Source organism: Propionivibrio sp. (assembly GCF_049316945.1).
Classification (GTDB): Bacteria; Pseudomonadota; Gammaproteobacteria; order Burkholderiales; family Rhodocyclaceae; genus Propionivibrio.
In genome coordinates this window covers 1-56,185 of record NZ_JBMOJE010000011.1, presented here as the reverse complement: position 1 = coordinate 56,185, position 56,185 = coordinate 1, and the positions used below count along the sequence as shown (strand labels likewise).

Below are 56,185 nucleotides of genomic sequence, written 5' to 3'. Positions count from 1 at the left end.
TGACGCCGAGACTGGCCGAAACCTGGAGCACCAGGTCCCCGACATGCACTGGCTGGGCGGCGGCGGCAAGCAGGCGGCTGAGTGTCGTTACACTGGATTCGATATCCGCCAGATCGAGCAGCACGGCAACGAACTCGTCCCCACCCATGCGGGTAAGCGTGTCGCCTTCGCGCAGGCTTTCCTTCATGCGGTTAGCCACGGTGATCAGCAACTGGTCGCCGGCGTCATGCCCGTGCTGGTCATTGATGGCCTTGAAGCCATCAAGGTCGAGATAGGCCACGGCCAGCGGCTGTTTGCGTCGCAGGGACTGAGCCATGGCCTGATGCATCCGGTCGGCCAGCAGCACGCGGTTGGGCAGCATGGTCAGCGCGTCATAGTGGGCGAGATGTTCGAGCTGCCTTTCATGCGCCTTGAGCTCGGTAATGTCGGAGAACAACGCCACATATTGCTTGGTATTGCCTTGGGCGTCGTACACGGCGCTGATGGTTTTCATCTCGGGATACACTTCGCCGCTTTTGCGCCGGTTCCAGATTTCACCGTACCAGTGGCCCTTCTCGATCAGACCGCGCCACAAGGCGCCATAGAATTCCTTGTCGTGGCGGCCTGAACTGAGCAGGCGCGGGTTCTGGCCGAGAACTTCGTCACGGCTGTAGCCGGTGATGCGGCTGAAAGCGTCATTGACGTCAACGATCATGCCGTCAGCGGTGGTGATCATGATGCCCTCGCGGGCATGGGTGAAGACGCTGGCGGCCATGTGGAGTTGCTCTTCGGCTTGCTTGCGCCCGCTGATGTCGCTCAATACGATGCGTAGCACCGCTGCTCCATCTTTGTCCTGTGCGGCAATGGCTTCCAGTTGCGCCCAGAAAGGCGAGGCATACGGTTTCGCCATCCGCAATTCGCGCGACTGCGGTTCGCCGGTTGCAACGAGCTGATTGCTCAGCAGGTAGTAGATGTCCTGGTCTTCATTGAAGATGAATCCGGTGAACGGTTGATTGACCAACTCGTCCTGTGTCAAACCCAGCAGGGTGGCGGCGGTGAGGTTGGCTTGCAGAATCAGCCCGCTTTCGTTGACGGTGCAATAGCCCACCGGCGCCAGGTCATAGAGGTCGAAATAGCGAGCCTGCGAAGCTTCCAGTTCTTTCTGGACCCGGTGCAGTTCCTCGTTCTGCATCTCCAGTTCGATCTGATGCACGCGTAGTTCGTGCAGGGTCAGCCGGATGTGTTCGGGTGACAGGGATTCATTACTCTCTGACAGCGGGGTGGCTTTTTCCCGGAAGATGGCTTCTGCACGCTGGCGCAACTCATGTCCCGAGCCTGATGCTCCGTCGGCCGGGTGAATGGCGTCAATTGCTGATTCTTTCGTCCGTTCCGAGGTGGCTTTCACCGATGTCTGCCCGATCTTGTTCGGCATGGCGATGGCTTGCTGGCCGGAAGATCTAATTTTCACTGCGCAGAAATGCTTCCATTTCGGCTGCCACTTCAGCTTCGGCGACGAGCCAGTCGGACAACTCGCCTCCGGGCATGAACCCGCGCCGTTCGGCGTTGAAATACGCCGCCTCAGCGATCTTTTGTTCGTAATTCGCGTCGCCTGGCCATGAACCAAGTCGCTCTGATCTGCGCACATGCGGCGCTGCAGCGTGTTCTTCGGGCTTGTTCTCAGACAGGTTTAGGGTTGTCATTTTCATTTCCTGATTGATGTAAGACTTCGTGGTAAAGGGTTAGTGGAAACCGCTTCGAATCGTGGCTCGAGAACTGGCCTGGCTTGAACCGGCCAAGCCCCAACGACTGAGAGCCTGTGAAAATATCAAGAATCCACCGCAGAGCCGCAAAGGCGCAGAGAAAACGCAGAGTAACCCCATTGTTTTTAAAGGTTTTCTCTGCGAAACCTTTGCGACTCTGCGCCTCTGCGGTGGGTGTTCAGGTATTTTTTCACAGCCTCTGACATCGAATTACGCTATCAAGAAGAAATATATCCCGCCGCAGAGGCGTGGGTAATACCTCGGTTGCCGTATTTTCGATACCGGTAATCGGGTTTTATGGACTACGTAAAATGGGGAGTTTGTTCTCTGTTGCCGGCGTGGAGCACAGAACAGAAAAAATCGGAATGCCTCAGGAAAGGTATTCCGATTAATGTCTTGCAGTTGTTTTCAGGAGGACAACTGGCGAGCGATCACCGGCATGGAAACATCAGGGTACGACGAGGCCATTGCGAATGGCGTATTTTGCAAGATCAACCGCCTTGTGCAACTTGAGCTTTCGCATGAGGTTGCGGCGGTGAACATCGACCGTGCTTGGCGAAATGTACAATTCTGCGGCGATTTCAGGCGCGCTCATGCCTTCAGCAAGCAGGGTGGCCACCTGAAGTTCGCGCCGCGACAGAGGGTTCTCGTCGGGGTCGCCGGACTGAGACCGCCGCCCACGCAGACTGTCGGTCACCAGCGCCGTGACTTCAGGGCAGAGATAGCTGTGCCCCTCAACCACGCTGAGTATGCCCTGTTTCAACTCGGCCCCGGCCGCTGACTTGGTGATGTAGCCGTTGGCTCCAGCATCCAGCATCTGCTTGATGACGCCGCGATTAAGGTAAGTGGACAAGGCCAATACTTTGATGTCCGGGTGACTGGCGAGCAAGCACTTCGTGGTCTCGATGCCTGATAAGCCCGGCAGGCTGACATCCATGACCACTATGTCGGGCGAAAATTCATCCACCAGGCGCAAGGCCGTCTCGCCATCACCGGCTTCGGCGACAACTTGCATGGTGTTGTCCTGCTCAAGCACCACGCGCAACGCTTCGCGTACTACCGTATGGTCATCGACAAGAATAATCCGGATCAATGCGGCTCTCCTCTTCAGCTATGCGGCATGGTACGGTCAGAGTGACCGTCGTCCCGTTGCCAGGCCTGCTTTCGATATCCATTTCACCCCCGATATTGGTGATGCGCTGGTATATGGAACTCAGGCCAAAACTTTGTTGCCCAGACAAAATGCCTGGGAAATTGGCTGCATCGAAGCCGCAGCCGTTATCGCTCACAATTAGTACCAGTTTCTGATTATGGCACAGGCAGGAAAGTCCGGCATCGCTGACTTGGGCATGTTTGACAATATTGAACAGGAGTTCACGCACTGAGCGGTACAGCAATGCCCTTGTTTCATAGTTGATCGGCTTCATGCAGGATATTTTGTTGTCGAACTGCACGACCAGGCCGTACCTGCGTTCATCCTCCTCGGCCAGCCATTCCAGCGCCGGCATGAGACCGAAAGTGTGCAGGATCGGTGGGCTCAACTGCAGGGTAATCATCCGCGCCGACAGGTCGGCCTCATCCACCAGTCTCACGATCTGATTGACTGAAGGCCGGGGCGAGTCAGCGCCAAGCGAGTTCAGTTTGATCTTGATGGCGGCCAACAACTGGCAGAGGTTGTCATGCAGTTCCAGCGCCAGCAGGCGCCGCTCACGTTCTTCGAGCATCGACAGTTGGGCTGATACTGCGCGTAGCTGCTTTGTCCGATCGTTCACCTTTTCTTCGAGTAGCAAGGCCATTTCACGCAATTGTTCTTCGGCCTGCTTACGCACCGTGATGTCGTTCAGTACGATGCGCAGCACTGGCGCCCCATCATCGTCCCGCGCTGAAATGGCTTCCAGATGGGCCCAGAATGGCGTGCCGTCCTGCTTGGCCATCCGTAACTCGCACGATTGCGGTTCGCCGGTCGCAATGAGCTGTTTGTTGTGCAGGTAGTAGATATCCTGGTCTTCACTGAAGATGAACTGGAAGATCGGTCGCTTGACAAGTTGGCCACGGTTCACCCCCAGCAAGGTGGCGGCGTTGAGGTTGGCCTGGAGGATCAGCCCGTTTTCGCTGACCGTGCAATAGCCCACCGGGGCCAGGTCATAGAGGTCGACATAGCATGCTCGCGAAGCGTCCAGTTCTTCATGCGCCCGGCGCAGTTCTTCATGCGCCCGGCGCAGTTCCTCGTTCTGCATTTCCAGTTCGATCTGATGCACGCTCAGTTCGTGCAGCATTTGGCGGCTCGCTTCGGGTGACAAGGCGTCAAAACTGTCTGGAGACGGGGCGGATTTTTCCCGGAAGATCGATTCCGCCCGCTGGCGTAGCGCCAGCCCTGAAGTTGCCGAAAGTGCGGCGGCGGCGCGGTTATCCTTGCTATCCATGGTGCAACTCCATCTTGTAAGCATTCCTTTGCTCTCTCGCCAACTCATTCGGAAAGGCCCAGCAACATTGTGCCTTGAAAACCATGTTGCTTTCATCGAATCAGCTGACTGTCTCACCCGAAAGCCAGAGGCATTTTCCCTTGCTTTCCTTCTGGATCGCCGCGAGTGCCTGATCGTGTTGAGCGAGTTCTTCATCGCTGGCGCGGACGATGCACTGTGCCCTGCGCTGGCCACCGTTCAGTGCCTGTTCAGCGGTTTCGGGCTGTCCAGAATTGTTGTTGCCGAGGTCCATGATCAGGCTTTCCTGACCCCGGGTCATCGCTACATAAACCTCGGCCAGAATCTCGGCGTCGAGCAAGGCGCCGTGCAGGGTGCGGTGCGAATTATTGACGCCGTAGCGCTCGCAAAGTGCGTTGAGATTGTTTTTCTTGCCGGGATGCAGATCCTTGGCCATGCGCAAGGTGTCGTGCACGTGATGACAGACGGTGTCTATCGGTGCCATGTCGAGCAGGGCGAGTTCGGCGTTCAGAAAACCGATATCGAAAGGGGCGTTGTGGATAATCAATTCAGCGCCGCGCACAAAATCGAGAAATTCGGCGGCGATATCGGCGAAGTGAGCCTTGTCCTGCAGGAATTCGAGGCTGATGCCGTGTACCGCCAGGGCGCCGGCATCGATGTCGCGATCCGGATTGAGGTAGCGGTGAAAGTGCCGTTTGGTCAGGCGTCGGCTACGCATTTCAACACAGCCGATTTCGATGATGCGGTGCCCGAGTTTGTGCTCCAGGCCGGTGGTTTCAGTATCGAGGAATATGTGGCGCATAGTGGGGTGTCCGGGCAAGGGGGTGAAGCTGTTCCTGGTGAACTTCGTGGTTAATCCTGGAAAAAGCAGTTGACCACAGCGAACACAGCGGAAAAACAATGACTTGCAATGTTTTCATGAATTACCCTTTGGGTGAGCCATGAAATCCTGAAATGCTGAGCCCCCCAAGAGTATTTGCTTCGCAGCAGCTTTTCGCTGTGTCCGCCGTGTCGCCGTGGTTTGAACTGCGGTTTTCAGGATAATTGCGGTTTCCAGGTTTAACCGGTTTTCTTGAGCAATTCGTCGATGCCGCGATTGGCCAGCCGGTCAGCACATTCGTTGCCGGGATGCCCGGCGTGTCCCTTGACCCATTTCCACTTGATTTCATGTTGTTTGGCGAGTCCGTCGAGTATTTGCCAGAGGTCGACGTTCTTTACCGGCTTCTTGTCGGAAGTTCGCCAGCCATTGCGTTTCCAGTTGTGAATCCACTCGCTGATGCCTTTCTGGACATATTGCGAGTCGGTGTGTACGTGAGCTACGGAGGGGCGCTTGAGGGCTTCGAGTGCACGGATGACGGCGGTCAGTTCCATCCGGTTGTTGGTGGTGTCGGCTTCGCCGCCCCACAGTTCCTTCTCGATGTCGCCTGTCTGCAGCAGAACGCCCCAGCCACCGGGGCCGGGGTTGCCGCGGCAGCCACCGTCGGCATAGATATTGATGATTGCATCATTGACCACGTTGTTCCTTTTGAGTAATTGCAGTGAGTGCCTTGGCGGAAAGCTGTTTCAGTTTCCAGGGCGGCAGGATCAGGCGCATGCCACTTACCCGCTTGACTGCGCGCAGGAGATAGACGCCGCCGGCAAAACTCCACCAGCGGTCGCCCACCGCTTCAATGAAATGCCAGCGTTTGAGCCAGCGCTGCTGTTCGCAGGGTGGTGCATAGCAGCCAAAATTGCCACGCTCGACCTCGAAGCTGAGCAGTTGCAGCCAGTCCTTCAGGCGCAGAACCGAGATGTAGTCGCCATTCATCGGGAAGCCCTCGGCGCACTTGGGCAGGCGTTGGCGCAAACCCCAGAGCGAAAGCGGGTTGAAGCCGGTGATCACCAGTTGCCCTTCCGGAATCAGCACACGCTCGACCTCGCGCAGTATCTGGTGCGGATTGTCGTGGAACTCAAGGATGTGCGGCATTACGACAAGATCGATGCTGTTTGCTGCGAAGGGCAATTCGCGCAAATCGCAGAGGACATCGACCGGCCCCGACTCGCCGGCAACCTGGCGCAGCGGTATGCGGTTGTGCGCGAGCAGATTGCATTGCGGCAGGCCGAGCTGGAGCGCGTTGTAGCCGAACAGGTCGGTTACAACCGCATCGACCCTGGCCTGCTCCCATGCCATGACGTAGCGCCCTTGCGGCGTATGGAGCCAGTCATCGATTCCGGGAATTGACATTTTCTGCAGTTCTTCCACAATCAGGCCATGTTTGACGTCATCAGAATTCCAGCGTTCAAGGATAACTATATCTGGCTGTTGCACAAGGGTGCGGCAGCGGTTGTGGTCGATCCCGGCGATGCCCGCCCCGTGCTCGAGGTGCTTGAGCGGGAAGGTTTGTCCTTGGCTGCCATTCTTGTAACGCATCACCATGCCGATCATCAGGGTGGCGTGGCGAGTTTGCTGGCCCATTTCCCGGCCGAGGTTTACGGTCCGGCGACTGAGTCTATCACAGGCATTACTCAGCCTTTGCACGGCGGAGAAACGATCTGCCTGGCCGCGCTTGACGCCGAATTTCAGGTTCTGGCTGTTCCCGGGCATACGCTTGGGCACCTTGCTTACTATGGTTCCGGGTGTTTGTTCTGTGGCGACACGCTGTTTGGTGCCGGCTGTGGGCGGTTGTTTGAGGGGACGCCGGCGCAAATGCACGGTTCGTTGACACGACTGGCGGCATTGCCCGATCAAACAGCCGTTTATTGTGCCCACGAGTACACCGAGGCCAATTTGCGTTTTGCGCTGGCCGTCGAACCCGGCAACCGCCACTTGCAGCGGCGCGTGGCTGAAGTGGCGCTGGCGCGCGCCAAGGGCCGGGCGACGGTACCGTTTTCAATGGCGCTGGAGAAGGCGACGAATCCGTTTTTGCGCTGCAGCGAGCCTGAAATTGTCGCTTCAGCCCAGGGCCGAATGGCGCGGGCGCACGATGCACTTCAGGTGTTTGCCGTGCTGCGCGAATGGAAGAACGTTTTCTGAACGAAAATTCAGCCTTAAAACCTCAATCTATCCACGAAAATCACGAAAGGCACGAACAAAATCAAGAGCTTGATGTATTTTCTCCATTCACCTTTTGGGTGGCGATCTTCAGCTTATTCTCTCCTTGATTCTTTTCGTGCTTTTGGTGTTTTTCGTGGACGAACTGCTTTTTCTAGGTTCAGTCGTCGCGCTGTTCGAGTTTCGGCGCAGTCGAGTCCATAGGCGGAACCGGTATTTTTCGTGTCTGCCAGGCTCGATCAAGCGTGTCCAGCACCTTGGCGGAATTGAAGGGCTTGATGATGAAGCCGCTGGCGCCGCCATGAATTGATTCCTGAACGATATCAACGCTTGGATTGCCGGTGATCATCACGACGACGATTTCCGGATTTTTTTCCTTGATGTTCTGCAGCGCTTCCAGGCCGTCCATCTCCGGCATCATGACGTCCATGATGACGATGTCCGGCTTTGAGCGTTCGATGAACTGGAGGGCGAGGGTGCCGTTTCTGGCTTCGCCAATGATCTGATAGACCTCGTTGCGCAGGATGCCGCGCAGCAGCGTTCGCATCACTTCGTTGTCGTCGACAATAAGGACTTTTGGGTGAAGGGGCATGATTTGTCAGTTCAGATGTCTTGCGGGTCAAGGGATGTCGTTTGGCAAACACGATTTCGTCCGCCGTGCTTTGCCTTGTAGAGTGCAAGATCTGCGGCGCCAACGATGTCCTGTGGATCGGTTTCCGGCATCGCCACGGCTGAAGCGACGCCAAAACTTGCCGTGACATGCGCCAATGGCGTTCCCGGGTGGGAAATGTTCAACTGGCTAATGGCCTGGCGCATCTGTTCGGCAACGAACGTGGCGCCGTTCAGCGTGGTTCCGGGCAGAACGGCGACAAATTCCTCGCCACCGTAGCGCGCCAGCAGGTCACCGCCCCGATCCATGGTGCTGGCCAGGGTTTGCGCGACCTTCCGCAAACACTCGTCGCCGCTCTGGTGGCCGTAGGTATCGTTGTACAGTTTGAAGAAATCAATGTCGCACATGAGTATCGACAATTCGTCGCCCTGGCGCATGGCGCGTCGCCATTCACGCGACAGCACTTCGTCAAAGTGACGGCGATTGGCAATGCCGGTGAGACCATCGAGCGAGTTCACCCGCTTCAGTTCCAGATTGGCGGCGTCGAGCTTGCGCGTCAGGATGAGCAGGGACTGGCGCATCTGGATGATGCGCTGCATGGCGCGAATCTTGGCGGAGAGGACTATTTCGCTGATCGGCTTGTGCAGAAAATCGTCGCCCCCAGCGGCAATACCTGTCTCGATGTCCTCGTCCTTGTTCAATGAGCTTAGGAAGATAATCGGCGTCCAGTCACCCGGCGCTTCCAGCTGGCGAATCTGTCGGGCCACTTCGTAGCCGTCGAGGTCCGGCATGATGATGTCGAGCAGTATCAGGTCCGGGCGTTCTTTCAGAAAAAGGTCAACGCCTGCGGCGCCTGTTTCAGCCGGAATGGGCGAAATGCCTATTTTCCTGACATAGTCGCAAAGAAGCTTGAGACTGGTTTTACTGTCTTCGATGACTAGGGTCTTCATCCGGATCCCAAAACAAAAATTGGTGCGCCTGGTCATTTTAGCCTGATTGGCCTGATTGGCGTGATCGCCAGACGTTTTCACCTGTTTCGAAGGTGTATCTCGCATCCACTCAGCGCATTGCCAGGTGCTTCGATGCCGAAGAAACGCACTTCCCGCCGCATCAGTGCTTCAGCCTTGACTAGTGCGGTTGTGCCGTAGAGGCTGGCAAGCGAATTGCGGTAAGGCTCATATTCACCCGAATCACAAAGTTTGAGCAGGCTCTCGATGCAGCGGTAGATACGACGGCGGTCGCTGTCGATCTGCTCGAAATTGCGGATCCAGTCGCAGCCTTCGCGGGTTGCTTCTTCGTCATCGAGTTCCGGCAGGTAAAGGATGGCTTCACGGATCGGTGAGCGCGATCTCGAAACGCGGATGGGCGCCAAAGCTGGAGAAGCAGCCCTGATCGTCGGGGTTGAGCAAAGTGACATTCATTACCGGCTACCGTCGTTCTGGCGGATGAGGTTCTATGTTTAAATGGGTTCATTGTTCTATTGGAGTTTGTGCACCATGTTTTCAGGTTTCTTCAGGGAATTAAAAGTTCAGATCATCACACTGGGTCAGGTCATCAGAACCCGCGAGTTCTGGATTTACTTTGCTGTGATTCTGCTGCTGGTTCTGCTTGCCGTTGCCGGTATCCGCATGGCAACGGGGTTTGATCCGCTGACGCGCGGACTGCTTCAGATGGGCTTTTCATGCCGTACCGGCGAAGGTCAACTGGCCACCATTATCAGCGGTTCCTTCGTGTTTGCCATTGCTTGCGTTTTCACGCTGGGCGAAGTAACCCACTGGGTTGAAGAGACCCGCATGGCACGCGCTCCCGGGCGGCAGCACTACAAGATCGGCTATTGGCGGCCGATCCTGCACGTGCTGGGTACCGTCATTCTGGGGGTGAGCGGCTATCTGCTGATGCTGACCTGGTGCACTTGAGCGACCAGGCGGTTATGCATGGATCAATTCCTGATCGGAGTGGCTCCGTAGCGTGAGGCGATGTAGGAACCCAGCGACACAAAAAACAGGCCACTCAGTAGCCAGGCCGTCAGCGCTTCATCCAGAAGTGGAACGGCAATAATGCCGGTCACGATGGGTACCAGCGCCAGAAAGGCGGCAGCGCGCTCCGTGCCGAGGATGGAGATAGCCTTCAGGTAGGTCAGCATGGCCAGAATAGTGGCGATGACGCCCTGGAAGATGCTCTGAATGACAATCATCGACAGTGGTGCCGCCGCCAGTTCCTTGGGTAGCCAGAGCACGTAAACCGGCAGGTAAAGCACGGCCGAGCCGAGTGCTACGGCGCGTGTCAGCGTCCATGCTGCATAACCCCAGCGTGCGGCAAATACGCTGTAGAAAGCCCAGGAGATTGAAGAAAGGAGAATCAGCAGATCGCCAATAACCGAATCGGCGGACCAATGGGTGAAGTAGGGCATGGCGGCGCAGACGATTCCGGTGGCAATCAATACGAGTCCTACGCTGCGCATCGGGCCCGGACGCGTGCCGGCAATCAGCCAGACTATCGCGCTGATCAGGAAAGGCTGCAGGCCGGCGAGCAGGATGGCGCCATGCGCGGCGGGAGCGTACTTGAAACCCTGATAGACGAGCAGGCAGTAGAGCAGATTGCCAAGTATCGCCAGCAACCACAGACGGCCATCACGCCAGATTCCTGCCGGCAGGCTCCCGGCAAAAGGGAGAATAACAAGGGACGCGGTAATCAGGCGCAGGGCAAAGATGTCGTAAGGTGTAAGAATGCTCTTGCCGCCAAGCCGCGAGACAAGCGAGAACCCGGACCACATGACCAGCGTGGCCGCGGCGGCGAGATAGCCGCGAAGCAGGTGTTTGTTATCCGGCAAGGGCTTGGTTCCTGGAGTGCGCTGTGTTTTTGTTTCAGAGCATGTAATGAAGTGCCTGAAATCTCACCGCAGAGGCACAGAGGCGCAGAGGTTACACAGAGAAAACCTTTGAGAACAAGGATTCCTCCGCTTTTTCTCTGCGCCTCTGTGTCTCTGCGGGCGCGTAGCCTGGCCTCGGGCCATGGGTTTTGACTATTTTCAAAGATATCAGGGTTTTGGCAGCTTCTGGAACAGACCGCGTAGGGTGCTTTGCAGATCGGCTGGCAGCAGCACGAGCTTGGCGTTTTGCGATTCGGCCAGCTTGGTGATGCTGGTGATGTACTTCTCGCCAAGCAGATAAAGCATCGGCAATTCGTTTTCGCCAAAGGCGCCAGTTACCTTGGTAATCGCCTGCGAGGACGCATCGGCCAGCATGATCTGCGCTTCGGCGTCGCGCTTGGCCGATTCCAGGCGCGCTTCAGCGCTCAGGATCATCGACTGCTTCTCACCCTCGGCGCGCGTCACCATGGCTTTCCGTTCCCGTTCGGCGGCGGCCTGCAGTTCCATAGCGCGCTGCATGGATTGCGAGGGCTTGATGTCCTGGATTTCGACCGATTTGACGGTGAGCCCCCAATCCAGCGCCTCGTCGGCGACGCCCGCTTTCAGGCGCGCCTTGATCATGTCGCGTTGCGAAAGCGCCTGGTCAAGTTCCATCTCGCCGACAATCGAGCGCAAGGTGGTCATGATCATGTTGCGAATGGCTTCAGAGTAGTCCTGAACGCCATAGACGGCCTTTACCGGGTCGGTGACCTTGATGAAGGCAATGGCGTTGACCACGATGACCGCGTTGTCGCGGGTGATGACCTCCTGCTCCTGCACATCGAGGATGATGTCCTTGGTCGTGACTTTGTAGGCGACGGTGTCAAAATAAGGAATGATGAAGCGCAGACCAGGCATCAAGGTCACGTGGTACTTGCCCAGACGCTGCACGATCCATTCTTCTCCCTGGGGAATGATGCGCACGCCTTTGGCCGTCGTAACAATGACGAAGGCCAGGAATACGAGTGAGGTGACGATCATGCCGGTCATTTTTCTTTCTCCACTTTAACGAAATTTCCTTCGACGACGACGATGCGGACACGCTCGCCGGCCTTGATTTTTGTATCTGCGTAACATTCCCATACATCGGAACCCAGCACCGGTTTTTGAAAGCGGACCTTGCCACGTATTTCCGGGTTGATGTCGGTTGTCAGGACACCGACTTCGCCCGCCACCGAAGCGGCCGAAGTGCCCACCGTTGTTACCGTGCGCGGCCGCAGGTGGCGAAACCAGACGCCAACGAGTACGGCCGAGAGTCCTGCCCACAGCAGTATTTGCGTTGCGACAGCCAGACCCGGGGCGATCAGCAGGATGATTCCGACGCCGATGGCGCTGATTCCGAACCAGATGATGAAAAAAGCAGGAACCACCAGTTCGGCCATCGCCAGGCAGAATCCGAGTACTACCCAATGCCACCATTCGAACATTATCCCGCCCCCCGGCAAATCACTTGAGATTACATTTAACCCAAGCCGCAGTTCAAACCACGGCGACACGGCGGACACAGCGAAATTTCATGGCTCACCCAAAGGGTGATTCATGAAAACATTGCAAGTCATTGTTTTTCCGATGTGTTCGCTGTGGCCAACTGTTTTTTCTAGGTTTAAGGAAACGAAGCATAGCGCATCATCGGCGCAGGGTGCATCCGCTATCGCGCCTTGATTCGGAATAACATAGGGCGTTTGCGTTGTTATTCGCGTTTTTGTCGATGAAGGGGAAGACCTTGCTAGCCAAAGAAACCACACCCAGTTCGATCGTTGCCTATCTTGACCAGTACGTGATTGGTCAGGAGGAGGCCAAGAAGGTGCTGGCGGTTGCTGTTTATTCGCACTACAAGAAGATTTCTACCTTTCGTCCAGACAGCGGAGCCATTGCCAAGAGCAATGTTCTGCTGATCGGTTCGTCCGGAACCGGGAAAACCCTGCTTTGCGACACCCTGTCAAGAATGCTGGGGGTTCCCTTCGTGACAGCCGATGCGACTTCCCTGGCGCAGACCAAGTACGTCAATGAAGAGATCGAGGCGGTCTTGCAACGCCTCGTCGACAAAGCCGATGGGCTTGTCGAACAGGCGCAACTTGGCATCGTCTTCATCGATGAGATCGACAAGCTGAAGGCGACAAAAGCCGAAGCGCGGGTGATTTCCGGCGAGAGCGTGCAACACGCCTTGCTGAAGATCATGGAAGGCTCGCCGGTCAAGCTGAAGAGCAATCAGTACATTGATACGACCAACATCCTGTTCATCTGCGGGGGGGCGTTTGTCGGGCTGGAGAACATCATGTCCAAGACCCATGGCTTCGGGTTCATCTCGACGTCCGGTGAAGACAACAAGAACATTCTGGAGCGGCTCAACAAGCGGGTAAAACCGACCGACCTTTTCGAGTACGGGTTGATTCCCGAATTTACCGGTCGCTTGCCGATCATCGCCAACTTCCAGAATCTGAGCAAAGACATGCTGGTCAGAATCATGAGCGTGCCGAAAAACTCGATCTACAAGCAGTTCATCGAAATATTCAAGGCTGAAGGCGTCGAACTGAGTATCAGCCCGAAAGTGTTCGAGCAGATTTCCGAAATCGCCATTGAATACAAAACCGGCGCCCGCAGTCTGCGCGGAATATTCGAGGAGTTGATGACGCCTGTCCTCTATGTCGTGCCGGACAACCCGGATATTTACCGGGTCGAAATCAGCTCATTGTTCGACGATCCCCGCCTGCTAAGGCGAGCCCAGGCTCCGGCAATTGTAATGTCGGAAACTCAACGGTAGACCAGCACCGGAATTTTCGAGTGGGTGAGAACCTTGTTGGTCTCGCTGCCCAGCAACAGGCCGCTGAATCCCCGCCGACCGTGCGAAGCCATGAAAATCAGGTCACAGTCACTCTGGCTTGCGGCCTCGATGATGGCTTCGTAGGGAATGTCGCTGGTCAGTGCCAGTTTGGTGCAGTTCACACCCGCTTCCAGGCAGAGCCCTTCGACAAATCCGAGAATCTGCTGCGCCTGCTGTTCGGCAAGTTCGGCAAATTGTTCCGGTGTCGTTGAGTCAATGAGTGCACCTTCGCCGTAGTAGGTCACCGGATATTCAGGCTTGGCATAAAAAGCGGTGACGCGCGCGCCAGTTTCCTTGGCGAAGGAAGCCGCGCGACGGGACGTGTCCTGGGATAGTTGCGAACCATCAGTAGGAATGAGAATGTGCTTGAACATGAAGACTCCTTTTCATTGTTATGACCGTGTTTTCAATATAGCCGGAAAAGCGCCGGAAGAACAATGGAATCAAGAAAGGCTGTGCTGCAGAGGCGGCGATTTGCGTTTCCCGGGGCGAAAAGCCTTCTTTTTTTCCGTTTTGATCTTCATCAATACATGAGGTTCGTTGTTGCCGGAGAATTTTCCGCCATGACTTTGTGAGTGATTACATGGAAAGTATCCGGGATTTGATGACCGATGACCATCGGCAGTGCGACGACTGTTTTGTTGCCGTCGAGCAGTCGGTCGCCAGTGGAGAGTGGGGTAATGCCACAACACAATTTGACCAATTGCGGGACGCCATGCGGCGGCATTTTGCCGTCGAGGAATCGATCCTGTTTCCCGCCTTTGAAGCGCGCACCGGGATGTCCATGGGGCCAACACAGGTCATGCGTGGCGAGCATGCGCAGATGAAGGAACTGATGGCAGCGGCTGGAGACGCCATGGCGGCAAGGGATGCCGACGACTATTCGGGATATGCCGAAACGCTGCTGATCATGATGCAGCAGCACAACATGAAGGAAGAAAACATACTCTATCCGATGTGCGACCAGCATCTGGCCGCTCAGCTTGAAACACTGGTGCCGCAACTGGAGAGGGGAATTAATGCAACGGAGCCGATGCCATGACTCACGCGAAGGCTGACCGGGTGATCGATGGCCGCAGCATGGAGCCACCGGAGCCTTTCGTGCAGACCATTGAGGCGCTTGACACGATCGAGCCGGGCCAGAAGCTTCTGCTGCTGGTTGGACGCGAGCCCGTTCCGCTTTATCGGGCACTGGAACTTAACGGTTTTATATGGCAGACCGAGCGTCAGCCGGATGGGTCGGTTGAGGTCCTGATTTGGCACAAGCCGCGGTAACCGGTTTTTCACCAGTGTTTTCGTGCAACTGTTACGGCGGAGCCTGAGCGAAGGTGCAAGCGCTTCTTTCTTATGATCAGTCGCCACCGCTCGGCGCGCCGTTTCGTTTCTTCCTGACGGCGCCTGTATTCGCCATCCTCGCCGGCTTGCTGGTGCTGTGGAGTGGGCCGGATTCGTTGGCCTCGCGCTGGACCCCCGCGGTGCTGGCGATGACCCATCTGATTACCGCCGGATTCATGCTGCAGGTCATGCTCGGTGCGCTGGTGCAGATCATGCCTGTCGTCGCCGGCGCCAATATGGTCAGGCCGATGCGGGTGGTGAGTATCGTTCATGCCTCGATAAGTTTGGGCGCACTGTTCCTGGCATTCGCTTTCCTGAGTTTTTCGCCACTCCTGTTCAAGCTTGCTGCACTGTTCTTTGCCGTGGGCGTGGCATTTTTTGTCGGATCAGCAGCGCATGCACTGCAGGGTATTCCGCCTTCGAGTCCGACCATTGGCGGGCTGAAACTTGCTCTTGTGGGCTTGAGTGTCACCGCTGGTCTCGGCGTGCTGCTGGCCGTGTCGCTTGGCTGGTCGCTCAATCTGCCACTTTTGCGCTTGGTGGATATTCATTTGGGCTGGGGATTTACGGCCTGGGGGACGGTTTTGCTGGCCTCGGTCGCCTTTGTGGTGGTTCCCATGTTTCAGATAACACCCGCTTATCCTGACTGGTTATGCCGCCGGTTTTCAATGTTTGCGCTGGCCGTGGCGTTACTGTGGACCATTGCCGAATTGAGCGAGTGGGATCTCGCCTCGACCTTGCTTGGCACTGCGCTGGTGGCTGTTTCAGCCCTCTTTGCCGGCGTCACGCTGAATGTTCAGCGGCGCAGCAAACGCGCCCGTTTCGATGCTTCCCAGCATGGCTGGCGGGTCGCCATGCTGAGCGCTCTGGCCGCCTGTGCCGTGTGGCTGGCGGCAAGGGTTTTTCCGCTGCTTGGCGAGTGGCAGGGTTGGCCGTTGCTGTGCGGCGTGCTCCTGCTTTTTGGCGGTTTCATGTCGGTCATGGTGGGCATGCTCTACAAGATTGTCCCTTTTCTGGTCTGGCTTCACCTGCAGAATCAGGGGCAGTACCAAGGGAAAAGGCGGGTGATGGCGCCCAACATGAAAAAGATCATTGCCGAGCGGGAAATGGATCGCCAGATGCTGGCGCACTTTGCCGCGTACGTTCTGATGTTGCTGGCCGTGTTCTGGCCGACGTGGTTTGTCTATCCGGCCGGGCTGGCACTGGTGGTGGCCAATGGGTGGCTGCTGCGCAACCTGTTGTCGGCGATGACCGTCCAGCGTAGCCATTTGCTGAAAATCGAGTCTGTGATCAGCGGACAGGCCCTATGATGAATTTCCTTGCCCTGAGCCAGCACATCCGCCTTCGGTGTTAAATTCTCTCTTGAAAAGCTGAGCATAGCGAGTGCAGGTGCATCGCTGGAAGCCTCGCCAATAGGCGTTCTACAGTGCATCATGTCGCAGTGCCAATAGATACGCCACTCTTGGAGCTAATGGTTTGTAGATCGCCTATTCATGAGCCTTGCAGGGCATGCTCCCTCATGACCGTCGGAGGCGGTCCGACGCTTCGGATCAGTGCTCCCGGCCAGCCAAAACCGAAGAACATCTCGTGGGCGTGCCACTGATTGGGCGATAACGAGGTGGTCGGTGCCACCATGGTTCCTGAAAAGATCAGTACCCACAGAATGGGCAGGCTCAGACCGGATAAGCAGACCAGTGCAAAAAATGGGCGGAAGCCGACCAGCCAGAGTGGATGATTGGAAATTTTCATGATGATCTGAGGAGTGATGCAGGTGGTCTGATGCTTGGTCAGAAGGTGGGGGCACAGGTAAAGCTTAACTGCTCACCGCTTTCTGGATGTACAAAGGCCAGATATTCCGCATGCAGCAGGAGCCGATCTGCCTTTTCCTTGCTCACGGGATCAGCGTAGAGCGAGTCGCCGAGGATCGGGTGGCCGAGCGCCAGCATGTGAAGGCGAAGCTGGTGCGTACGACCGGTTTCGGGGGTGAGTTCCAGGCGTGAGCAGTGTTCGATGGCGTTGTAGCTCAGCACACGGTAGCGGGTGAGCGAGGGTTTGCCGGTCTGGAAGTCGACCTTGTGGCGCGGACGGTTTGGCCAATCGACGATGAGCGGCAAACACACTTCGCCCGAGGTCTGCGCGAGTTCGCCATCGACTACGGCAATGTAGCGCTTATCCACCAGCCTATCCTGAAACAGGATGCTCAGGCTGCGATGCATGGCCTTGCCGCGCGCCAGAACGAGTAGTCCCGAGGTGTCAAAATCCAGGCGATGCACGATCAGCGCATCCGGGTATTCGGCCTGAACCCGCCTGATCAGGCAATCCTGCTTGTCTTCACCGCGTCCGGGCACAGAAAGCAGTGCACTTTGCTTGTTGACGACAAGCAGCGCGTGATCAGCGTGGATCAGCTTGAATTCTTGCTCCGCTAATACGGAATGAGGCGTTGCTGACATGGCGCTGTGTCTTGGTTGTTAGTCTTGTTGAACCTAAAAACCGCAGTTCAAACCACGGCGACACGGCGGGCACAGCGAAAATCCTCAGCATTTCAGGATTTCATGGCTCACCCAAAGGGTGATTCATGAAAACATTGCAAGTCATTGTTTTTCCGCTGTGTTCGCTGTGGTCAACTGCTTTTTCCAGGTTGAAAGTTGGTTGATGGTGCGGCGCGTATTGTCGCGCGATTCCACGGTCAGCACATGCCTCATCAAATCCTTTAGACTTCCGCACCGGTTCGGCGAGGCTTGTCTCGACTGATTCATTCAGGAGCGTGCGATTTTAGTGGATACCTTTCTGCACCACGTGGCGCTTGCCGCACCGCTCTTTGTGCTGGTTTTTGTCGGTTACGCGCTGATGCGCTTTTCCGGCTGGCCGAAGTCGATGTCCGAGAACCTTACTCAATTCGTCTTCTCGGTTGCGCTACCGGCGATGTTGTTTCGTCTGATGAGCGACCTCTCCAAGTTGCCTCCCGTCGATGCGCGCCTGCTGATCGCCTTCTTTGGCGGTTGTCTGATTGTTTTTGTCATCGGTCGGCTGATCGCCTGGAAAGTATTTGCCCTCGACGGCGTCTCGCAGTCGGTATTCGCGCTCGGAGGTGTGTTCTCCAATAATGTCCTGCTCGGATTGCCGCTGGCCAAGGTGGCGCTTGGCGATGCGGCGGTTCCGTCGGTGGCGCTGGTGCTGGTGTTCAACGCGCTGATTCTGTGGACGCTGGTCACCGTTTCCGTCGAGTGGGCACGACACGGAAGTTTTTCAGCCAAGGGTTTTGCCAAGACGCTACGCGGGGTGCTGACCAACCCGATTGTCGCCGGGATTCTCTCCGGAGCGCTGTTCGGTTTGACCGGGTGGCCGTTGCCAGTGGCCATTGATGTGCCGCTCAGTATGGTCGGGCAGGCGGCGGCGCCAATGGCGTTGATCGCGCTCGGCATGGGGCTGGCTGAACACGGTGTGCTCAAGGGCTGGAAGATCAGCGTCGCCATCTGCACAGTCAAACTGCTCATACAGCCGATCGTGGTGTGGTCGCTGGCCAGGTTGCTCGGATTGCCGCTGATGGAAACACGGGTGGTGGTATTGCTCTCGTCGATTGCCGTGGGAGCCAACGTCTTCATCATGTCGCGGCAATTCAAGGTGCTTGAAGGACCGGTTGCCAGCAGCCTGGTGTTGTCAACCGGCCTGGCCGCCTTGACGACACCTTTGGCGTTGACCCTTACCGGCTTGTAAATCTCGAGCCACAGCGGATTCAGCCTAGAAAAGGCAGTTGACCACAGCGAACACGGCGAACACAACGGGAAATCAATGACTTGCAATATTTTCATAATTCACCCTTTGGGTGAGCCATGAAATCCTAAAAAACTGAGGCTTTTCGCTGTGCCCGCCGTGTTCGCCGTGGTTAAACTGAGGTTTTAAGGTTCAGTCGTTGCGGCGAACGCTGCCAATGGCGCGCAGAAATTCGTTGCGGAGCTGATCCGATGTTTCGAACTCCCCAGTGAAGGACTGGGTGATGACGCGTTCGTCACCGCGCCGGTCTTCGCCAAGCAGCAGGCACAATTGCTCGGCCTCAACCACGCAGGCGGCGCCGCGGGCCATGCCATGCTGCATCAACGCTTCGGCAACATCCCGAGTCATCCATTCCTGGTAGGTAAAGCGGTGGCCGATGGCGTCGACCAGGCGGGCGATCCGGCCAAATCCGTGCAGACGACCTCCAGGAAGATAAGCGACATGGGCGATCCCCCGAAAGGGCACCAGATGGTGCGGGCAGACACCATGCACGGCAATGCCACGGACCACTACCATGTCACGGCGATGGTCGGCAAACCCCTCGCCCAGCGCGCTGGCCGGGTCGAGGTCATAGCCGCCAAGCAGGCGTTTTTGCCACAGTTCGCGCACGCGTTGCGCGGTTCTGCCCATATGTTCGACGTCCGGCGCGATACCGCATGCCTTGAGCATGTCGCTGACCGCCTGTTCGAAAGCCGGTGCGTCAAAATTGTTCAGGCGCGGAATGCCAATGCCGGATGATGGGAGTGATGTGTTTTCGTGTTCGCTGCAGTCGGACATGGCGTACTCCTGGTTCGAATTTCTGATGCGGACGATAATACACGCCGCGAACAAAGGCGGTCGTATTCGGACAAATGAAAGACATCCGAGTAAATGAGTCAATGTTTTGAATTGTCCGACAAGCAAATTGGTGTCCGGATGAGCGATAATATTGCCTCGTGTAGTTTTTGAAGGCCTGTCGTTGCGGTGAAAACTGCCTGTTCGGGTTCTGGAAGGACATAGATGAAGTGTGTTGATGATTTCCGTTTGAAGTTCGGAAAGCAGGAGTTTGTGCCGATCATTATTGGTGGCATGGGGGTGGACATTTCAACGGCCGAATTGGCACTTGAGGCGGCTCGTTTAGGCGGGGTCGGCCACATCTCCGACGCCATGGTCAACACCGTTGCCGACCGGCGATTCAATGCCAAGTTCGTCAAGGATAAACTCAAGCAGTACAAGTTCAACGTTGCCAATTCGGACAAGTCCGTGGTTCAGTTCGATCTCGGTCAACTGGCCGAAGCGACGAGAATGCACGTCGGCAAGACGATGGAAGCCAAGCGCGGCGACGGCCTCATCTTTGTCAACTGCATGGAGAAATTGACCATGAACGCGCCCAGGGAGACCTTGCGTGTTCGCATGCGCGAAGCGCTGGATGCCGGTATCGACGGCATCACACTGGCCGCCGGACTTCATCTCGGCTCCTTTGCGCTGATCGAGGATCACCCGCGTTTTCGCGATGCCAAGCTGGGCATCATCGTTTCATCCTTGCGTGCTTTGCAACTCTTTCTGCGCAAAACGGCACGCACCAATCGCTTGCCCGATTACGTGGTGGTCGAAGGGCCATTGGCCGGCGGCCATCTGGGTTTTGGCATGGACTGGGCCGAGTATGATCTGGCGACCATCGTTGCCGAGATTCGCCAGTTTTTGCTGGCTCAAGAACTCGATATTCCGCTGATTCCGGCTGGCGGAGTGTTTACCGGCAGCGATGCGGTGGCCTTTCTCGAAAACGGCGCTGCTGCGGTACAAGTGGCAACGCGCTTTACCGTCGCCAAGGAATGCGGGTTGCCCGAAGATGTGCAACAGCTTTATTTCAAGGCCAGTGAAGATCAGATCGAGGTCAACCAGATTTCACCTACCGGTTATCCGATGCGCATGCTGACCAACAGTCCGGCGATTGGCGACGGCATCCGCCCCAACTGCGAAGCCTACGGCTATCTGCTCGACAGCACCGGCAATTGCTCCTACATCGCCGCCTATAATCGGGAAGTCGCCGCCCATCCGGGAGTGAAGCGTATTTCGGTGAAGGACAAGACTTGCCTGTGTACGCAGATGCGCAACTTCGATCTGTGGACCTGTGGCCATTACACCTATCGCCTCAAGGATACGACACGTAAACTCGATGATGGCAGCTATCAGTTGCTCAGCGCCGAGCATGTTTTCCGCGATTATCAGTTCAGTACGGACAACAGGATCGCTCTTCCGGGGTAGCGACTGCTTTTTGCGTATGCAATTTTTATTAGACTCCGGCGTCCGGCCTTGCTATTGTTGCACAGCAGTTTCCTCAACGTATTAACCTGGGAGTTCTCAATTGGGCACGAAGCTATACGTCGGCAATCTAAGCTACGACATCAACAAGAACGATCTGGAGCAGATGTTTGCCGCGCACGGTACGGTGACTTCAGTTCAGGTAATTACAGACCGTGAAACGCAACGATCAAAAGGTTTCGGCTTTGTCGAAATGGGTTCGGATCAAGAGGCTCAGGCCGCGATTGCCGCACTCAACGGCAAGAGCATCGACGGTCGTGCCTTGACGGTCAACGAAGCCCGGCCGCAGGAGCCGCGTAGCGGTGGTGGTGGTGGCGGTGGCGGTGCTCGTCGCGGCCCCGGAGGCGGCGGCGGTGGCGCGCGTGGTCCCTACGGATCCGGTCGTGGCGGTTCAGGTGGCGGTGGTGGTGGTGGAAATCGCTACTGATTGATTTTGCAAACTCAGGTTCTGGTGTCGCTGGTGCTGGTTACGGGCGACTCTGGACTTGGTCATTTTTTTCGTAGCGCTTCATTCGGCTTCTGTGCCGATCAGGGACATTGTTTTGGCAAAACCAAATTACTCGTTTGAAAAACGTCAGAGAGATCTGGAAAAGAAGAGAAAGCAGGAAGAAAAGCGCCTGCGTAAACTTGCGGAGAAAACCCCCGCTGATGGCGATATTAACGAGGCTTCCTCTGAAGCCGGGGTGCCGTCGGATGCCGATCCGGCTAGCGCTGGAAACTGATCGACAAGTACAGGAATAGTACCCGGCGCTGTTGTTAGCGTGAAAGTCGCGCTAGCGACTCTCGAACCTCCCCTCGCCCTCTGGGAGAGGGGTCGGGGGTGAGGGAAACGGGCAGGGCTTTCATAATTTGGGGCGCCTTGTATAGCCATGCCCGTTAGGCCGGTGTACCTGTTTGCCTGACGGACTTATTGCCGTCGCCCGGCATTCAATCGTTTCCCCAGTCGCCATCGCAGGCAATCTCGCCCATGCTCAGCTATCGTCATGCCTTTCATGCCGGCAACCACGCCGACGTCCTCAAGCATCTTGTCCTTGTCCAACTGACGCGATATCTCGGTCAAAAAGACAAGCCGTTCTGGTACGTCGACACGCACGCTGGGGCCGGTGCCTATGCGCTGGATTCCGGTTATGCGGTCAAGCTCGCCGAGTACAAGGAAGGGATCGGTCGCTTGTGGGGGCGCAATGACCTGCCGGCACCACTGGCCGAATATGTGGAACTGGTGCGCAAGATCAATCCTGATCGTCGCTTGCGGGCCTACCCGGGTTCGCCATATTTCGCCTTGTGGACGATGCGTGAGCAAGATCGATTGCGCCTTTTTGAATTGCACAGCAAGGACGCGCGCCTGTTGCAGGAAAACTTTCTGGACGCCGGAAAACAGGTGATTGTGGAACCGACGGACGGTTTTGCCGGACTCAAGGCGCTGTTGCCGCCACCGTCACGTCGTGCCCTGGTTCTGATCGATCCTTCCTACGAAGACAAGCAGGACTACGAGCGGGTTTTTCATGTGCTGAAAGAGTCGTTATCGCGTTTCCCCGGTGGAACCTATGCGCTGTGGTATCCGCAACTTACCCGCCTGGACGCCCATGAATTGCCGCAGCGTTTAAAGCGTCTTCCGGTCAAGAGTTGGCTTCATGTGGCCTTGCGCGTCAACGAACCGACCAAGGATGGCTTCGGGATGCATGGAAGCGGAATGTTCATCATCAATCCGCCTTGGACGCTGCACGGCACGCTTGCTGAAGTGATGCCGTACCTGGTGGACGTGCTCGGGATGGATTCAGGCGCTGGCTATAAGCTGGAGCAACTGGAGGGCTAGTACCCCGGTGGGTTTGTTGCATTTATCAAGGCGCTTCAATCCTCAAGTTGCGTATACTTCCGGCTTGAGCCATAGGCCTTCTCAACCGGATATTTTACGGCGTTTTTTTCGAGCTTGCTACGGGCCGCTTCCAGCAAATCTATTCCGGCTTTGTCGGCGATGAGCAGCAGATAGAGCAGCACATCGGCGCACTCGTCACGAAGCGCTTCCTGTGTACCTTCCTCGTTAAACAAGGCTGACATTTCCTCCTCGCTTTTCCATTGCGTCAGTTCGAGCAATTCAGCCGCTTCCAGATTGAGCGAAACGATCAGGTTGCGCAGGGTGTGAAATTGCGCCCAGTTCCGCTCGTCGCGAAACTTCAGCAAGGCTTGCGTCAATTCCTGAATGCTCATCAGATCAATCAAAAAAACGTTGCCGAGCAGCGGCTGAAAGGCTCATTCGTGCCGCGTGCTTTGGGCAGGGTGATGAAGGGCAGGCGTATCCCGGTTAGGGATACGATGATTTCGAGATACTGTTGCCAGTAATCAAGGGTGATGTCGTGGATGCGCACGGCAATGCGACCGTGGCGGTTTTCCGAATTGGATGCAATGAGCAATTCTACAGCGACGGGGTGGAAATCAAGACGAAAAAAAACCGCAGACTCGCTGCGGTTTTTTGGAGATGCAACCTTCTGCTTAGAGCATACCCTTGACTGCTTCAGCCTCGTCGGTCAGTTCCTTGAGGGTGATGTTCATCTTCGCGCGCGAGTACTCATCGATTTCAATGCCCTGAACGATCTTGTACGAGCCGCCCTTGCACTCGCAGGGGAAGCCAAACACGATGCCAGCGGGGATGCCGTAGGAACCATCACTCGGAACGCCCATGGTGACCCAGTCAGCAGCACCGAGGAACCAGTCATGAACGTGGTCGATGGCGGCGTTGGCAGCGGAAGCGGCTGATGAGAGACCGCGTGCGTCGATGATGGCCGCGCCACGCTTGCCGACGGTTGGCAGGAAAACGTCGTTGTTCCAGGCGGGGTCGTTGATCAGCGTCTTGACATTGTCGCCGTTCGATGTGCTGTTGCGATAGTCGGCATACATGGTCGGGGAATGGTTGCCCCAGACGACGAGATTCTTGAAGCTGGAGACCGGGCGCTTGCTCTTGACGGCGAGCTGCAGGACGGCGCGGTTGTAATCAAGACGCAGCATGGCGTGGTAGTTGGCCGGGTTGGTACGGCCAACTTTCTTTGCCGCAGAGCCGGCGATCAGCGCATTGGTGTTGCAGGGGTTGCCGACGACCAGAACCTTGACATCTTCCTTGGCGTTCTCGGCAATGGCCTTGCCCTGAACGGTAAAGATGGCGCCGTTGGCGGACAACAGATCAGCACGCTCCATGCCGGGGCCACGCGGACGGGCGCCGACCAGCAGGCAGACATCAGCATCCTTGAAGGCGACGCTCGGATCATCGGTGGCCATCGAGCCGGCGAGTAGCGGGAAGGCGCAGTCGTCGAGTTCCATCATGACGCCCTGGCAGGCCTTCTGGGCTTGCGGCAGGTCGAGAAGCTGGAGAATGACCGGCTGGTCTTTTCCGAGCATTTCGCCGGAGGCGATGCGGAAGAGCAGGCTATAACCGATTTGGCCGGCAGCGCCGGTAACAGCGACACGAATTGGGGCTTTAGACATGGTGCGGCTCCTGTGGAAAACGATGAACTAGAAAAAACCAGAAAACGACTGTTGCATTGTCCGAAACTGGTTTGTTTGAGGTGAGTAAAAACAGAGAAGGATCATAAGAGCGAATGTCCACTGGTGTCAATTGCTGCCTTAAGCATCCTGTGTCATATATAAGATATTAATAATAGGATGGACGAAAAGCAGAATTTGTGCTGAAATTCATGCTCCATGAACCGGCCAACGACCATCCATTCACCGACCTTCAGTCCGCTGTATCGACAGATCAGGGAACTGATTACGAGAAGCCTTGAATCTGGAGAATGGGGTCCGGGCAATGTCATTCCCAGCGAATCCGAACTTGCGGATCGCTTTGGCGTGAGTCAGGGTACAGTGCGCAAAGCGATCGACGAAATGGCGGCCGAGAATTTGCTGGTGCGCCGGCAAGGCAAGGGAACATTTGTTGCCACGCACAATGACCCGCGTTCTTTTTTCCGTTTCCTTCGCCTGGCTTCCGATGAGGCCGATCTGCACACCTTGAAGAGCATCCCCCTGGAATGCTGGCGTGCGAAGGCCGGCGCGGATGTCGCTCGCACCCTTGCTATTGAGCCGGCTGCACCGATCATCATTGTTCGCCGACTGTTGCGGTTTGGCAATGAGCCCGCCGTTTTTGATGAAATCTATCTTCCCGGCGAATTGTTTCCCGATCTGACGCTGGATGTCCTCAAATCCGACGAGTTGTCTCTATACAGTCTCTTCGAGAGTCGTTATGGTGTACGTATAATCCGTGCAGACGAGCGCTTGCGCGCCGTTTCTGCCGACAGGGTCAGTGCAGAATTGTTGCAGGTGGCCGAGGGGAGTCCGTTGCTTCTTGTCGAACGCGTCACTTTTACCTATGACAACAAACCTGTGGAATGGCGCAGAGGGTTTTATTCGACAGAGAATTTTTATTATCACAATGAACTAGGGTAGTACCCAGAAAAGTAGGGTTTTGCGGAGGAAAGGAAAGCTATATCATAGCTGGAACTTTTCGTATTAATGAAGGTATACGCGGTCGCTTTTAGGCCGCTTATTTATGGGGATGATGTCCATGGCAGAAATGACTATCAAAAAGAAACGACCGAAAAACCTTGATCTCATGACGATTCGATTACCTTTGCCGGGTATTCTGTCGATCGTTCACCGTGTCAGCGGCGCAGTGATATTCCTGCTTCTGCCGGTTCTTCTCTGGTTGTTGCAAAGCAGTCTCAGTTCTCCCGAAACTTTTTCGATGTTCAAGAGCATTGCTGCCAATCCATTGGTCAAACTCATTTTTTTGGGATTGATCTGGCTCTACTTACATCATTTCTGTGCTGGAATCCGCTATCTTCTGCTGGATCTGCACAAGGGAATTGAACTCGAATCGGCGCGCTTTTCCAGCAAGATTGTCTTTGCGGTGAGTATCGCCCTGACCCTGTTTATCGGAGTGAAGGTGCTATGGTAAATCGAATTCTTGTCGGGGCGCATTATGGTCTCAAGGACTGGGTCATCCAGCGTGCGACGGCCATCATCATGGCGCTCTATTCGGTCATATTCTTTGTTGACGTTCTCGTGGTCGGTCCGAATTCCTTTGAAGCCTGGAGTAGAATTTTTGCCACTGGCTTCATGAAATTCGCAACTTTCCTGTTTTTCTTGAGCCTCTTTTATCATGCCTGGATCGGTATTCGGGATATCTGGATGGACTACATCAAGCCGGACGGCTTGCGTCTTCTCCTGATGATTGCAACCGCTGCGGCGCTGGTCGGTTACGCCGGCTGGGCGGTGCAGATTCTGTATTCTGTGGATCTGTGGAGAGAGTTTAAGTGAGCAAGATATCTATTCCCGTTCGTAAATTCGACGCTGTTATCGTCGGAGCAGGTGGTGCTGGTCTACGCGCCGCCATTCAGCTTTCTGAAGCCGGCCTGAAAACCGCTGTTCTGTCCAAGGTTTTTCCTACGCGTTCGCACACTGTTGCGGCGCAGGGTGGTGTTTCCGCTTCGCTTGGCAACTCCGAGGAAGATCATTGGCACTGGCACATGTACGACACCGTCAAGGGGTCTGACTGGCTTGGTGACCAGGATGCCATCGAATTCATGTGCCGCAAGGCGCCAGAGGCGGTTGTCGAGCTTGAGCACTTTGGCATGCCATTTGACCGGACTGACGAGGGCAAGATTTATCAGCGTCCTTTCGGTGGGCACATGTCCAATTTTGGCGAAAAGCCGGTACGTCGCGCCTGCGCGGCAGCCGACCGGACTGGCCACGCGATGCTGCATGCGCTCTATCAGCGCAACGTGCGTGCCAAGACCCAGTTTTTCGTTGAATGGATGGCACTGGATCTGATTCGTGACGCTGAAGGCCAAGTACTCGGCGTTATCGCACTGGAAATGGAAACCGGCGAAATCGTCGCCTTTCACTCCAAGGCTACCATCTTCGCTACGGGCGGTGCTGGACGCATCTATTACTCATCAACCAACGCCTTCATCAATACCGGTGATGGTCTTGGCATGGCGGCTCGGGCAGGTATTGCACTCGAAGACATGGAGTTCTGGCAGTTCCACCCGACCGGGGTAGCCGGCGCGGGCGTTCTGATTACCGAAGGCGTACGTGGCGAAGGCGGCATCCTGCGCAATTCGGACAACGAGCGCTTTATGGAGCGTTACGCGCCGAACGCCAAGGATCTGGCTTCGCGCGACGTTGTTTCGCGTGCCATGGTGACTGAAATAAATGAAGGTCGCGGTTGTGGTCCGAACAAGGACTTCGTGCTGCTGGATATTACTCACCTTGATCCGGCGACAATCATGAAGCGCTTGCCCGGTATCCGCGAGATCTCGATCCAGTTTGCCGGTATTGACCCGATCAAGGCGCCGATTCCGGTGGTGCCGACCTGTCATTACCAGATGGGTGGTATTCCAACCAACTATCAGGGGCAAGTCGTCAACCAGGATGGCAGCACCGTCAAGGGCTTTTATGCTGCCGGCGAATGCGCCTGTGCTTCAGTGCATGGCGCCAACCGTCTGGGTACCAACTCACTGCTCGATCTGCTGGTGTTCGGGAAGTCCTCCGGGGATTCGGTCATCGAAGCTATCAAGGCTGGCCCCAATGCACTGAAGGAACTCCCTGCCAATTTTGCCGAACCCACACTGGCTCGTCTGAATCGGCTGAATACCCAGAAGGCCGGTGCCAGCGTCAACGAAACACGTCTCGAAATGCAACGCACCATGCAGAAGCATTGTGGTGTTTTCCGCTTCAAGGACATGCTGGAAGAAGGCGTACGGAAAATTTGCGAGATCGAGAAAAGTGTGCACCTGACCGAGATTGGCGACAAGTCGAACACTTGGAACACTTCACGTGTTGAAGCTCTTGAACTTGACAATCTGATCGAGGTAGCCAAGTCGACCATGGTTTCTGCGGAAGCTCGCAAGGAGTCGCGTGGTGCTCATGTGCGCGACGATGCGCCGGATACTGCAGCCAATCCCAATGGCCGGGACGACGAGTTGTGGCTCAAGCACTCCTTGTGGCATCGCGAAGGCAACAAGCTGAGCTATAAGCCGGTGATACTCAAGCCGCTTTCCGTCGAAACCATCGCGCTCAAGACGCGTGCCTACTAATCGCGGTACTTTCACGCTCAGGAGTCAATGACTATGGCCACCATGCAGTTCAAGATTTACCGCTACGATCCGGACAAGGATAATGCACCGTACATGCAGGACATTTCGGTCGAGGTTGATCCGGCTATCGACCGCAAGTTGCTCGATGTCCTGACCAAGATCAAGGCTAAAGACGATTCGCTTTCTTACCGCCGTTCGTGTCGTGAAGGAATTTGCGGTTCCGATGCGATGAACATCAACGGCAGGAATGGCTTGGCCTGTCTTACCGAGATCGGCGAACTCAAGCAGCCGGTTGTCTTGCGCCCCCTGCCGGGTCTTCCTGTTGTTCGGGATCTGATCGTCGACATGACGCAGTTCTTCAAGCAGTATCACTCGATCAAGCCCTACCTGATCAACGATACACCACCACCTGAGCGTGAGCGTTTGCAGACGCCTGATGAAAGGGAGGAACTCAATGGTCTTTACGAGTGTATTCTCTGCGCCTGCTGCTCGACTTCCTGCCCATCCTTCTGGTGGAATCCGGATAAGTTCGTCGGCCCAGCGGGGCTGCTCAACGCCTATCGCTTCATTGCCGATACGCGCGATGAGGCGACCAATGCGCGGCTTGACGACCTTGAAGATCCGTATCGGCTGTTCCGTTGTCACACCATCATGAATTGTGTCGAGGTTTGTCCCAAGGGGTTGAATCCGACCAAGGCCATCGGCAAGATCAAGGAAATGATGGTCAGGCGAGCAATTTGATGGAGGCCAGCGCAGAATTGAACCGTTTGCGCTGGCGTTGTACGCGCCGCGCCATGCTGGAGATGGATTTGCTGTTGGGAGACTTTCTCGACAAGCATTTCTCAAGTCTGACTCCGGAGCAGGCCGCGGTGTTTGTAGAACTGGCTGATATGGAAGATCTTGAGCTTTGGCCTTTGATTACCGGCAAACGCGAATGTGATAATTTGCTGCAGTCCGAAGTCGTGGCCATGCTGCGGGACGTAAGAGTAAAGTAAGATAAGTGCCTCACAATTGGCACTTCTCGTGGATCATGTGATTTCAAAAACCAGAACGGGGAATTTTTTATGACGACCGCACGCAAGGCAACATTGATTATCGATGGACAGGCACCCATCGAATTTCCGATCATGACGCCTGTTATTGGTAACGACTGTATTGACATTAGAACCCTGGGTGGCAAGACGGGTATGTTTACCTACGACTCCGGCTTTTTGTCCACCGCCGCTTGCCGGTCAAAAATCACTTTTATTGATGGTGACAAGGGAGAACTTCTTTATCGAGGTTATCCGATCGAGCAACTGGCGGAGAATTGCAACTTTCTCGATGTGGCTTACCTGCTGAAGCACAGCGAATTGCCAAATGCCAAGGAAAAAGTAGCCTTCGAAGCAACCATCAAACAGCACACCATGCTGCACGAGCAAATGGTCAAGTTCTATCAGGGCTTCCGACGCGACTCCCATCCAATGGCCGTTCTGGTCGGTATTGTTGGCGCCTTGTCGGCGTTCTATCATGAAGCTGAAGACTTCTCCGACGCCGAGCATCGCACGATCAGTTTCAACCGCATTGTCGCCAAATTGCCGACGATTGTTGCCTACGCCTATAAGTACACCACCGGCCAGCCGTTCATGTACCCGCGCAATGATCTTGGTTACACAGCCAACTTCATGCACATGATGTTTGGTACACCCTGCGAAGAATACGTTCCCAATCCGGTTCTGGTGCACGCTCTCGACACCATCTTCACCCTTCATGCCGATCACGAGCAAAACGCCTCAACCTCGACCGTCCGTCTGGCGGGTTCGTCCGGCGCCAATCCTTACGCCTGTATTTCTGCAGGTATCGGTTGTCTGTGGGGCCCGGCGCACGGTGGTGCCAACGAGGCCTGTCTCCATATGCTTGAAGAGATTGGTGATGTATCACGCGTTCCGGAGTACATCAAACGTGCCAAGGACAAGGATGACTCATTCAAGCTGATGGGCTTTGGTCACCGTGTCTACAAGAACTTCGACCCGCGCGCGACGCTGATGCGCAAGGTCTGTGCCGACGTTCTGAAGGAACTGGGTCTGGAGAACGACCGTCTGTTCAAACTGGCCATGGAACTGGAAAAGATCGCGCTGGAAGACGAGTACTTCATCGAGAAGAAGTTGTATCCGAACGTTGACTTCTACTCGGGCATTGTTCAGAAGGCCATCGGAATTCCGACCTCGATGTTCACCTGTATTTTTGCGCTGGCGCGTACTGTTGGCTGGATGGTGCAGTGGGAGGAAATGATTGCCGATCCGGAATACAAGATTGGTCGGCCCCGTCAGCTTTATATCGGAACGCCTGCACGCGACGTTCCGCCGCTCGACAAGCGTTAAGAAAAAGAAGGCGGCGGTTGCAATTCGCCGCCTTCCTCTTTTGGCCGGAAATTGCTATTCCTGGCCAATTTTTCGTTACATGCCCCAGAAACCCTGAGCACAGATAACTGCCATGATGAATCAGCTATTCGGAACATCTCTCCTCTTCGGCGGGAATGCCCCATTCGTAGAGGAACTCTACGAAAACTACCTCGATAATCCCGCCGCGGTTCCTGGCGACTGGCGCGATTATTTTGACAAGCTGGCACAACTGCCTGGCGCCGTCGCCCGCGATGTTCCGCATTTGCCGGTCGTCAACGCTTTCGCCGAACAGGCGAAGAAAGGGGGTTATCGCGTCGCTGCGTCCAGGCCCGTTGACGACAAGAAGCAGGTCAGTGTTCTGCAAATGATCAACGCTTATCGGACAGTCGGATCACGCTGGGCCAACCTTGATCCGCTGAAGCGTCTGACGCGCCCTAAACTGGAGCAACTTGAGCCGGCTTACTACGGCCTCACCGATGCCGATATAAACACGCCGTTCAACGCCGGTTCGTTCAGAGGCGTCCCTGAGCGTGCTTCCTTTGGGCAAATTCTTGATTCCATCAAGGAAACCTATTGCAGTTCGATCGGTGTTGAGTACATGTACATCAACAATATCGCCGAGCGCCGCTGGGTTCAGGCGCGCATCGAGCCGATCCATGGCAAGGGCACCTACACCGCAGCTCAGAAGCTGCGCTTGCTTGAGCGCCTGACAGCGGCTGAAACTCTCGAACGCTACTTGCATACCCGCTATGTCGGCCAGAAGCGTTTTTCGCTCGAAGGCGGCGAGTCACTGATAGTTTCTTTGGACGAATTGATTCGTGTTGCTGGTGGCGTCGGTGTCGATGACATCATGGTCGGCATGGCTCACCGTGGCCGTCTCAACGTATTGGTAAACACGTTGGGCAAGGTTCCAGCGATGCTGTTCGACGAGTTTGAAGGCAAGAAGGCTCAGGATCTGACCTCCGGAGACGTCAAATACCACTTGGGCTATTCCTCCGACGTTTCGACTCCTGGAGGCGTGTGCCATTTAACGCTGGCTTTCAATCCGTCACACCTTGAAATTGTTAATCCGGTGGTTGCCGGTTCGGTTTACGCACGCCAGTGCCGTCGTGGTGAAAACAGCCATGAAAAGGTTCTGCCGGTTCTGATTCATGGCGATGCCGCCGTGGCTGGACAAGGCGTCAACCAGGAAATGATCAACTTTGCTCAGACCCGTGGCTACGGTACTGGCGGCACGGTGCACATTGTTGTCAATAACCAGATCGGTTTCACCACTTCCGACCCGCGCGACTATCGCTCCTCGCTATATTGCACCGATATCTTCAAGATGGCTGATGCGCCGATCTTCCACGTCAATGGCGACGATCCCGAAGCCGTGGCGCTGGTTACGCGGTTGGCCATGGAGTTCCGGCAAGAGTTCAAGAAAGATGTCGTAATTGATATCGTCTGCTTCCGCAAGCTTGGGCATAACGAGCAAGACGAGCCGATGGTCACCCAGCCGCTGATGTACAAGAAGATTCAGGCGCATCCGGGAACTCGCAAGCTCTATGCCGACAAACTGGTGGCCGAAGGCGTACTTTCGGACGTTGGGCCGGATGAAATGATCCAGAGTTATCGTGACCATCTAGATCGCGGAGAGTTGTTGTACAACCCGGTAATTGCCGGCTACACCAATCCGATTCTGATCGACTGGACGCCCTTCCTGACGAAGAAGTATATCGAGAACTGCGATACCACCGTCCCGGTCAAGGAAATAAAGCGGCTGTCCGAGCGCCTGACCTCAATTCCCGAGCATTTTACCTTGCACAGCCGGGTCAAGAAAATCATTGATGACCGGCGTCTGATGGGGCAGGGCAGCGTTCCCTTCGATTGGGGTATGGCCGAGAATCTGGCCTACGCGTCGCTCCTGGTCTCCGGCTATGGCGTGCGCATTTCAGGCGAGGACGTGGGTCGCAGCACCTTCTTTCACCGCCACGCAGTATTGCACGATCAGAACCGCGAGCACTGGGACGAGGGCGACTATTATCCTTTGGCCAATCTGCAGGAGAAACAGGAAAAGCTCCAATGTTTTGACTCTGTACTGTCTGAAGAAGCCGTGTTGGCTTTTGAATATGGCTATTCCACCTCGAATCCTTATGAACTCGTGGTCTGGGAAGCCCAGTTCGGCGACTTCGTCAACGGTGCTCAGGTGGTCATCGATCAGTTTATCGCTTCTGGCGAAGCAAAATGGGGTCGTGCCTGTGGCCTTGTCATGTTGCTGCCGCATGGTTACGAGGGCCAAGGGCCGGAACACTCCTCGGCGCGGATCGAACGCTTCATGCAGTTGTGCGCCGAGATGAATATGGAAGTTTGCCAGCCATCGACGCCGGCACAGGTTTTCCACATGTTGCGCCGTCAGGCTATTCGCAAGCAGCGCAAGCCGCTGATAGTTTTTACCCCGAAGTCGCTTCTGCGTCATAAGGACGCTGTTTCGACCATGGACGAACTTTCCAAGGGCGAGTTTCAGCGCGTGATCGGCGAAGTGGACCCGATTGATGTCAAGAAAGTAAAACGCGTCATCTTCTGTTCAGGCAAAGTTTATTACGAACTCATGGCCGCTCGCCGCGAGAAAAATATTACCGATATCGCGATTGCCCGTCTTGAGCAGTTCTATCCATTTCCGCAGGAATCGTTTGCTGCCGAACTCTCGAAGTATCCGAAGGCCACAGAAATCGTCTGGTGTCAGGAAGAGCCCCGTAATCAGGGAGCCTGGTACTGGATCGCCTCACGTCAGCATCTTGACCGCTCGTTCAATAGCAAACAGCATCTGTTGCTCGTGTCACGTCCGGCGTCTCCTTCCCCAGCGGCTGGCTATTACAGCAAGCATAACGCACAACAAAAAGCGCTGATCGAGTCCGCTCTGGGCGAAATCGCACAGTATAAATTTGCTTAAATCGGAGTGAACATGATCATCGACGTCAACGTTCCACAGCTATCAGAATCCGTCGCTGAAGCTACCCTTGTGACATGGCATAAAAAGGCCGGTGAGGCCATATCGAGAGACGAAAACCTGATTGACATCGAAACTGACAAGGTCGTTCTTGAGCTACCTGCCCCAGCTAGCGGTGTATTGGTTGAAATCATCAGGCAAAATGGTGACACCGTCGTAGCGGGTGAGTTGATCGCTCGTATCGATACCGAGGCTACTGCCTCGGCAGCAGCCCCGTCTGCAACTCAGCCTGCATCCTCTCCAAGTCCGGCACCCCAGCCTGCTGTTGGTGGTGGTGCATCGGCTGCCGGGGTAGCCATGCCGGCAGCGCGCAAGATTCTTGACGAAAAAGGCATCGCTGCGGCTGATGTGGCCGGTACCGGTCGCGGTGGCCGTGTAACCAAGGAAGACGCAATTGGCGCACAGGTCAAAACCGCCGCCGTACCCGCGCCAAAATCAGCACCATCTTCAGCGCCTGTTTCTGCACTGGCTGCTGCGCCTAGTGTGTCAATTTCTCTCGGTGATCGTCCTGAACAGCGCGTGCCGATGTCCCGTTTGCGTGCACGCGTGGCAGAACGGCTGGTTCAGTCGCAATCGACCAACGCCATTCTGACCACCTTCAACGAAGTCAACATGGCGCCGATATTGGCGTTGCGCAAGCAGTATGGTGACAAGTTCGAAAAGGCTCACGGCGTCCGCCTCGGTTTCATGGGCTTTTTCGTCAAGGCGGCCGTTGCAGCCCTGCAGAAGTTCCCGATCATCAACGCCTCAGTTGACGGCACCGATATCGTCTATCACGGCTACATTGACATCGGCGTTGCCGTCGGTAGCCCGCGTGGCTTGGTGGTTCCGGTCCTGCGCGATGCTGACCAGATGAGCATTGCCGACATCGAGAAAAAGATTGGCGAATTCGGTCAGAAAGCCAAGGATGGCAAGCTGTCGATGGAAGACCTGACCGGCGGCACTTTCTCCATCTCCAACGGTGGTGTGTTCGGTTCGATGATGTCTACCCCGATCATCAACCCGCCACAGTCGGCGATCCTTGGCATTCATGCCACCAAGGACCGTGCTGTTGTCGAAAACGGACAGGTTGTCGTGCGCCCGATCAACTATCTGGCCATGTCCTACGACCATCGCATCATCGATGGTCGCGAAGCCGTACTCGGCCTGGTGATGATGAAAGAAGCCCTGGAAGATCCCACCCGCATGCTGCTCGGGGTTTGATCAACAATTAACCGCATTCAAACACAGAGACCACAGAGACCACTGAGGCACAGAGAGCACACGGAGATTATTTCTTCTCTGTGTCTTCTGTGCTTTCTTTTGCTCTGTCCCCAAGGGAATTTTCTCAGGGGCATGTATAAAGAGGCTAACAATGTCCAAGCAATTTGATTTACTCGTTATCGGTGGTGGTCCTGGCGGCTATGTTGCAGCCATTCGTGCTGCCCAACTCGGCTTCAATGTCGCCTGTTGCGAATCTAATCCCTATGCCGATCCGAAGGGCGAGCCGCGTCTGGGCGGTACCTGTCTGAACGTTGGCTGTATTCCATCCAAGGCGTTGCTGCATACCTCGCACCTGTTTGAAGAAGCGGGTCACAGCTTTGCCGCTCAGGGTATCTCGGTCGGTACGCCAAAGATCGATGTGCCGACGATGATCGGGCGCAAGAACTCCATCGTCAATCAGCTCACCGGCGGTATCAAGGGCTTGTTCAAGAAGAACAAGATCACACTGCTTAATGGTCACGGTTCCTTTGTTGCGAAGAGCGAAGGGGGCTGGCAAGTCAAAGTCGGTGAAGCCGTGGTCGAAGCCAAGCAGGTCATCGTTGCCACCGGTTCCAGCGCGCGTCACCTGCCGGGCGTTCCGGTCGATAACAAGATCATCTGTGACAACGCGGGTGCGCTTGATATTGATGCCGTTCCGAAACAGCTGGCGATCATTGGCGCGGGCGTGATCGGTCTGGAGATGGGCAGTGTCTGGCGTCGTCTTGGCTCTGAAGTCACCATTCTCGAAGCCTTGCCCGAATTCCTTTCAGTGGCTGACGTCGATGTTGCCAAGGAGGCTGCCAAAGTATTTGCCAAGCAAGGTTTGAACATTCAACTCGGCGTGATAATCGGCGAGATTAAAACATCTAAGAAGGGCGTTTCCATTGCCTATGCCGACAAGGATGGCAAGGCACAGAAGCTTGATGCCGATCGCTTGATTGTCTCGGTTGGGCGCATTCCCAATACCGACGGCCTTAATCCTGAAGCGGTCGGCCTTACCCTTGACGATCGCGGTCGTGTCGTTGTTGATGCTCACTGCCGTACCAATCTGGTAGGCGTGTGGGCGGTCGGCGATGTCGTTGCCGGACCGATGCTGGCGCACAAGGCGATGGAAGAGGGCGTCATGGTGGCCGAATTGATGGCCGGCCAGTCGGGTCATTGCAATTTCGACACCATTCCCTGGGTGCTCTACACCAGCCCGGAAATCGCCTGGGTCGGCAAGACCGAGCAACAACTCAAGGCGGATGGTGTGGCCTACAAGGTTGGCAAGATTCCCTACGCAGCCAATGGGCGTGCACTCGGCATGGGCGAAACAACCGGTTTCGTCAAGATGCTGGCTTGCGCCAAGACCGACCGCATCCTCGGCGTGCACATCATCGGCGCCAGTGCTTCCGAACTGATCTCCGAAGGTGTCGTGGCGATGGAGTTCGGTGCCGCTTCCGAAGACCTCGCCCGCATCTGTCACGCTCATCCGACGCTGTCGGAAGTGGTGCACGAAGCCGCGCTGGCCTGCGACAAACGGCCGTTGCATTTCTAAAGCAGGGAGAGTCACAGCGATCGTTGCATTGCTGCGGCGCTTGCTAACAAGAAAAAGGCGAGGTGCCAGGCACCCCGCCTTTTTTTAGATAGGGATGAGCTATGGCCTATATCGAACTCATCGGGCTATTGATCATCCTTGGACTCGTCGCCTGGCTGGCGTGGAAGTCAATGTAGCGGTTGATTCTTGTTCAGCCGTTTCAGCGTAGCAGCAGTGGCAGCAATACCGCCGTCAGCATGCCGTTGAGTCCCATGGCCAATGCCGAAAAAGCCCCCATTTCTTCGCTTGCCAAAAAGGCTCGCGCGGTGCCGATGCCGTGGGCAGCAACGCCGATGGCGAAGCCTTGCGTGGCATGGTCGCGAATGCGGAGGATGCGGAAAAGGGCTGGGAAACCCATGGCGCCTACAATCCCTGTGAGGATTACCAGCACGGCGGTGAGCGAGGGCAGGCCACCGATCTGTTCGGCGACCCCCATGGCGATCGGTGTTGTCACCGATTTTGGCGCCAGCGAATAGACCGTTGCCGGCGTTGCGCCCAACACCTTGGCGATCCAGACCGCCGACATGGCAGCGGTGACAGACCCGGCAATCAGCGCTGCAACGAGCGGGATTGCCATTCGTCGGAGACGTTTCCAGTACGCATGGAGCGGGATGGCGAGCGCAACCGTGGCCGGTCCGAGCAGAAAATGGACGAACTGTGCTCCTTCGAAGTAACGCGGGTAAGGGGTGTTAGTCACCCACAAAAAAACCGTCACAAAAAATACGGCGATCAGCACCGGATTTGCCCAGGCGCGTTGTCCGGCCCGCCGGAATATCCAGAAGGCAGACTGGTAGGCGAGCAGCGTTATTGTCAGGCCAAGCAATGGTGAGGCGGAAAGATAAACCCAGATTTCGGTCAATGGCACTGGCTTCATGCTTTATCTCCCTTGTTTTCGATCATCTCAGTTTCTTCGGATGGTTTTCCCATTAGCGTCTTGAGCACCAGCGCCGTTACAGCCATGCCGGCAAAGGTGCTGACTACCAGGGCGACCGTTATCGGTAGCCATTCGTCGCCGACGCGTTGCAGATGCAACATGACACCGGCTCCCGCCGGTACGAAGAGTAGCGAAAGATGCTGCAGCAGGTAGCCAGCGCTGGTCTTCAACTCATCGCCGACCCTGCCTCGGGCGAGCAGCGTAATGAACAAAAAAGCCATGCCAAGTACCGGTCCAGGGATCGGTAGCCCGAGCGCACGAACGAGCAGTTCCCCGACAAGTTGATAGAGAAGTAACTGGGACAAGGCATTGATCATGGGGCGCGGCAACCGGCTAAGCATGCAGGAGGGCTTATGGTAAAGCAACAAAGCCTTTTGAAGCTGGGTCAATCAACAAATGCATTTCGGAAAAATGCAAATGACTGAAAATCCATTCTGAGTATAAGTGTTTATTAACACAGGTTATACCTGATATTCGGTAATGAAAATACATATATGCAAGTATATGTTTGTCATTTCCGAGGACATATATTGTCAGGGCAAGAAAGACCTCGGCCCCAAGACATTTGGCTGGGTGTTGAAAAGGATTATGGGAAAGACGCCTTAATTTCCGTTTTCGGGAAGAAGAGAGTTCTGGAGCAATACACTTTTGCTGGGGGGCAAATCGTGGTGAAAGTATTTGGCCATTGGATTCATCGGAAGAAAATTTTCCAGATCGTTCTCGACTTTCTTTTTCCGATCGCCTGCGTTCTTACGTCGGTAATCGGGTTAGGCCATGGCGGGCAGGTAAATCTTGAAATTATCGTTACTTATGCAGTGATATTTGCCCTGGTGATGATTGTTTTCAATGCCGGGCTTGGCCTTTATCACCTGGTACATAGCCGTACCCTTGAACAAACCCGAGCGCGTGCCGTCGTGTCTCTGTATCTGTCGGTTCCTCTCGCTTACGGTGTCTTTGCCTTGCTTTCGATTGCGGATGTCAATCGCGATTTATTGTTACTTTCGGGTTTGGCTGCCTTGTTTGTGACACTTGCGCATCGCGTTTACACAATACACAGTCAAAGCGAACCGTTGATGGTGCATCGTGTGCTTATCTTTGGTGCCGGTTTTGAGGCAGAGTCGGTAGGCAAGGTGCTGAAGAAGTCCGATCCGGATATTCAGATTGTTGGTTTTTACCCGAGTCCGTCCGACACTGAAATATGCATTCCGAGTCAGCTTGCATTGACCCGCAAGCACTCTCTGTCTGATACCGCTCATGCCTTGAAGGTCGACGAGATTATTGTTTCTGTTCAAGAGCGGCGTGGTGGAATTCTGCCTTTGCGGGAACTTCTGGATTGCAAGTTGTCAGGTGTAAAGGTGCTTTGTCTAGCCAGTTATTTTGAACGGGCGCTGGGCCAGATTCGTCTGGATTCGTTGCGAGTTGGGTGGCTTATTTTTGGTGGAGGGTTTCGCCAGGGGTGGGGCCGGACACTCGTCAAGCGCCTGTTCGATATCATTGCAGCATCGATACTGCTCCTGCTCGCACTGCCAGTAATGTTCTTAACTGCACTTCTGATCATGCTGGAAGATGGGTTACCAATATTTTACCGCCAAGAACGCGTAGGCTTGAACGGTCGCCTCTTTAACGTCGTTAAATTCCGCAGCATGCGCAAGGATGCCGAAAGCGATGGCAAGCCACGCTGGGCGGCAGCTAACGATGACCGAACGACGCGTGTCGGTCGCATTATCCGCAAGTTGCGTATTGATGAGTTACCTCAACTTTACAGTGTTCTGGCCGGTAATATGAGTCTGGTGGGCCCCCGTCCCGAGCGCCCCTATTTTGTCGATCAGCTAACGCGAGAGATACCGTTTTACGCTGTTCGTCATAGCGTCAAGCCTGGGGTTACCGGTTGGGCTCAGGTCAGTTATCACTATGGAGCATCGGTCGATGATTCAATCCAGAAGCTCCAGTATGATTTGTATTATGTTAAAAACCATACCCTGTTTCTGGATATCGTGGTCTTGTTCGAGACGGTAGGTGTGGTACTTACGGGTAAGGGTGCCCAGTAACGCAACCTTCCCAGGGTGCGTCATATCACTGGGGCGCAATCTGAGGAGGTTTGTCTGTTGGATGCAAGCAGTGAAACAATGACGGCCTGGAGTTATGGGCTTGCGACTTGCATTTATTCTGCCTTTGCCATTTATTTGGCGTCTGGGTGGCGTACCGGCATGCGTAGCCGCGCCTTGTTCATTGCTGTTGTGCTGTGCGCGCTGTGGGGGATGGCTGGTCTTGCTTTCGCGCTAACCGGCGAAACGATTTTCCTGACAGGCAGTCTGTTTGCCGATCTCTTCCGGTTTGGCGGATGGTATTTCTTTCTTCTGGTGTTGCTCAAACCGGATTCTTTGGAGGGTACGCTTTTGCCAAACCGCTTGCATTGGCTGGGTGGTGTTGCACAGGCATTGCTCATCGTTGGCATTGCAGCGCAAATCATGGTTGCGCTGGACATCAGTTTCTTCTTCCCTCCCCGGCGGCTGGCTTTGTTTAACTCGCTTGCTCTTGCTGTATTTGCGCTGGTTCTCGTCGAGCAATTGTTTCGCAACGTTTCTCCTGACGGGCTTTGGAGCATCAAGCCGTTGTGCATAGGGCTTGGTGGGGCTGCCCTGTTTGATCTCTATCTGTATTCGGATGCCTTGCTATTCAATCGGATAGATGCGGATGCCTTCAGTATCCGCGGTTTCGTTCATGCCCTGGTGGTGCCGCTGGTAGCAATATCGACTGTACGCAGCCGTGAATGGAAAACCAGAATCGTTCTTTCACAGCGGGCTGCCTTGCAATCAGCATCTTTGGTTGCAGTCGGTGTGTATCTTCTGTTTATGGCTGCTGCCGGCTACTACGTTCGCTATTTTGGTGGAGATTGGGGGCGGGCTTTCCAGTTGGCTTTGTTGTTTGCTGCGCTGTTGCTGTTGGGAATATTGAGCTTGTCCGGGTCGATGCGGGCGAAGTTCCGGGTTTTGGTCGGCAAGCATTTTTTCAGTTATCGCTATGATTATCGGGAAGAATGGCTTCGCTTCACCAATACCCTGTCGTCCCAGGAAGGTTTTACCGAAATGGGGCAGCATGTGGTCAAGGGCTTGGCGGATATGGTCGAAAGTCCGGCTGGTGCCCTCTGGTTGAAAGATCCTTCGGGGCGATTCTTTGCGCAGGCGGCGTTCTGGAATATGCCTCTCTCCCCGGCTACTGAAGATGCCGACAGCAAATTGTGTCAGTTTTTGCTTGATAGTGGCTGGGTCATCAATCTCGAAGAGTATCGATCCATGCCGCTCCGTTATGACCAACTCGATCTTCCCGTGTGGCTGGTCGAAGTGCCCAATGCCTGGCTGGTCGTCCCTCTGGCAACGGGGAGCGAGATGATCGGCTTCGTCGTTCTGGCAACGGCTCGTACAAAGCTTGACGTCAATTGGGAGGTCAACGATCTGTTGAAGACTGCCGGCCAGCAGGCCGGGGCTTTCCTGGGGCAGTTGCAGGCGACCGAAGCTTTGCTGGAGGTTCAGAAATTTGACGCCTTCAACCGGATGTCGGCATTTGTCGTGCATGATCTGAAGAACATCGTTGCGCAATTGTCTCTTGTGCTCAAGAATGTTGAACGCCATCGGGATAATCCTGAATTCCAGAAGGATATGCTGATGACCGTAGAGCATTCCGTCGAGCGCATGCGGCAGTTGATGATGCAGTTGCGTGAGGGCGCAACACCCGTTGATAGCCCGCGCGGCATTGATCTTGGTGACGTCATCCGGCGTATCCAGACAGCCAAGGCGGGGCAGGGCCGCGATCTTGAAATCGACATGGCCGACAAGGTAATTGCCAAAGGGCACGAAGACAGGGTCGAGCGTGTGATCGGGCACCTTGTGCAGAATGCACTGGATGCCACTGAAAATGGTGGGCGGGTCTGGGTCAGACTGGAGCGCCAGGGAGCGCATGCCATGGTTGAGGTTGGCGATACCGGACACGGCATGACTCCCGAGTTTTTGCGAGAAAGCCTGTTCAAGCCCTTTCAAACGACCAAGCCGGCAGGAATGGGGATTGGTGCCTACGAGAGCTTCCAGTACGTGCATGAACTGGGGGGCAAGGTTTCAGTGGATAGTGCAATCAATGTCGGAACGCAAGTCAGTCTGTTGTTGCCGCTGTTTGATGCTGGCGCAGGAATGGATTCGAATTTGTTGCACGAGGAGTCGGAATGAATTCAGAGAAATTTCGTCATCTGCTGATCGTTGAAGATGATCCGGCGCTGCAAAAGCAGATGCGCTGGGCGTTCGATCAATACGAGACGCTGACGGCTGGCGATAGCGAGAGTGCGTTGGTTCATGTGCGTCGCCACATGCCACCGGTGGTGACCATGGATCTTGGCTTGCCGCCGGATGCCGATTCGGTTTCGGAAGGCTTCAAGCTGCTCGAGCAGATTCTGTCGATCGCTCCTGAAACCAAGGTCATTGTCCTGACCGGCCAGAATGATCGGTCCAACGCGCTACGGGCAGTGGGTCTGGGTGCCTACGACTTCTTTGCCAAACCGTTTGAGGTCGACATGCTGGGGCTGACGATTGAACGCGCTTATCGACTTTATGATCTTCAGCAGGAGAACAGACGCCTGCAACTCATGCAGCAGCCGGATGTCCTTTCGGGACTGATAACCCGGGATCCCGAAGTCTTGCGAGTATGCCGAACCGTTGAAAAGGTTGCGGCCAGCGATGCAACAGTTCTGGTTCTGGGTGAAAGCGGAACTGGCAAGGAATTGATTGCACGCGGAGTGCATGCCGCTTCGGCAAGGCGCACTGAGCGCTTTGTTGCCATAAACTGCGCTGCGATACCGGATAACCTTCTGGAAAGCGAGCTGTTCGGCTATGAAAAAGGCGCTTTCACTGGCGCCGTCAAAACAACGCCAGGCAAGATCGAGACAGCCAATCGCGGCACCTTGATGCTCGATGAAATCGGTGATTTGCCACACTCGCTGCAGGCAAAACTTTTACGTTTCCTGCAGGAGCGAGTCATTGAGCGTATTGGCGGGCGGCAGGAGATTCCGATTGACGTGCGTATTGTCTGTGCAACGCATCAGGATCTCAAGGTCTTGATCAAGGAAGGACGTTTCCGGGAAGACCTTTATTACCGTCTGGCGGAAATCGTCGTGACTATTCCCCCGTTGCGCGCTCGCCAAGGCGACGCCGCACTGCTGGCGCACGCTTTTGTTCGCCGCTTCGCTGCAGAGCAGAACCGCAGCGCCATGACGCTACGCGAGGATGCTTTGCGGACGATTGAAGCGTACCCCTGGCCCGGCAATGTTCGTGAACTGGAGAACTGTATCAAGCGTGCGGTAATCATGGCGGATGGCAATCAGATTACCGTTGAGGATATTGGCATCAATCAGGAGAAAAAAGAGAATGAAAAACTGCTGGATCTACGCCAGGTTCGTGAGGATGCCGAGAAGCGCGTCATCATAACCGCCCTGGGGCGCGCCGATGGAAATGTGCTCAAGGCCGCTGAAATGATCGGAGTCAGCCGGCCAACGCTTTACGATTTAATGCACCGGTTCGGATTGAAATAATTCAGAAGTTGATCAGTACCATCCACTCTTATGGGATATTTATGACTGCCCGGAAATCAATACGCAAAACCGCCGTCTCAGCCCTTCTCGCCACCCTGATTCTGGCCGGCTGCGCAGGTGAAACACCAGAGTCCATGCTGGTTTCGGCTAAGGACTATTTGGCAAAAAACGACAACAAGGCCGCGGTAATCCAATTGAAGAACACGCTGCAGAACAACCCGAATCTGGGCGAAGCGCGGTTTTTGCTGGGTAAGGCGCTGCTCGACAGTGGGGATCCGACATTGGCGCTAGTGGAGTTACGCAAGGCTGACGAACTCAAGTATTCCACCGATCAGGTGACGCCACTTCTGGCGCGAACCCAATTGATGCTGGGGCAGCCTAAAAAAATCATCGACGATCTGTCCAAAGTCCAATTAAACTCGCCGGAAAGCAAAGCCGACCTGCAGACCACTGTTGGTCAAGCCTATCTGATGACTGGCAAGCCCGAAGCCGCGCAGGCTGCATTCGATGTCGCATTGGCGGTGATGCCGGACTATGGTCCGGCGCTGATCGGGCTGGCAAGAATCAAAGCGGGTAATCGCGATCTCACTGGTGCCATGGTTTTGCTTGACTCTGCTCTGGAAAAATCACCGAAACTTTACGAGGCATGGCAACTCCAGGGCGATATTCTTTATGCCCAGGGCGACGCCAAGGGATCGTCAGAAGCATATCGCAAGGCGCTGGAAGTCAAGCCTGATTATCTGCCAGCGCATTCCTCCCTGATTTCCCGCTTCCTGGAGGAGGGGAATCTTGAGGCGGCTGGCAAGCAACTTGAGGCCATGAATAAAGTAGCTCCCAAGCATCCACAGACAAGCTATCTGCAAGCGCAGCTTTTCTATCGGCAGAAAAACTTCAAGGCGGCTCAGGAAACCATTCAGCAATATCTCAAGATACTGCCAGACAGCCCGCAAGGGCTGCAACTGGCCGGGGCGATCGAGTACGAACTGAAAGCGTATTCGATGGCCGAGACTTACCTGCTCAAAGTATTGCCGAAAACCCCGGAACTTGGGCTGGCCCGCCGCATTCTGATTGCCAGCTATTTGCGTAGCGGCCAGCCGGCCAAAGCACTCAGCACCCTGCAACCCGTGCTGGACAAGATCGAGAAAGATTCGAACCTGCTGGCGCTGGCTGGCGAGGTCTATATGCAGAACGGCGATGCGGAGAGGGCAGGGGCTTATTTTACAAAAGCAGCTGCACTTGACCCCGAGAGCACCGGCAAACGTACCTCGGTTGCGCTCTCGCATCTGGCAATGGGAGAAACCGACACCGCCTACCGCGAACTGGAGCAGATTGCATCTGTCGACACCGGCATCAGGGCGGATATGGCTTTGGTCGCTTCCCAGCTTCGGAGCCGTCAGTTTGATCAGGCGTTAAAGTCCATTGCCGGCCTGGAAAAGAAACAGCCCGAAAATCCCCTGGTGCAGAATCTGCGCGGCGTCGCCTATCTTGGCAAGGGCGACGTGGTGACTGCACGTAAAAGCTTTGAACAAGCACTGGTCATGGACCCGGCCTATTTCCCTGCGGCTGCCAGTCTGGCCAATCTGGATCTGGCGGATAAAAAGCCAGAGGAAGCGAAGAAGCGCTTTGAATCAGTCGTGGCCAAGGATCCGAAAAACGTGCAGGCCTTGCTTGCCTTGGCGGAGTTGCTAGCCAAGACGGGTGGAAAGCCTGAGGAAGTGGCTGCCCTGATCAACAAGGCAATTGTGGCGAATCCTGCTGAACCTGCGCCACGCCTCGCGCTGATCGGTCTTTACCTGGGCACTAAAGAGCCTAAAAAGGCGCTCTCCGCTGCGCAGGATGCGCTCGTTGTATTGCCTGATCGCCCGGAGATTCTTGATGCCGCAGGTCGTGCCCAGCAGGCAGCAGAGGATTTTAATCAGGCGCTGGCAACTTACGGCAAGCTTGCCGCATTGATGCCCAATTCAGCGCAGCCCTATCTGCGCATGGCCGAGATCCAGGTGGCGGCGAAGAACAAGGAAGCCGCCATGCAGAGTTTGCGCAAGGCGCTCACGGTCAAAGCCGATTCGATCGAGGCCCAGCGCGGAATCATGATGCTGGATCTTGACGCCGGACGAACGGCCGAGGCGCTGGCCATGGCCCGACAGATACAGAAACAGCGCCCCAAGGAGGCGGCGGGCTATGTGCTTGAGGGTGATGTGCATGCCTTGAAAAAATCATGGAGTGAGGCGGCGACTGTTTACCGTGCAGGTCTCAAGCAAAGTGGAGCAACCGAACTGGCCATCAAATTGCATGCGGTATTGATTGCTGGCGGTAATTCCGGCGAGGCTGACAAGTTTGCCGACAACTGGATCAAGGATCACGCCAAGGATCTACAGTTCCGGCTGTATCTTGCCGAAGCAGCGACAGCCCGCAAGGATTACGCAACAGCCAGCAAATACTATCGGGTTCTGGTGGATGCCCAGCCGAATAACCCGGCGCTGCTGAACAATCTGGCCTGGGCTTCGGCACAGAACAAGGATCCGAAGGCCATCGAATACGCTGAAAAGGCGAACAAATTGGCGCCTGATCAGCCCGCCTTGATGGACACCCTCGGCGTGTTGCTGGTTGAAAAGGGTGAAACGGCGCGTGGTCTGGAGTTGTTGCAGAAGGCAACCAGTCTGGCTCCGCAAAGTGCGGTGATTCGTTTGAACCTGGCCAAAGCCCTGGTCAAGGCCGGGAAGAAAGAGGATGCGAAAAAGGAACTGGATGAACTGGCCAAACTTGGCGACAAGTTCCTTGCGCAGGCTGAAGTTGCCAAATTGTTGCAAAGCCTGTGAAGAAGAAATCACCAATCGAAACCGGTATTGAATTTTGAGGAAAATGGGCATTGAAAAATGTAAGCTTCTGGAATCCCCGTAAACAGGCGTTCTACGATGGTTAAGGCTGAAGAAGAATTAAATACGCCATTCTTCAGATATATGGCTTATAGATCGCCTATCCATAAGGTCTGTAGCGATGCAGATCTGGATGATTTTGTTGAATCAGTTATTCTGGCTTGCCTATACAGCATAGGAAGTTTGTTTGTTTGTATTTTGAATTTTTACAAGGCTTGAAAAACTCATGATTATCGTTGCCGTTGTTGGGTTGGGCTACGTCGGTTTGCCGCTGGCGGTGGAGTTTGGCAAGAAAGGCCGCACCATTGGCTTTGATTTGTCGGCGAATAAAATTGCTCAATACAGGAAGCATGTCGATCCGACGGGTGAGGTCAGTCGCGAAGACCTGCAGGCGGCGACTTATCTGGAGGTCGGCTGCGATCCGGCGGCACTGGCCGAAGCTGACTTCATCATCGTCGCGGTTCCGACCCCGGTAGATGAAGCGCATCAGCCCGATTTCCGGCCGCTTATAGGCTCATCGGAAGCGGTCGGAAAAAATCTCAAGCGCGGTGCCACCGTCGTTTTTGAATCGACGGTTTATCCCGGTGCCACCGAAGAAATCTGCATCCCGATCATCGAAAAGCATTCCGGCATGAAGTGGAAGCAGGATTTCTTCGTCGGCTATTCGCCGGAGCGAATCAACCCCGGCGACAAGGAGCGAACGCTGACCAAGATCGTCAAAGTGGTGTCGGGCGATACCCCGGAGACGCTCGAACTGGTCAAGCAGGTCTACGCCAGTGTCATTACGGCCGGCGTTTACCCCGCTTCCAGCATCAAGGTGGCGGAAGCCGCAAAAGTCATCGAGAACACCCAGCGCGACCTGAACATCGCCTTGATGAACGAACTGGCGATCATTTTCGACCTGGTCGGAATTGATACGCTGGAAGTGCTGCAGGCCGCCGGCAGCAAGTGGAATTTCCTGCCTTTCCGTCCGGGTCTGGTCGGCGGTCACTGTATCGGTGTTGATCCCTACTACCTGACGCACAAGGCGGAGATGCTGGGCTACCACCCGGAAGTCATCCTGGCTGGTCGAAAAATCAATGACGGCATGGGGAAATTTATTGCCGAACAGACGGTCAAAAAACTGGTACGCAACGGATGGCAGGTCAAGGATGCCCCAATCATCGTACTCGGCCTGACCTTCAAGGAAGATTGCCCGGATCTGCGTAATTCACGCGTTATCGACGTGATTCGCGAATTACAGTCCTACGGAGCCAGGGTCATCGTGCATGAGCCGGTGGCCAATGCCGAAGAAGCGTTGCATGAATACGGCGTGGAGTTAACCGCCTGGGATGATCTGCCAACGGCGGCGGCTATCGTCGGTGCGGTTGCCCACAAGGAATTCAAGAATCGGCCACTGACAGACTATGTCGGAAAATTGCAGAAAGGCGGCGTCGTGACTGATGTGAAAAGCATGTTTGACGAGGCGCAACTGCTAGCTCACGGCTTTACGGTGTGGCGCCTGTGAGTTCAGCCTTTGCACAACTCGGTCAACGTTTGCAGTCACAGCAGGCACGCTGGCTGGTGACCGGGTGCGCCGGTTTCATCGGGTCGCATCTGGTCGAAGCCTTGCTCAAGCTGGATCAGACGGTCGTTGGGCTGGATAATTTTGCCACCGGCCATCAGCGTAACCTTGATGAAGTCAAGGCGCTGGTTTCCAACGGTCAATGGCAGAAATTTCATTTCATCGAAGCCGATATCCGTGATCCTGAAGCCTGCCGTCACGCCTGCCGGGAGGTCGATTATGTCCTGCACCAGGCGGCGCTGGGTTCCGTTCCGCGTTCTCTCGCCGACCCGCTGGCGACCAATGCGGCCAATATCGATGGTTTCCTGAACATGCTGGTGGCAGCACGCGAGGCCAGGGTCAGGCGGTTTGTCTATGCCGCTTCAAGCTCGACCTACGGTGATCATCCTGACTTGCCCAAGGTGGAAGAAACGATTGGCCGGCCCTTGTCTCCCTATGCCGTGACCAAACTGGTGAATGAACTGTATGCCGAGGTGTTCGGGCGCTGCTACGGTTTATCGTCAATCGGTTTGCGCTACTTCAATGTATTCGGAACCCGTCAGGATCCGGAAGGCGCTTACGCCGCCGTTATTCCGCGCTGGACTCGCGCCATGCTGCTGGGCGAGGAAGTGCGCATCTTCGGAGACGGTGAGACCAGTCGCGATTTCTGTTTTGTGAACAACACGGTTCAGGCCAATCTGCTGGCCGCAACGACGGAGAATCCGGCCGCTGTCAATCAGGTCTACAACGTGGCTCTGGATGCAAGGACTTCGCTTAATCGCTTGTTTGAAATGCTGCGTGAGGTGCTGGCTGAGACCCGGCCTGAACTTGGCAGCCTGAAACCCGAATACCGGGAATTCCGTCCCGGCGACGTTCGCCACTCGCAGGCGGATATCTCCAAAGCAAAACTTTTACTCAATTACGCCCCGACGTACAGGCTGGAAGATGGTATTCGCGAGGCCATGCCCTGGTACGTTTCTCACTTCACACCATCGTCTTGTTGAGGAGCCTGATCATGCGCGCCACCTACGAAAAGAGTCTTCGGAGTTCGTCATCGTTCGCGGCGCTGTTGGCAGCATTTTTTTTCGTCGCCCCGGTGGCTGCGGCTGTTAACTCCGCAATTGACGACCCCATGTCAAATGACCTCGTCGACCTGAGGAACAAAGCTCGCGCCTATGAGCACGGCGAAGGCGTGCCCAAAGATCCTGTGCAGGCGGCCAGCCTCTATTGTAAAGGCGCACGATTGGGGGATACGGAAGCCCAGTTCAGCCTGGGCTGGATGTACGCCAACGGTCGGGGCCTGCCGCGCAGCGACGAAGTGGCTGCTTATTTTTTCAAGCTGGCGTCTGAAAAAGGGCATGTCCAGGCCAAGAACATGCTGCGGTTTGTTGGCGATACAGGGGCCGCCACGCCGGAATGCATGCGTTATTCAGCGGCCGACTTCGACTTTGATGATGTTTCTAAAGCGACCAATCCATCACAGCAGAAAGTATTGGGTCTGGTCCGCAAACTGGCACCGGAGTATGGCGTCAGCCCGCGACTGGTGATGGCGGTGATCAGGAACGAATCCAATTTCCAACCCTCGGCGGTTTCACCCAAGAATGCCCAGGGGTTGATGCAACTGATCCCGGAAACCTCGGCACGTTTCAACGTCAAGCAGCCATTCGATCCCGAGCAGAACATCCGTGGCGGGCTGTCTTACCTGCGCTGGCTACTGGCCTACTTCGAGGGCAATGTCGCTCTCGTCGTCGCCGCCTACAATGCAGGAGAGGGCGCGGTCAATCGTTACAAAGGCATTCCGCCCTATGCGGAAACCCGCGATTACGTCAAGCGGATCATGAGTGTCGTCAAGAACGATGAACATCCCTACGATCCGGCAGTGACCACCCCATCGCCGGAATTGCCGCGTATCCGTCTGACCAAGGTGCTTTAAAGCTTCCAGGAGTCAATGATGAATTACATGTGTTCTACATCCTGCCGGCGACTTGCGCGCTGGTTTGTCCTCTGCGCACTGCTGTCGCTCACGCGAGTGGCCTCTGCCGCTTTGCCCGAGTTGATCGAACAGGTAAAACCCTCGATTGTCGTGATTGGCACTTATGCCAAGACCCGCAGCCCGGCATTCGTCATGAGGGGAACAGGTTTTGTCGTGGGCAATGGCACGCTGGTTGCAACCAATGCCCATGTTGTACCAGACATTCTCGATTCGGTCAGTGGCGAAGCATTGGTGATTCAAGTGCTGTCCGGCCGAGCCGGGCCACAGCAGCGCCCGGCAAAAACTGCCTTGAACGATAAGTCTCATGATTTGGCCCTGCTGCGCATTGAAGGCCCGCCATTGCCGGCGATGGTGCTGCAGGCCGGAGGATCGGTTCGCGAAGGGCAGAGCGTCGCGTTTACCGGCTTCCCGATCGGCGGTGTTCTCGGACTTTCACCGGTGACCCACCGCGGCATCATTTCGGCCATTACGCCCATTGCCTTGCCCAGCGCGACGGCTAATCAACTGAACGAAAAGGTAATCAAGCGCTTGAAAAGCGGCACTTTCGAAGTCTATCAACTTGACGGAACGGCTTATCCCGGGAACAGCGGTGGTCCGCTTTTCGAGATGGAAAAGGGTGAGGTGATCGGCATCATCAATATGGTGTTTGTAAAAGGCACCAAGGAATCCGCATTGACTCAGCCATCGGGGATCAGCTTTGCCGTACCGGTGCTGTATTTGCAGGAGTTGTTGCGGGATGTGCGCTGAGAAATTATCAATGGTGGGGTGGAACGTGGCTGGGAAAGTGTCGGATTTTTTTACACCGAGACTGCCAAGGCTCCTCCGCTGAAGCTGGTTGGATTCATAACAAATTGATTTGTTTGATGATTATTCTTGATCAAGATTCTGGAATAATTATTGCTAATACATTAGTGATGAGAAATTTTTTTGCTAAAGGATGTGCGACGGCGTAGCAGTTTTCTGGTTTTGGGAAAAACGTGACGAAATCGACGTTTAGTCCATACCATGAGAGCGAAAATAAAGACGCTCAGGCAATAACCGCTATTGATTTTGGCATAGTATTCATTTTGGGTGGTGGCTCTTGGTGCTGCTGCTGGCAACGATAGAGAGACGCTTACTGACCATGGCAAAGCGAGCATGCTGGATTTGGAATTCCTGTACCGGGCACGAAATACTTTAGGAGTTGCATCATGAAATCTACAGAATCACTTGACGGCGCGGCGAAGTCGGTGGATTTGTCGTCTGCGACTGGTGAAACAGCCATCTCCGGCGACACTTCGATTCCAGAAAACAAGCGGCGGCGTTTGGTTCGTGGTGCTGCAGCGTTCGCACCATTGGTGCTGACTTTGCGCAGCGGGGCGCTGGCCGCGGCTTCTTGCACTGGGTTGAAGATTGTAAACGCAACAACGAGAGGAACATCCTTCCCGCGTCCGGGCAGGATAATTGTTCCCGATGGTGTAGTGCCACCTGTACCAGGCGATATATGCGTTCAAGCTCAAGTGTTGACAACATGCAGCACCAATCCTAACAAAGTGGAGACATTGTCGAACCTCACATTGTCTAACTCCGAGCCAGTCGTGTTGAGGTCCGACAACCCTAATGGTTCCACCACAGAGTGGCTGTCGTGTGGAAATCCCTCTCAATTCGTCGGGCAAAGAATTGCAATCTTGAGTTCTCAGTCGGCGTCATCAATCGGCGCTGCGTAGTTGTTTCGAGTGCTGCATTGTGGCCGCGAATGGAATGTGATCTGAATCGAATTATTCCTGATGACCTGTTCCCCGTTAAAGGTTGATGGCTTCGTTGCGACGCCTGCGGGGTGTGCGTTGCAATGGCAGAAATGGGACGAACTCTACATCGTTTATCAGCCTTCTTCCGCAGAGACCCATGTCTTCAACGAGACCACCGTAGCAATCGTCCGAGGTCTGGAATGCGGTCCGTTGCCGACCGAGGCGCTGAAGGTCTGGACCGAAACCGCCCTTGGCGTAGATCAGGGTGACTTGGCCGCCGACGATTTCGCTTTCGCCACGATGCGGCTGGAGGAACTGGGCCTCATCGAGCGCCTGGACGACGCCAGTGCCGTTCAATGATCGTCGGTGACCTGAGCCGCCGGGAACTGGGAAAACGCTTGGCAGGAGATGGCCTCGCGCTCCAGTTCGGCCCATTCAACCTTACGATTCGTTCCAACCTCGATTCATTCGCATCGCTCGCACACCAGCTTTACGAACCTTATCCCCTGCCAGGCACGGCCGCGATCAGCGATTTTCACGTCCAGATCAGCGCTCCGCGCGGGCTGCGCCGATGGGTGCGTCGCCAGGCGTATTTTGGCGTCGATGGACAATTCCCCTTTGCGCCCTATACCGTGGAACACGCCTTTCCCGCCCTTGAATGGGGAATCAACTGGTGCGTGGCGACGCGCTCGCATCATCTGTTGCTGCTGCATTCAGCGGGAGTCGAGCGCAATGGCCGGGCGATCCTGTTTCCCGCCTCGCCCGGCGATGGCAAGTCGACCCTCTGTACCGCGTTGATTCACTCGGGATGGCGCCTCCTTTCCGACGAATTCGGTTTGGTACGGCCTGAGGATGGCTTGCTGCTCCCGTTGCCACGCCTGATCCCGCTGAAAAACGAGTCGATCGAGGTAATCAGAAAATTCAGGCCGGAGGCAATCATCGGCCCGCCCTTCCTGGAGACGCGTAAAGGCACGGTGGCCCATGTGCGGCCACCAGTAGATAGCATCAGGCGAGCGCAGGAGCCGGCCCGGCCGCGCTGGTTAGTCTTTCCGCGCTGGGTAGCCAAATCACCGCTAACGCTCGAAGCGATACCGAAGAGCCAGGCGTTCCTGATGGTCGCGACCAACGCTTTCAACTATGAGGTCCTTGACGAAACTGCTTTTCGATTGGTCAACGAGATGGTTCGCTCCTGCGATTCCTATTCGCTGGTTTATTCCGATCTCGACGAAGCGGTCAACGCGCTCGACGAGCTTTCATGCGCCAGCGATGGCTAAGGTGGCCAGTGAAACCATGCGTGCGCAGCGTCTCTTGCTCGAGGCACTAGTGGCGCCTGAAAAGCTGCCGGGTCTGCCGCCTGCCGACTGGGAACTGCTCCTGCGCGTGGCCAGGCGCGCCCGAGTGCTCGGGCGACTGGAGTCCGATCTCGCCCAAGCTGGTCTGCTTGGCGACATCCCGCCCCGCGCCGCTGCCCATCTGAGGGCCGCCCGTAACGTCATCGAGCATCGGAAAACGCTGATCTCCTGGGAGGTGAACCGCCTGCTTTGGGCTCTCAAAGGCATCGATGTGCCGCTGATCCTGCTTAAGGGAACTGCCTATCTCCTGGCCGAGCTTCCGCCAGCGCGGGGTCGGATCTTCGCCGATGTCGATCTGCTGGTGCCCGAGGAGCGAATCGGTGAGATCGAGGAAAGGCTTGTCGAGCGCGGCTGGTTCAAGACGCAGATCGACCCTTACGACGACCGTTACTACCGCGTCTGGATGCATGAAATTCCTCCGCTTCGTCATCAGGAACGTGGCACCGAAATCGACATCCACCATCGGCTGCTGCCCAAAACCAGTCACCTGAAATCGGACCCCGCGCCGCTGTTCGCCGCATCCCGGCCGCTCGCTGACCCGCGGCTGCGTGTTCTGGCACCGGCAGACATGGTGTTGCACGCCTTGGTGCACCTGTTTCTCGAGGGCGACCCTGACGAGGGCCTACGCCTGCGGGATCTGGTTGATGTACACGATTTGCTTTGTCACCATGGTCAAGAGCCTGGTTTCTGGGCGGACCTGGGGCCACGGGCGCGCGCTTTGGGTTTCGAGCGCCCGCTGTTCTATGGGCTGCATCATGCGCAACGACTTTTCGGCACGCCGATACCTCCGGATGTGCTTCCCGGGTTGGAGGATGCCGCGCCTTCCTGGCCGATCCGCGAGCTGATGAATCGTCTGATCCCCCTCGCGCTCCTCCCTGGACACCCGGACCATCCTTCCCGATGGGCGGCAGCCGCCCGCTGGCTGATCTATGTGCGCGCCCACTGGTTGCGGATGCCACTTGGCTTACTGGCCAAACACCTGTCGCAGAAGGCGTGGCTGCGGTTTCGCGGATACCGGAAACGTGTCGACCTGGCCCAACTCGACCTTAAACAGCAATAGTAGGTAAGACCAAGCGAGTGGCGGAATGCCGGAAATTTGAGTGCTGGCAAGTGATCGAGTTCAGTTTCGGTCATCCCCTTTGTTTTTTGGATAAGCGTATTAAGATTAAAAAAAGAGAAACTTCGTTAGAGGGGCGCAATGCTAAAAAGCGTTCGCTTGCATGCACGAAAATTCGTGCATGAAGTGGTAAGAAAGCTGATTTCCTGGCTGCCGCGCGAACAGCGTTTCGAGGTTTTTCGTTCATTCGCGGACTGCAATCCGGCACCAGGTGAGCGACTGGTGTTGAAAATCGCCGAAACAAAAGAGGAACTTGAAGCCTGTTTTGCCGTTCTGCACGATGCCTACGTCGATAGCGGCTTCATGAAGCCCGATCCGTCGGGAATGCGCGTGACGATTTATCATGCACTGCCGACTACAACAACGCTTTGTGCCAAATACGACGGCCAGGTGGTCGGAACCATTTCGCTGATCCGCGAAAGCGCGCTGGGCGTACCGCTGCAAAGTATCTTCGACCTCACTTCCGTCCGCGAGAAGGAGGGTTACATCGCTGAAGTGTCGGCGCTTGCCGTCCATCGGAAGTTCCGGAAAACGGGCGGCAGCATCCTCTTTCCGCTGATGAAGTTCATGTATGAATACTGCACGATATTTTTTGATACCCGGCATTTGGTCATTGCCGTCAATCCCAGCCATATTGAAATGTATGAGTCCTTGCTGTTCTTTCAGCGACTGACAGAAAAGATGGTCGAACGCTACGATTTTGTGAATGGAGCGCCGGCGATTGGTGCCACCCTGGACCTGCGGGAAGCGCCGGAGATTTTTCGCAAGCATTATTCGTCCAAGCCGCCACGTCGCAATCTCCATGCCTATTTCACGCAAGTCAAATTGCCCAATATCCATTTTCCGAGCCGACGTTTTTTTGTTACCAACGATCCGGTGCTGACGCCAGAACTGCTCGATCACTTTTTTAATGTGCGGACCAAAACCTTCGAGAATCTGAGCGAGCGCAAGAAAGTGCTGCTCCATACAATCTACGATTTGCCGCAGTACCAATCTGTCCTGCCCACCCTTTCCGCGAGTCCGGAGGATATTCCGGTCAGGCGCCACCAGCGTTTCACGGTCAAGTGCCCGGCAAGAATTGTATTTCTCACTGCCGATGGCAAGCGGGAAATCCCGGTTGAGGTCATCGACGTTTCCCGCTACGGTTTTCAGGCACGTGCGCACGAATTGCTTCCCCTTAATACCTGGTGCGACGTGGATATTCAACTGGGGCATTCCGACGTTTCGCACTTTCGTGCTCTGGCACTACGCGAAAATAGTAACGGCTTCAATGGTTATTACGGATTTCGCCTGGGCGAGCCCGATACCCTCTGGGGCAAATTCGTGTCGGCCCTGCATCGGAGCACGACTTTTAGTGATCTGGACACCGCAACGCGCTTCCTTGACTGATCGGCGGCAACCATCAGGGCTGGTCATCCGTAGAGGAGGATTTTGAATTATTTCGCACAAATGGTGGCTATACCACCTGTAAGCCGCATTTATAGGCGTTCTACAGACACGACGCCGGGAGAGCAAGTAAATACGGCACTGTACAGGCATATGGCTTGTAGATCGCCTATCCATAAGATCTCCAGCCTTACGGTCCGGAATGGTCTGTCTGATCGGTATCTCAATTCCTTGGCCTGACACTGAATTCTACGAATGTCCAACCTGCCGGAAACTTGCAGACCCTCTGCTATAATTTGCGCTCATTTTCGAGCTTCAGGCGATACAATTTATGGCAATTAAATACCAGATCATTCCGGTCACGCCGTTTGAACAAAATTGCAGTCTGCTGTGGTGTGATGAAACACGGCGTGCGGCGGTGGTCGACCCGGGGGGGGATGTCTCCCGCATTTTGACTGCGACGAAAAAAAACGGGGTGGAACTGGAGAAGATTCTGGTAACGCATGGGCATATCGACCATGCCGGTGCGGTTGCGGAACTGGCCGAACGGCTATCCTTGCCGATTGAAGGCCCGCATCATGAAGATAAGTTCTGGATCGATGGCATGCCGCAGCAAAGCAGGATGTTCGGTTTTCCCGACGTGCGTGCTTTTACACCCGATCGCTGGTTGAAGCAGGGCGATAGCGTAGTTTTCGGCAATGTCGAGATGGATGTGTTGTACTGCCCTGGCCATACGCCCGGGCATGTAGTTTTTTTCAACGCTCCCGGTCGGTTGGCTATTGTCGGTGATGTTCTGTTCCAGGGTTCGATCGGCCGTACCGATTTCCCGAAAGGTGATTTCGATACGCTGATTGCCTCCATCCGTAACCAACTCTGGCCGCTTGGCGACGATGTCGCCTTTATTCCCGGGCACGGGCCGATGTCGACCTTCGGCGCTGAACGGCGCAGCAATCCTTTTTGTGGTGACTGATCCGGCTTTCACTGCGCAAACCTACCAGTTGCTGATCGAGATAGCGGCGCCGGTTCGCGTTAGCATTGGACGCTTCGGAACCTTCGATTTTCCTGCCGGACTCTATGTCTACACCGGAAGTGCGCTACGCAATTTCGAGGCAAGGGTCAGTCGTCACCTGTCGCCGGAAAAGAAAATGCATTGGCACATCGACTATCTCCTTGCCGCGCCGGGTGTTCGTGTGCGTGAAGTACTGCGTCATGGTGAAGCGGAATGCGCCGTCAATCAGCGAATTGTCGGCGAGATTCCGGTGCGTGGTTTCGGTGCAAGTGATTGTCGGGCAGGGTGTGGCAGCCATTTAAAGCGGCTGAACGAGGAACTTGCGGCACGATAGATGTCAGCATTCACCAGAAGGTATCAGTCACGATTCTCGATGTTGATTCGGCTGGCCCAGTAAGTAATAGCGCACAACCGAAGTGGAACGAATCTTGCTGCACGGGGTTAAATCC

At 55.4% G+C, this 56,185-nt stretch carries 58 protein-coding genes (1 of these 58 cut by a window edge); 36 read left to right on the top strand and 22 right to left on the bottom strand.

Annotation, left to right across the window (positions count from 1 at the left end; all coding sequences use genetic code 11):
• From ACOYNV_RS04510 to ACOYNV_RS04480, 7 genes are all read right to left on the bottom strand, one after another.
• Positions 1–1,447: the 5' portion of a putative bifunctional diguanylate cyclase/phosphodiesterase gene (locus tag ACOYNV_RS04510; RefSeq protein ID WP_422898549.1), read on the bottom strand. The gene continues 947 nt to the left of window position 1, outside the view; only the first 1,447 of its 2,394 coding nucleotides appear in the window; the start codon lies at positions 1,445–1,447; the stop codon falls past the left edge of the window.
• Positions 1,437–1,679 carry a DUF2934 domain-containing protein gene (locus ACOYNV_RS04505; RefSeq protein ID WP_422898548.1) on the bottom strand — a complete coding sequence of 81 codons (243 nt, stop codon included), beginning with the start codon at positions 1,677–1,679 and terminating at the stop codon, positions 1,437–1,439. Before ACOYNV_RS04505 ends, ACOYNV_RS04510 begins: the two co-directional genes overlap by 11 nt.
• Before the next feature lie 508 nt (positions 1,680–2,187).
• The gene (locus ACOYNV_RS04500; protein ID WP_422898547.1) at positions 2,188–2,832 is read right to left on the bottom strand and encodes a response regulator; all 645 of its coding nucleotides are present in this window, start codon (positions 2,830–2,832) and stop codon (positions 2,188–2,190) included.
• A complete protein-coding gene (locus tag ACOYNV_RS04495) occupies positions 2,807–4,162 on the bottom strand; it encodes a PAS domain-containing sensor histidine kinase (protein ID WP_422898546.1) in 1,356 nt (451 codons plus the stop codon). The genes ACOYNV_RS04500 and ACOYNV_RS04495 overlap by 26 nt, the downstream gene beginning before the upstream one ends.
• A 100-nt stretch (positions 4,163–4,262) precedes the next feature.
• The gene (dnaQ, locus tag ACOYNV_RS04490; protein ID WP_422898545.1) at positions 4,263–4,982 is read right to left on the bottom strand and encodes a DNA polymerase III subunit epsilon; all 720 of its coding nucleotides are present in this window, start codon (positions 4,980–4,982) and stop codon (positions 4,263–4,265) included.
• 257 nt (positions 4,983–5,239) lie between these two features.
• Entirely contained in the window at positions 5,240–5,695 is a 456-nt protein-coding gene (gene rnhA / locus ACOYNV_RS04485; protein ID WP_422898544.1) for a ribonuclease HI, read from the bottom strand.
• Positions 5,685–6,404: a class I SAM-dependent methyltransferase gene (locus tag ACOYNV_RS04480; RefSeq protein WP_422898543.1), complete on the bottom strand. Its 720-nt coding sequence runs from the start codon at positions 6,402–6,404 to the stop codon at positions 5,685–5,687. The genes rnhA and ACOYNV_RS04480 overlap by 11 nt, the downstream gene beginning before the upstream one ends.
• Before the next feature lie 27 nt (positions 6,405–6,431).
• Here ACOYNV_RS04480 and gloB point away from each other — a divergent pair, with 27 nt between their 5' ends.
• Positions 6,432–7,193: a hydroxyacylglutathione hydrolase gene (gene gloB / locus ACOYNV_RS04475; RefSeq protein WP_422898542.1), complete on the top strand. Its 762-nt coding sequence runs from the start codon at positions 6,432–6,434 to the stop codon at positions 7,191–7,193.
• Between the two features lie 178 nt (positions 7,194–7,371).
• Here the strand turns inward: gloB and ACOYNV_RS04470 are convergent, their stop codons facing one another.
• From ACOYNV_RS04470 to ACOYNV_RS04460, 3 genes are all read right to left on the bottom strand, one after another.
• Positions 7,372–7,803 (bottom strand): response regulator, encoded by a 432-nt coding sequence (locus tag ACOYNV_RS04470; protein ID WP_422898541.1) that lies wholly within the window; start codon positions 7,801–7,803, stop codon positions 7,372–7,374.
• 11 nt (positions 7,804–7,814) lie between these two features.
• A complete protein-coding gene (locus tag ACOYNV_RS04465; RefSeq protein WP_422898540.1) occupies positions 7,815–8,771 on the bottom strand; it encodes a diguanylate cyclase in 957 nt (318 codons plus the stop codon).
• 77 nt (positions 8,772–8,848) lie between these two features.
• The gene (locus tag ACOYNV_RS04460) at positions 8,849–9,238 is read right to left on the bottom strand and encodes a hypothetical protein (RefSeq protein ID WP_422898539.1); all 390 of its coding nucleotides are present in this window, start codon (positions 9,236–9,238) and stop codon (positions 8,849–8,851) included.
• Between the two features lie 79 nt (positions 9,239–9,317).
• Here ACOYNV_RS04460 and ACOYNV_RS04455 point away from each other — a divergent pair, with 79 nt between their 5' ends.
• Positions 9,318–9,737 (top strand): hypothetical protein, encoded by a 420-nt coding sequence (locus ACOYNV_RS04455; protein ID WP_422898538.1) that lies wholly within the window; start codon positions 9,318–9,320, stop codon positions 9,735–9,737.
• Between the two features lie 23 nt (positions 9,738–9,760).
• Here the strand turns inward: ACOYNV_RS04455 and ACOYNV_RS04450 are convergent, their stop codons facing one another.
• The 3 genes from ACOYNV_RS04450 to ACOYNV_RS04440 all read right to left on the bottom strand — a co-directional run bounded on the left by ACOYNV_RS04450 (position 9,761) and on the right by ACOYNV_RS04440 (position 12,156).
• On the bottom strand, positions 9,761–10,651 hold the full coding sequence (locus tag ACOYNV_RS04450) for a DMT family transporter (protein WP_422898537.1): 891 nt from the start codon (positions 10,649–10,651) through the stop codon (positions 9,761–9,763).
• Between the two features lie 207 nt (positions 10,652–10,858).
• Positions 10,859–11,719, bottom strand: a complete 861-nt coding sequence (locus ACOYNV_RS04445; RefSeq protein WP_422898536.1) for an SPFH domain-containing protein — start codon at positions 11,717–11,719, stop codon at positions 10,859–10,861.
• On the bottom strand, positions 11,716–12,156 hold the full coding sequence (locus tag ACOYNV_RS04440) for an NfeD family protein (RefSeq protein WP_422898535.1): 441 nt from the start codon (positions 12,154–12,156) through the stop codon (positions 11,716–11,718). Before ACOYNV_RS04440 ends, ACOYNV_RS04445 begins: the two co-directional genes overlap by 4 nt.
• Positions 12,157–12,452: 296 nt before the next feature.
• Between ACOYNV_RS04440 and clpX the strand changes: the two genes are divergently transcribed.
• Positions 12,453–13,490, top strand: coding sequence for an ATP-dependent Clp protease ATP-binding subunit ClpX (gene clpX / locus ACOYNV_RS04435; protein WP_422898534.1), 1,038 nt, complete (start codon positions 12,453–12,455; stop codon positions 13,488–13,490).
• Here clpX and ACOYNV_RS04430 read toward each other — a convergent pair.
• Positions 13,481–13,924 (bottom strand): universal stress protein, encoded by a 444-nt coding sequence (locus ACOYNV_RS04430; protein WP_422898533.1) that lies wholly within the window; start codon positions 13,922–13,924, stop codon positions 13,481–13,483. The two genes, clpX and ACOYNV_RS04430, sit on opposite strands and share 10 nt — an antisense overlap.
• Before the next feature lie 209 nt (positions 13,925–14,133).
• Between ACOYNV_RS04430 and ACOYNV_RS04425 the strand changes: the two genes are divergently transcribed.
• Genes ACOYNV_RS04425 through ACOYNV_RS04415 form a run of 3 tightly spaced genes read left to right on the top strand, consistent with a single transcriptional unit; the run spans position 14,134 to position 16,195 of the window.
• Positions 14,134–14,592: a hemerythrin domain-containing protein gene (locus ACOYNV_RS04425; RefSeq protein WP_422898532.1), complete on the top strand. Its 459-nt coding sequence runs from the start codon at positions 14,134–14,136 to the stop codon at positions 14,590–14,592.
• Entirely contained in the window at positions 14,589–14,825 is a 237-nt protein-coding gene (locus tag ACOYNV_RS04420) for a DUF2249 domain-containing protein (protein ID WP_422898531.1), read from the top strand. Before ACOYNV_RS04425 ends, ACOYNV_RS04420 begins: the two co-directional genes overlap by 4 nt.
• 53 nt (positions 14,826–14,878) lie before the next feature.
• Entirely contained in the window at positions 14,879–16,195 is a 1,317-nt protein-coding gene (locus ACOYNV_RS04415; protein WP_422898530.1) for a hypothetical protein, read from the top strand.
• Positions 16,196–16,376: 181 nt separating this feature from the next.
• On the opposite strand, the gene ACOYNV_RS04410 is transcribed toward ACOYNV_RS04415, so the two are convergent.
• Positions 16,377–16,634, bottom strand: a complete 258-nt coding sequence (locus tag ACOYNV_RS04410) for an NnrS family protein (RefSeq protein WP_422898529.1) — start codon at positions 16,632–16,634, stop codon at positions 16,377–16,379.
• Positions 16,635–16,672: 38 nt separating this feature from the next.
• A complete protein-coding gene (locus tag ACOYNV_RS04405) occupies positions 16,673–17,335 on the bottom strand; it encodes an RluA family pseudouridine synthase (protein ID WP_422898528.1) in 663 nt (220 codons plus the stop codon).
• A gap of 325 nt (positions 17,336–17,660) precedes the next feature.
• Here ACOYNV_RS04405 and ACOYNV_RS04400 point away from each other — a divergent pair, with 325 nt between their 5' ends.
• Complete coding sequence (locus tag ACOYNV_RS04400; RefSeq protein WP_422898527.1) at positions 17,661–18,599, top strand: AEC family transporter; 939 nt, start codon at positions 17,661–17,663, stop codon at positions 18,597–18,599.
• 189 nt (positions 18,600–18,788) lie between these two features.
• Here ACOYNV_RS04400 and folE read toward each other — a convergent pair whose 3' ends face one another.
• On the bottom strand, positions 18,789–19,433 hold the full coding sequence (folE, locus tag ACOYNV_RS04395; protein WP_422898526.1) for a GTP cyclohydrolase I FolE: 645 nt from the start codon (positions 19,431–19,433) through the stop codon (positions 18,789–18,791).
• Between the two features lie 222 nt (positions 19,434–19,655).
• Here folE and ACOYNV_RS04390 point away from each other — a divergent pair, with 222 nt between their 5' ends.
• The 4 genes from ACOYNV_RS04390 (at position 19,656) to ACOYNV_RS04375 (ending at position 22,770) form a co-directional block, all read left to right on the top strand.
• Positions 19,656–20,900, top strand: a complete 1,245-nt coding sequence (locus tag ACOYNV_RS04390) for a nitronate monooxygenase (RefSeq protein ID WP_422898525.1) — start codon at positions 19,656–19,658, stop codon at positions 20,898–20,900.
• A 100-nt stretch (positions 20,901–21,000) separates the two neighbouring features.
• Entirely contained in the window at positions 21,001–21,384 is a 384-nt protein-coding gene (locus ACOYNV_RS04385; RefSeq protein WP_422898524.1) for an RNA recognition motif domain-containing protein, read from the top strand.
• 58 nt (positions 21,385–21,442) lie between these two features.
• The gene (locus ACOYNV_RS04380) at positions 21,443–21,679 is read left to right on the top strand and encodes a hypothetical protein (protein ID WP_422898523.1); all 237 of its coding nucleotides are present in this window, start codon (positions 21,443–21,445) and stop codon (positions 21,677–21,679) included.
• A 245-nt stretch (positions 21,680–21,924) separates the two neighbouring features.
• The gene (locus ACOYNV_RS04375) at positions 21,925–22,770 is read left to right on the top strand and encodes a 23S rRNA (adenine(2030)-N(6))-methyltransferase RlmJ (protein ID WP_422898522.1); all 846 of its coding nucleotides are present in this window, start codon (positions 21,925–21,927) and stop codon (positions 22,768–22,770) included.
• Between the two features lie 35 nt (positions 22,771–22,805).
• On the opposite strand, the gene ACOYNV_RS04370 is transcribed toward ACOYNV_RS04375, so the two are convergent.
• The 3 genes from ACOYNV_RS04370 to ACOYNV_RS04360 all read right to left on the bottom strand — a co-directional run bounded on the left by ACOYNV_RS04370 (position 22,806) and on the right by ACOYNV_RS04360 (position 24,431).
• Positions 22,806–23,162, bottom strand: coding sequence for a nucleotide pyrophosphohydrolase (locus ACOYNV_RS04370; protein ID WP_422898521.1), 357 nt, complete (start codon positions 23,160–23,162; stop codon positions 22,806–22,808).
• 8 nt (positions 23,163–23,170) lie between these two features.
• Positions 23,171–23,365: a hypothetical protein gene (locus ACOYNV_RS04365; protein ID WP_422898520.1), complete on the bottom strand. Its 195-nt coding sequence runs from the start codon at positions 23,363–23,365 to the stop codon at positions 23,171–23,173.
• A gap of 79 nt (positions 23,366–23,444) precedes the next feature.
• Positions 23,445–24,431, bottom strand: coding sequence for a malate dehydrogenase (locus tag ACOYNV_RS04360; RefSeq protein WP_422898519.1), 987 nt, complete (start codon positions 24,429–24,431; stop codon positions 23,445–23,447).
• A gap of 216 nt (positions 24,432–24,647) precedes the next feature.
• Between ACOYNV_RS04360 and ACOYNV_RS04355 the strand changes: the two genes are divergently transcribed.
• The 10 genes from ACOYNV_RS04355 (at position 24,648) to lpdA (ending at position 36,191) form a co-directional block, all read left to right on the top strand.
• Positions 24,648–25,388 (top strand): GntR family transcriptional regulator, encoded by a 741-nt coding sequence (locus ACOYNV_RS04355; RefSeq protein WP_422898518.1) that lies wholly within the window; start codon positions 24,648–24,650, stop codon positions 25,386–25,388.
• Positions 25,389–25,506: 118 nt separating this feature from the next.
• A complete protein-coding gene (gene sdhC / locus ACOYNV_RS04350) occupies positions 25,507–25,899 on the top strand; it encodes a succinate dehydrogenase, cytochrome b556 subunit (RefSeq protein ID WP_422898559.1) in 393 nt (130 codons plus the stop codon).
• On the top strand, positions 25,893–26,261 hold the full coding sequence (gene sdhD, locus ACOYNV_RS04345) for a succinate dehydrogenase, hydrophobic membrane anchor protein (protein WP_422898517.1): 369 nt from the start codon (positions 25,893–25,895) through the stop codon (positions 26,259–26,261). The genes sdhC and sdhD overlap by 7 nt, the downstream gene beginning before the upstream one ends.
• 5 nt (positions 26,262–26,266) lie before the next feature.
• Positions 26,267–28,042: a succinate dehydrogenase flavoprotein subunit gene (gene sdhA, locus ACOYNV_RS04340; RefSeq protein ID WP_422898558.1), complete on the top strand. Its 1,776-nt coding sequence runs from the start codon at positions 26,267–26,269 to the stop codon at positions 28,040–28,042.
• A 27-nt stretch (positions 28,043–28,069) separates the two neighbouring features.
• Positions 28,070–28,783 carry a succinate dehydrogenase iron-sulfur subunit gene (locus tag ACOYNV_RS04335; protein ID WP_422898516.1) on the top strand — a complete coding sequence of 238 codons (714 nt, stop codon included), beginning with the start codon at positions 28,070–28,072 and terminating at the stop codon, positions 28,781–28,783.
• Positions 28,783–29,037, top strand: coding sequence for a succinate dehydrogenase assembly factor 2 (locus tag ACOYNV_RS04330; RefSeq protein WP_422898515.1), 255 nt, complete (start codon positions 28,783–28,785; stop codon positions 29,035–29,037). Before ACOYNV_RS04335 ends, ACOYNV_RS04330 begins: the two co-directional genes overlap by 1 nt.
• A gap of 69 nt (positions 29,038–29,106) precedes the next feature.
• Entirely contained in the window at positions 29,107–30,402 is a 1,296-nt protein-coding gene (gene gltA / locus ACOYNV_RS04325; protein ID WP_422898514.1) for a citrate synthase, read from the top strand.
• 112 nt (positions 30,403–30,514) lie between these two features.
• Positions 30,515–33,355, top strand: coding sequence for a 2-oxoglutarate dehydrogenase E1 component (locus tag ACOYNV_RS04320; protein ID WP_422898513.1), 2,841 nt, complete (start codon positions 30,515–30,517; stop codon positions 33,353–33,355).
• A 12-nt stretch (positions 33,356–33,367) separates the two neighbouring features.
• Positions 33,368–34,615: a 2-oxoglutarate dehydrogenase complex dihydrolipoyllysine-residue succinyltransferase gene (gene odhB, locus ACOYNV_RS04315; RefSeq protein WP_422898512.1), complete on the top strand. Its 1,248-nt coding sequence runs from the start codon at positions 33,368–33,370 to the stop codon at positions 34,613–34,615.
• Positions 34,616–34,766: 151 nt separating this feature from the next.
• A complete protein-coding gene (gene lpdA / locus ACOYNV_RS04310) occupies positions 34,767–36,191 on the top strand; it encodes a dihydrolipoyl dehydrogenase (protein ID WP_422898511.1) in 1,425 nt (474 codons plus the stop codon).
• Between the two features lie 199 nt (positions 36,192–36,390).
• Here the strand turns inward: lpdA and ACOYNV_RS04305 are convergent, their stop codons facing one another.
• On the bottom strand, positions 36,391–37,104 hold the full coding sequence (locus ACOYNV_RS04305) for an LrgB family protein (RefSeq protein WP_422898510.1): 714 nt from the start codon (positions 37,102–37,104) through the stop codon (positions 36,391–36,393).
• Entirely contained in the window at positions 37,101–37,481 is a 381-nt protein-coding gene (locus ACOYNV_RS04300) for a CidA/LrgA family protein (RefSeq protein WP_422898557.1), read from the bottom strand. Before ACOYNV_RS04300 ends, ACOYNV_RS04305 begins: the two co-directional genes overlap by 4 nt.
• A 348-nt stretch (positions 37,482–37,829) precedes the next feature.
• Here ACOYNV_RS04300 and ACOYNV_RS04295 point away from each other — a divergent pair, with 348 nt between their 5' ends.
• The 15 genes from ACOYNV_RS04295 (at position 37,830) to ACOYNV_RS04225 (ending at position 56,070) form a co-directional block, all read left to right on the top strand.
• Positions 37,830–39,212, top strand: a complete 1,383-nt coding sequence (locus ACOYNV_RS04295) for a TIGR03013 family XrtA/PEP-CTERM system glycosyltransferase (protein ID WP_422898556.1) — start codon at positions 37,830–37,832, stop codon at positions 39,210–39,212.
• A 78-nt stretch (positions 39,213–39,290) separates the two neighbouring features.
• Entirely contained in the window at positions 39,291–41,381 is a 2,091-nt protein-coding gene (gene prsK, locus ACOYNV_RS04290; protein ID WP_422898555.1) for an XrtA/PEP-CTERM system histidine kinase PrsK, read from the top strand.
• Complete coding sequence (gene prsR, locus ACOYNV_RS04285) at positions 41,378–42,736, top strand: PEP-CTERM-box response regulator transcription factor (RefSeq protein ID WP_422898509.1); 1,359 nt, start codon at positions 41,378–41,380, stop codon at positions 42,734–42,736. The genes prsK and prsR overlap by 4 nt, the downstream gene beginning before the upstream one ends.
• A gap of 41 nt (positions 42,737–42,777) precedes the next feature.
• Positions 42,778–45,552, top strand: coding sequence for an XrtA/PEP-CTERM system TPR-repeat protein PrsT (gene prsT / locus ACOYNV_RS04280; RefSeq protein WP_422898508.1), 2,775 nt, complete (start codon positions 42,778–42,780; stop codon positions 45,550–45,552).
• A 283-nt stretch (positions 45,553–45,835) separates the two neighbouring features.
• On the top strand, positions 45,836–47,116 hold the full coding sequence (locus ACOYNV_RS04275) for a nucleotide sugar dehydrogenase (protein ID WP_422898507.1): 1,281 nt from the start codon (positions 45,836–45,838) through the stop codon (positions 47,114–47,116).
• Positions 47,113–48,156, top strand: coding sequence for an SDR family oxidoreductase (locus ACOYNV_RS04270; protein WP_422898506.1), 1,044 nt, complete (start codon positions 47,113–47,115; stop codon positions 48,154–48,156). The genes ACOYNV_RS04275 and ACOYNV_RS04270 overlap by 4 nt, the downstream gene beginning before the upstream one ends.
• Before the next feature lie 11 nt (positions 48,157–48,167).
• Positions 48,168–49,085, top strand: coding sequence for a transglycosylase SLT domain-containing protein (locus tag ACOYNV_RS04265; protein ID WP_422898505.1), 918 nt, complete (start codon positions 48,168–48,170; stop codon positions 49,083–49,085).
• Positions 49,086–49,100: 15 nt separating this feature from the next.
• Complete coding sequence (locus ACOYNV_RS04260) at positions 49,101–49,892, top strand: S1 family peptidase (RefSeq protein ID WP_422898504.1); 792 nt, start codon at positions 49,101–49,103, stop codon at positions 49,890–49,892.
• Positions 49,893–50,335: 443 nt separating this feature from the next.
• Entirely contained in the window at positions 50,336–50,851 is a 516-nt protein-coding gene (locus tag ACOYNV_RS04255; protein ID WP_422898503.1) for a hypothetical protein, read from the top strand.
• 60 nt (positions 50,852–50,911) lie between these two features.
• Positions 50,912–51,232 carry an HPr-rel-A system PqqD family peptide chaperone gene (locus tag ACOYNV_RS04250; RefSeq protein WP_422898502.1) on the top strand — a complete coding sequence of 107 codons (321 nt, stop codon included), beginning with the start codon at positions 50,912–50,914 and terminating at the stop codon, positions 51,230–51,232.
• Positions 51,229–52,146, top strand: a complete 918-nt coding sequence (locus tag ACOYNV_RS04245; RefSeq protein WP_422898501.1) for an HprK-related kinase A — start codon at positions 51,229–51,231, stop codon at positions 52,144–52,146. The genes ACOYNV_RS04250 and ACOYNV_RS04245 overlap by 4 nt, the downstream gene beginning before the upstream one ends.
• A complete protein-coding gene (locus tag ACOYNV_RS04240) occupies positions 52,139–53,284 on the top strand; it encodes a nucleotidyltransferase domain-containing protein (RefSeq protein ID WP_422898500.1) in 1,146 nt (381 codons plus the stop codon). The genes ACOYNV_RS04245 and ACOYNV_RS04240 overlap by 8 nt, the downstream gene beginning before the upstream one ends.
• 138 nt (positions 53,285–53,422) lie before the next feature.
• On the top strand, positions 53,423–54,730 hold the full coding sequence (locus ACOYNV_RS04235) for an N-acyl amino acid synthase FeeM domain-containing protein (RefSeq protein ID WP_422898499.1): 1,308 nt from the start codon (positions 53,423–53,425) through the stop codon (positions 54,728–54,730).
• A gap of 328 nt (positions 54,731–55,058) precedes the next feature.
• Positions 55,059–55,697, top strand: a complete 639-nt coding sequence (locus ACOYNV_RS04230; RefSeq protein ID WP_422898498.1) for an MBL fold metallo-hydrolase — start codon at positions 55,059–55,061, stop codon at positions 55,695–55,697.
• Positions 55,690–56,070: a GIY-YIG nuclease family protein gene (locus ACOYNV_RS04225; protein WP_422898497.1), complete on the top strand. Its 381-nt coding sequence runs from the start codon at positions 55,690–55,692 to the stop codon at positions 56,068–56,070. The genes ACOYNV_RS04230 and ACOYNV_RS04225 overlap by 8 nt, the downstream gene beginning before the upstream one ends.
• Positions 56,071–56,185 lie beyond the last annotated feature (115 nt).

Excerpts from the sequence above, each read along its gene's own strand:
- ACOYNV_RS04505 (WP_422898548.1), bottom strand. The coding sequence starts at position 1,679 with ATGACAACCCTAAACCTGTCTGAGAACAAGCCCGAAGAACACGCTGCA.
- ACOYNV_RS04495 (WP_422898546.1), bottom strand. The coding sequence starts at position 4,162 with ATGGATAGCAAGGATAACCGCGCCGCCGCCGCACTTTCGGCAACTTCA.
- dnaQ (WP_422898545.1), bottom strand. The coding sequence starts at position 4,982 with ATGCGCCACATATTCCTCGATACTGAAACCACCGGCCTGGAGCACAAA.
- ACOYNV_RS04480 (WP_422898543.1), bottom strand. The coding sequence starts at position 6,404 with ATGTCAATTCCCGGAATCGATGACTGGCTCCATACGCCGCAAGGGCGC.
- gloB (WP_422898542.1), top strand. The coding sequence starts at position 6,432 with ATGTTTGACGTCATCAGAATTCCAGCGTTCAAGGATAACTATATCTGG.
- ACOYNV_RS04470 (WP_422898541.1), bottom strand. The coding sequence starts at position 7,803 with ATGCCCCTTCACCCAAAAGTCCTTATTGTCGACGACAACGAAGTGATG.
- ACOYNV_RS04465 (WP_422898540.1), bottom strand. The coding sequence starts at position 8,771 with ATGAAGACCCTAGTCATCGAAGACAGTAAAACCAGTCTCAAGCTTCTT.
- ACOYNV_RS04460 (WP_422898539.1), bottom strand. The coding sequence starts at position 9,238 with ATGTCACTTTGCTCAACCCCGACGATCAGGGCTGCTTCTCCAGCTTTG.
- ACOYNV_RS04455 (WP_422898538.1), top strand. The coding sequence starts at position 9,318 with ATGTTTTCAGGTTTCTTCAGGGAATTAAAAGTTCAGATCATCACACTG.
- ACOYNV_RS04445 (WP_422898536.1), bottom strand. The coding sequence starts at position 11,719 with ATGACCGGCATGATCGTCACCTCACTCGTATTCCTGGCCTTCGTCATT.
- ACOYNV_RS04440 (WP_422898535.1), bottom strand. The coding sequence starts at position 12,156 with ATGTTCGAATGGTGGCATTGGGTAGTACTCGGATTCTGCCTGGCGATG.
- ACOYNV_RS04430 (WP_422898533.1), bottom strand. The coding sequence starts at position 13,924 with ATGTTCAAGCACATTCTCATTCCTACTGATGGTTCGCAACTATCCCAG.
- ACOYNV_RS04425 (WP_422898532.1), top strand. The coding sequence starts at position 14,134 with ATGGAAAGTATCCGGGATTTGATGACCGATGACCATCGGCAGTGCGAC.
- ACOYNV_RS04420 (WP_422898531.1), top strand. The coding sequence starts at position 14,589 with ATGACTCACGCGAAGGCTGACCGGGTGATCGATGGCCGCAGCATGGAG.
- ACOYNV_RS04410 (WP_422898529.1), bottom strand. The coding sequence starts at position 16,634 with ATGAAAATTTCCAATCATCCACTCTGGCTGGTCGGCTTCCGCCCATTT.
- ACOYNV_RS04405 (WP_422898528.1), bottom strand. The coding sequence starts at position 17,335 with ATGTCAGCAACGCCTCATTCCGTATTAGCGGAGCAAGAATTCAAGCTG.
- folE (WP_422898526.1), bottom strand. The coding sequence starts at position 19,433 with ATGTCCGACTGCAGCGAACACGAAAACACATCACTCCCATCATCCGGC.
- ACOYNV_RS04390 (WP_422898525.1), top strand. The coding sequence starts at position 19,656 with ATGAAGTGTGTTGATGATTTCCGTTTGAAGTTCGGAAAGCAGGAGTTT.
- ACOYNV_RS04375 (WP_422898522.1), top strand. The coding sequence starts at position 21,925 with ATGCTCAGCTATCGTCATGCCTTTCATGCCGGCAACCACGCCGACGTC.
- ACOYNV_RS04370 (WP_422898521.1), bottom strand. The coding sequence starts at position 23,162 with ATGAGCATTCAGGAATTGACGCAAGCCTTGCTGAAGTTTCGCGACGAG.
- ACOYNV_RS04360 (WP_422898519.1), bottom strand. The coding sequence starts at position 24,431 with ATGTCTAAAGCCCCAATTCGTGTCGCTGTTACCGGCGCTGCCGGCCAA.
- ACOYNV_RS04355 (WP_422898518.1), top strand. The coding sequence starts at position 24,648 with ATGAACCGGCCAACGACCATCCATTCACCGACCTTCAGTCCGCTGTAT.
- sdhC (WP_422898559.1), top strand. The coding sequence starts at position 25,507 with ATGGCAGAAATGACTATCAAAAAGAAACGACCGAAAAACCTTGATCTC.
- sdhD (WP_422898517.1), top strand. The coding sequence starts at position 25,893 with ATGGTAAATCGAATTCTTGTCGGGGCGCATTATGGTCTCAAGGACTGG.
- ACOYNV_RS04335 (WP_422898516.1), top strand. The coding sequence starts at position 28,070 with ATGACTATGGCCACCATGCAGTTCAAGATTTACCGCTACGATCCGGAC.
- ACOYNV_RS04330 (WP_422898515.1), top strand. The coding sequence starts at position 28,783 with ATGGAGGCCAGCGCAGAATTGAACCGTTTGCGCTGGCGTTGTACGCGC.
- gltA (WP_422898514.1), top strand. The coding sequence starts at position 29,107 with ATGACGACCGCACGCAAGGCAACATTGATTATCGATGGACAGGCACCC.
- ACOYNV_RS04320 (WP_422898513.1), top strand. The coding sequence starts at position 30,515 with ATGATGAATCAGCTATTCGGAACATCTCTCCTCTTCGGCGGGAATGCC.
- odhB (WP_422898512.1), top strand. The coding sequence starts at position 33,368 with ATGATCATCGACGTCAACGTTCCACAGCTATCAGAATCCGTCGCTGAA.
- lpdA (WP_422898511.1), top strand. The coding sequence starts at position 34,767 with ATGTCCAAGCAATTTGATTTACTCGTTATCGGTGGTGGTCCTGGCGGC.
- ACOYNV_RS04305 (WP_422898510.1), bottom strand. The coding sequence starts at position 37,104 with ATGAAGCCAGTGCCATTGACCGAAATCTGGGTTTATCTTTCCGCCTCA.
- ACOYNV_RS04300 (WP_422898557.1), bottom strand. The coding sequence starts at position 37,481 with ATGATCAATGCCTTGTCCCAGTTACTTCTCTATCAACTTGTCGGGGAA.
- prsK (WP_422898555.1), top strand. The coding sequence starts at position 39,291 with ATGACGGCCTGGAGTTATGGGCTTGCGACTTGCATTTATTCTGCCTTT.
- prsR (WP_422898509.1), top strand. The coding sequence starts at position 41,378 with ATGAATTCAGAGAAATTTCGTCATCTGCTGATCGTTGAAGATGATCCG.
- prsT (WP_422898508.1), top strand. The coding sequence starts at position 42,778 with ATGACTGCCCGGAAATCAATACGCAAAACCGCCGTCTCAGCCCTTCTC.
- ACOYNV_RS04275 (WP_422898507.1), top strand. The coding sequence starts at position 45,836 with ATGATTATCGTTGCCGTTGTTGGGTTGGGCTACGTCGGTTTGCCGCTG.
- ACOYNV_RS04265 (WP_422898505.1), top strand. The coding sequence starts at position 48,168 with ATGCGCGCCACCTACGAAAAGAGTCTTCGGAGTTCGTCATCGTTCGCG.
- ACOYNV_RS04260 (WP_422898504.1), top strand. The coding sequence starts at position 49,101 with ATGATGAATTACATGTGTTCTACATCCTGCCGGCGACTTGCGCGCTGG.
- ACOYNV_RS04255 (WP_422898503.1), top strand. The coding sequence starts at position 50,336 with ATGAAATCTACAGAATCACTTGACGGCGCGGCGAAGTCGGTGGATTTG.
- ACOYNV_RS04250 (WP_422898502.1), top strand. The coding sequence starts at position 50,912 with ATGACCTGTTCCCCGTTAAAGGTTGATGGCTTCGTTGCGACGCCTGCG.
- ACOYNV_RS04245 (WP_422898501.1), top strand. The coding sequence starts at position 51,229 with ATGATCGTCGGTGACCTGAGCCGCCGGGAACTGGGAAAACGCTTGGCA.
- ACOYNV_RS04240 (WP_422898500.1), top strand. The coding sequence starts at position 52,139 with ATGGCTAAGGTGGCCAGTGAAACCATGCGTGCGCAGCGTCTCTTGCTC.
- ACOYNV_RS04235 (WP_422898499.1), top strand. The coding sequence starts at position 53,423 with ATGCTAAAAAGCGTTCGCTTGCATGCACGAAAATTCGTGCATGAAGTG.
- ACOYNV_RS04230 (WP_422898498.1), top strand. The coding sequence starts at position 55,059 with ATGGCAATTAAATACCAGATCATTCCGGTCACGCCGTTTGAACAAAAT.